53 protein-coding genes (1 of these 53 cut by a window edge) are annotated in these 56,809 nt (G+C 69.0%); 29 read left to right on the forward strand and 24 right to left on the reverse strand.

Annotation, left to right across the window (positions count from 1 at the left end; translation table 11 throughout):
* The 4 genes from FOY91_RS21530 to FOY91_RS03130 form a co-directional block, all read left to right on the forward strand.
* The coding region (locus tag FOY91_RS21530) for a hypothetical protein (protein WP_203234479.1) at window positions 1–799 on the forward strand (799 nt) is incomplete at its 5' end.
* A gap of 112 nt (window positions 800–911) precedes the next feature.
* On the forward strand, window positions 912–2,507 hold the full coding sequence (locus FOY91_RS03120) for a GMC family oxidoreductase (RefSeq protein WP_203234480.1): 1,596 nt from the start codon (window positions 912–914) through the stop codon (window positions 2,505–2,507).
* Window positions 2,508–2,528: 21 nt separating this feature from the next.
* Window positions 2,529–3,323 carry an SDR family NAD(P)-dependent oxidoreductase gene (locus FOY91_RS03125; protein ID WP_145148036.1) on the forward strand — a complete coding sequence of 265 codons (795 nt, stop codon included), beginning with the start codon at window positions 2,529–2,531 and terminating at the stop codon, window positions 3,321–3,323.
* Between the two features lie 90 nt (window positions 3,324–3,413).
* Window positions 3,414–4,196 carry an IclR family transcriptional regulator gene (locus FOY91_RS03130; RefSeq protein WP_145148038.1) on the forward strand — a complete coding sequence of 261 codons (783 nt, stop codon included), beginning with the start codon at window positions 3,414–3,416 and terminating at the stop codon, window positions 4,194–4,196.
* On the opposite strand, the gene FOY91_RS03135 is transcribed toward FOY91_RS03130, so the two are convergent.
* The 7 genes from FOY91_RS03135 to FOY91_RS03165 form a co-directional block, all read right to left on the reverse strand.
* Window positions 4,193–5,068 (reverse strand): alpha/beta hydrolase fold domain-containing protein, encoded by an 876-nt coding sequence (locus FOY91_RS03135; protein ID WP_145148040.1) that lies wholly within the window; start codon window positions 5,066–5,068, stop codon window positions 4,193–4,195. The two genes, FOY91_RS03130 and FOY91_RS03135, sit on opposite strands and share 4 nt — an antisense overlap.
* Window positions 5,069–5,071: 3 nt before the next feature.
* Entirely contained in the window at window positions 5,072–5,872 is an 801-nt protein-coding gene (locus tag FOY91_RS03140) for an SDR family NAD(P)-dependent oxidoreductase (protein WP_162527108.1), read from the reverse strand.
* Window positions 5,873–5,947: 75 nt separating this feature from the next.
* A complete protein-coding gene (locus FOY91_RS03145; RefSeq protein WP_145148044.1) occupies window positions 5,948–7,123 on the reverse strand; it encodes an LLM class flavin-dependent oxidoreductase in 1,176 nt (391 codons plus the stop codon).
* A 121-nt stretch (window positions 7,124–7,244) separates the two neighbouring features.
* Window positions 7,245–7,637 (reverse strand): nuclear transport factor 2 family protein, encoded by a 393-nt coding sequence (locus FOY91_RS03150; RefSeq protein WP_145148046.1) that lies wholly within the window; start codon window positions 7,635–7,637, stop codon window positions 7,245–7,247.
* 9 nt (window positions 7,638–7,646) lie between these two features.
* Window positions 7,647–8,858, reverse strand: coding sequence for a CaiB/BaiF CoA transferase family protein (locus tag FOY91_RS03155; RefSeq protein ID WP_145148048.1), 1,212 nt, complete (start codon window positions 8,856–8,858; stop codon window positions 7,647–7,649).
* Window positions 8,855–9,961, reverse strand: a complete 1,107-nt coding sequence (locus tag FOY91_RS03160; protein WP_145148050.1) for an NAD-dependent epimerase/dehydratase family protein — start codon at window positions 9,959–9,961, stop codon at window positions 8,855–8,857. Before FOY91_RS03160 ends, FOY91_RS03155 begins: the two co-directional genes overlap by 4 nt.
* A gap of 10 nt (window positions 9,962–9,971) precedes the next feature.
* Window positions 9,972–10,307 carry a hypothetical protein gene (locus tag FOY91_RS03165; RefSeq protein WP_145148052.1) on the reverse strand — a complete coding sequence of 112 codons (336 nt, stop codon included), beginning with the start codon at window positions 10,305–10,307 and terminating at the stop codon, window positions 9,972–9,974.
* 254 nt (window positions 10,308–10,561) lie between these two features.
* Here FOY91_RS03165 and FOY91_RS03170 point away from each other — a divergent pair, with 254 nt between their 5' ends.
* The 4 genes from FOY91_RS03170 (at window position 10,562) to FOY91_RS03185 (ending at window position 14,627) form a co-directional block, all read left to right on the forward strand.
* Entirely contained in the window at window positions 10,562–11,359 is a 798-nt protein-coding gene (locus FOY91_RS03170; protein WP_145148054.1) for a TetR/AcrR family transcriptional regulator, read from the forward strand.
* Window positions 11,360–11,436: 77 nt separating this feature from the next.
* Entirely contained in the window at window positions 11,437–12,486 is a 1,050-nt protein-coding gene (locus FOY91_RS03175) for a phosphotransferase (RefSeq protein ID WP_145148056.1), read from the forward strand.
* A gap of 86 nt (window positions 12,487–12,572) precedes the next feature.
* The gene (locus FOY91_RS03180) at window positions 12,573–13,847 is read left to right on the forward strand and encodes a CaiB/BaiF CoA transferase family protein (protein ID WP_145148058.1); all 1,275 of its coding nucleotides are present in this window, start codon (window positions 12,573–12,575) and stop codon (window positions 13,845–13,847) included.
* A gap of 15 nt (window positions 13,848–13,862) precedes the next feature.
* On the forward strand, window positions 13,863–14,627 hold the full coding sequence (locus FOY91_RS03185) for an SDR family NAD(P)-dependent oxidoreductase (RefSeq protein WP_145148060.1): 765 nt from the start codon (window positions 13,863–13,865) through the stop codon (window positions 14,625–14,627).
* A 51-nt stretch (window positions 14,628–14,678) separates the two neighbouring features.
* Here FOY91_RS03185 and FOY91_RS03190 read toward each other — a convergent pair whose 3' ends face one another.
* The 4 genes from FOY91_RS03190 to FOY91_RS22555 form a co-directional block, all read right to left on the reverse strand.
* Complete coding sequence (locus tag FOY91_RS03190; RefSeq protein WP_145148062.1) at window positions 14,679–15,887, reverse strand: thiolase family protein; 1,209 nt, start codon at window positions 15,885–15,887, stop codon at window positions 14,679–14,681.
* Window positions 15,877–16,350, reverse strand: a complete 474-nt coding sequence (locus tag FOY91_RS03195) for a Zn-ribbon domain-containing OB-fold protein (RefSeq protein WP_145148064.1) — start codon at window positions 16,348–16,350, stop codon at window positions 15,877–15,879. The genes FOY91_RS03190 and FOY91_RS03195 overlap by 11 nt, the downstream gene beginning before the upstream one ends.
* A gap of 37 nt (window positions 16,351–16,387) precedes the next feature.
* A complete protein-coding gene (locus FOY91_RS03200; protein ID WP_145148065.1) occupies window positions 16,388–17,149 on the reverse strand; it encodes an HpcH/HpaI aldolase family protein in 762 nt (253 codons plus the stop codon).
* A gap of 116 nt (window positions 17,150–17,265) precedes the next feature.
* On the reverse strand, window positions 17,266–17,391 hold the full coding sequence (locus tag FOY91_RS22555; RefSeq protein ID WP_275265928.1) for a hypothetical protein: 126 nt from the start codon (window positions 17,389–17,391) through the stop codon (window positions 17,266–17,268).
* A gap of 18 nt (window positions 17,392–17,409) precedes the next feature.
* Between FOY91_RS22555 and FOY91_RS03205 the strand changes: the two genes are divergently transcribed.
* The 12 genes from FOY91_RS03205 to FOY91_RS03260 all read left to right on the forward strand — a co-directional run bounded on the left by FOY91_RS03205 (window position 17,410) and on the right by FOY91_RS03260 (window position 33,041).
* The gene (locus FOY91_RS03205) at window positions 17,410–18,390 is read left to right on the forward strand and encodes an NADPH:quinone oxidoreductase family protein (RefSeq protein WP_145148067.1); all 981 of its coding nucleotides are present in this window, start codon (window positions 17,410–17,412) and stop codon (window positions 18,388–18,390) included.
* Window positions 18,391–18,437: 47 nt separating this feature from the next.
* Window positions 18,438–18,956: a cupin domain-containing protein gene (locus tag FOY91_RS03210; RefSeq protein WP_145148069.1), complete on the forward strand. Its 519-nt coding sequence runs from the start codon at window positions 18,438–18,440 to the stop codon at window positions 18,954–18,956.
* Window positions 18,957–19,012: 56 nt separating this feature from the next.
* A complete protein-coding gene (locus FOY91_RS03215; RefSeq protein ID WP_238995212.1) occupies window positions 19,013–20,467 on the forward strand; it encodes an acetyl-CoA acetyltransferase in 1,455 nt (484 codons plus the stop codon).
* A gap of 233 nt (window positions 20,468–20,700) precedes the next feature.
* The gene (locus FOY91_RS03220) at window positions 20,701–20,925 is read left to right on the forward strand and encodes a biotin/lipoyl-containing protein (protein ID WP_145148073.1); all 225 of its coding nucleotides are present in this window, start codon (window positions 20,701–20,703) and stop codon (window positions 20,923–20,925) included.
* A 288-nt stretch (window positions 20,926–21,213) separates the two neighbouring features.
* Window positions 21,214–23,181: a flavin-containing monooxygenase gene (locus tag FOY91_RS03225; RefSeq protein ID WP_145148075.1), complete on the forward strand. Its 1,968-nt coding sequence runs from the start codon at window positions 21,214–21,216 to the stop codon at window positions 23,179–23,181.
* A complete protein-coding gene (locus FOY91_RS03230) occupies window positions 23,178–25,277 on the forward strand; it encodes an acetate--CoA ligase family protein (protein WP_145148077.1) in 2,100 nt (699 codons plus the stop codon). Before FOY91_RS03225 ends, FOY91_RS03230 begins: the two co-directional genes overlap by 4 nt.
* The gene (locus FOY91_RS03235) at window positions 25,274–26,197 is read left to right on the forward strand and encodes an enoyl-CoA hydratase (protein WP_145148079.1); all 924 of its coding nucleotides are present in this window, start codon (window positions 25,274–25,276) and stop codon (window positions 26,195–26,197) included. Before FOY91_RS03230 ends, FOY91_RS03235 begins: the two co-directional genes overlap by 4 nt.
* Entirely contained in the window at window positions 26,194–27,354 is a 1,161-nt protein-coding gene (locus tag FOY91_RS03240) for an acyl-CoA dehydrogenase family protein (protein WP_145148081.1), read from the forward strand. Before FOY91_RS03235 ends, FOY91_RS03240 begins: the two co-directional genes overlap by 4 nt.
* Before the next feature lie 2 nt (window positions 27,355–27,356).
* Window positions 27,357–28,391: an acyl-CoA dehydrogenase family protein gene (locus FOY91_RS03245; protein ID WP_145148083.1), complete on the forward strand. Its 1,035-nt coding sequence runs from the start codon at window positions 27,357–27,359 to the stop codon at window positions 28,389–28,391.
* A 15-nt stretch (window positions 28,392–28,406) separates the two neighbouring features.
* Entirely contained in the window at window positions 28,407–29,117 is a 711-nt protein-coding gene (locus FOY91_RS03250; RefSeq protein WP_203234481.1) for a hypothetical protein, read from the forward strand.
* A gap of 28 nt (window positions 29,118–29,145) precedes the next feature.
* Window positions 29,146–31,152, forward strand: coding sequence for a flavin-containing monooxygenase (locus tag FOY91_RS03255; protein ID WP_145148085.1), 2,007 nt, complete (start codon window positions 29,146–29,148; stop codon window positions 31,150–31,152).
* A gap of 119 nt (window positions 31,153–31,271) precedes the next feature.
* Window positions 31,272–33,041: an N-acyl-D-amino-acid deacylase family protein gene (locus tag FOY91_RS03260; protein ID WP_145148087.1), complete on the forward strand. Its 1,770-nt coding sequence runs from the start codon at window positions 31,272–31,274 to the stop codon at window positions 33,039–33,041.
* Between the two features lie 96 nt (window positions 33,042–33,137).
* On the opposite strand, the gene FOY91_RS03265 is transcribed toward FOY91_RS03260, so the two are convergent.
* On the reverse strand, window positions 33,138–33,323 hold the full coding sequence (locus tag FOY91_RS03265) for a hypothetical protein (protein WP_145148089.1): 186 nt from the start codon (window positions 33,321–33,323) through the stop codon (window positions 33,138–33,140).
* Between the two features lie 35 nt (window positions 33,324–33,358).
* On the opposite strand from FOY91_RS03265, the gene FOY91_RS03270 reads away from it, so the two are divergent.
* On the forward strand, window positions 33,359–33,994 hold the full coding sequence (locus FOY91_RS03270; RefSeq protein ID WP_145148091.1) for a Dabb family protein: 636 nt from the start codon (window positions 33,359–33,361) through the stop codon (window positions 33,992–33,994).
* Between the two features lie 248 nt (window positions 33,995–34,242).
* Entirely contained in the window at window positions 34,243–36,948 is a 2,706-nt protein-coding gene (locus tag FOY91_RS03275) for a TonB-dependent receptor (RefSeq protein WP_145148093.1), read from the forward strand.
* An 86-nt stretch (window positions 36,949–37,034) separates the two neighbouring features.
* Here FOY91_RS03275 and FOY91_RS03280 read toward each other — a convergent pair whose 3' ends face one another.
* The 4 genes from FOY91_RS03280 to FOY91_RS03295 all read right to left on the reverse strand — a co-directional run bounded on the left by FOY91_RS03280 (window position 37,035) and on the right by FOY91_RS03295 (window position 39,606).
* Window positions 37,035–37,442, reverse strand: a complete 408-nt coding sequence (locus FOY91_RS03280; RefSeq protein WP_145148095.1) for a VOC family protein — start codon at window positions 37,440–37,442, stop codon at window positions 37,035–37,037.
* 97 nt (window positions 37,443–37,539) lie between these two features.
* Window positions 37,540–38,034: a nuclear transport factor 2 family protein gene (locus tag FOY91_RS03285; protein WP_145148098.1), complete on the reverse strand. Its 495-nt coding sequence runs from the start codon at window positions 38,032–38,034 to the stop codon at window positions 37,540–37,542.
* A 19-nt stretch (window positions 38,035–38,053) separates the two neighbouring features.
* Complete coding sequence (locus tag FOY91_RS03290; protein ID WP_145148100.1) at window positions 38,054–38,839, reverse strand: SDR family NAD(P)-dependent oxidoreductase; 786 nt, start codon at window positions 38,837–38,839, stop codon at window positions 38,054–38,056.
* A gap of 125 nt (window positions 38,840–38,964) precedes the next feature.
* Window positions 38,965–39,606 (reverse strand): TetR/AcrR family transcriptional regulator, encoded by a 642-nt coding sequence (locus tag FOY91_RS03295; RefSeq protein WP_162527109.1) that lies wholly within the window; start codon window positions 39,604–39,606, stop codon window positions 38,965–38,967.
* Window positions 39,607–39,774: 168 nt separating this feature from the next.
* Between FOY91_RS03295 and FOY91_RS03300 the strand changes: the two genes are divergently transcribed.
* From FOY91_RS03300 to FOY91_RS03310, 3 genes are read left to right on the forward strand one after another with little or no spacing between them, the layout of a single operon-like run.
* Window positions 39,775–41,052 (forward strand): cytochrome P450, encoded by a 1,278-nt coding sequence (locus FOY91_RS03300; protein ID WP_145148104.1) that lies wholly within the window; start codon window positions 39,775–39,777, stop codon window positions 41,050–41,052.
* Window positions 41,052–41,903 (forward strand): enoyl-CoA hydratase-related protein, encoded by an 852-nt coding sequence (locus FOY91_RS03305; protein ID WP_145148106.1) that lies wholly within the window; start codon window positions 41,052–41,054, stop codon window positions 41,901–41,903. Before FOY91_RS03300 ends, FOY91_RS03305 begins: the two co-directional genes overlap by 1 nt.
* A complete protein-coding gene (locus FOY91_RS03310) occupies window positions 41,900–42,307 on the forward strand; it encodes a GFA family protein (protein WP_145148108.1) in 408 nt (135 codons plus the stop codon). Before FOY91_RS03305 ends, FOY91_RS03310 begins: the two co-directional genes overlap by 4 nt.
* A 60-nt stretch (window positions 42,308–42,367) precedes the next feature.
* Here the strand turns inward: FOY91_RS03310 and FOY91_RS03315 are convergent, their stop codons facing one another.
* Window positions 42,368–42,997, reverse strand: a complete 630-nt coding sequence (locus tag FOY91_RS03315; protein ID WP_145148110.1) for a glutathione S-transferase family protein — start codon at window positions 42,995–42,997, stop codon at window positions 42,368–42,370.
* An 84-nt stretch (window positions 42,998–43,081) separates the two neighbouring features.
* Entirely contained in the window at window positions 43,082–43,846 is a 765-nt protein-coding gene (locus tag FOY91_RS03320) for a hypothetical protein (protein ID WP_145148112.1), read from the reverse strand.
* Window positions 43,847–43,970: 124 nt separating this feature from the next.
* On the opposite strand from FOY91_RS03320, the gene FOY91_RS03325 reads away from it, so the two are divergent.
* The gene (locus tag FOY91_RS03325) at window positions 43,971–44,837 is read left to right on the forward strand and encodes an alpha/beta fold hydrolase (protein ID WP_145148114.1); all 867 of its coding nucleotides are present in this window, start codon (window positions 43,971–43,973) and stop codon (window positions 44,835–44,837) included.
* A 27-nt stretch (window positions 44,838–44,864) separates the two neighbouring features.
* On the opposite strand, the gene FOY91_RS03330 is transcribed toward FOY91_RS03325, so the two are convergent.
* The 3 genes from FOY91_RS03330 to FOY91_RS03340 form a co-directional block, all read right to left on the reverse strand.
* Window positions 44,865–46,136 (reverse strand): cytochrome P450, encoded by a 1,272-nt coding sequence (locus FOY91_RS03330; protein ID WP_238995213.1) that lies wholly within the window; start codon window positions 46,134–46,136, stop codon window positions 44,865–44,867.
* Between the two features lie 31 nt (window positions 46,137–46,167).
* Window positions 46,168–46,959 (reverse strand): enoyl-CoA hydratase-related protein, encoded by a 792-nt coding sequence (locus tag FOY91_RS03335; protein WP_145148118.1) that lies wholly within the window; start codon window positions 46,957–46,959, stop codon window positions 46,168–46,170.
* A 116-nt stretch (window positions 46,960–47,075) separates the two neighbouring features.
* Entirely contained in the window at window positions 47,076–48,614 is a 1,539-nt protein-coding gene (locus FOY91_RS03340; protein WP_145148120.1) for an acyl-CoA synthetase, read from the reverse strand.
* Window positions 48,615–48,737: 123 nt separating this feature from the next.
* Here FOY91_RS03340 and FOY91_RS03345 point away from each other — a divergent pair, with 123 nt between their 5' ends.
* Together FOY91_RS03345 and FOY91_RS03350 are read left to right on the forward strand one after the other, a co-directional pair.
* Window positions 48,738–49,088 carry a hypothetical protein gene (locus tag FOY91_RS03345; protein ID WP_145148122.1) on the forward strand — a complete coding sequence of 117 codons (351 nt, stop codon included), beginning with the start codon at window positions 48,738–48,740 and terminating at the stop codon, window positions 49,086–49,088.
* Between the two features lie 48 nt (window positions 49,089–49,136).
* Window positions 49,137–49,901 (forward strand): SDR family NAD(P)-dependent oxidoreductase, encoded by a 765-nt coding sequence (locus FOY91_RS03350; RefSeq protein WP_145148124.1) that lies wholly within the window; start codon window positions 49,137–49,139, stop codon window positions 49,899–49,901.
* Between the two features lie 75 nt (window positions 49,902–49,976).
* On the opposite strand, the gene FOY91_RS03355 is transcribed toward FOY91_RS03350, so the two are convergent.
* The 3 genes from FOY91_RS03355 to FOY91_RS03365 are packed head-to-tail and all read right to left on the reverse strand — an operon-like array spanning window position 49,977 to window position 54,202.
* Window positions 49,977–51,521, reverse strand: coding sequence for a class I adenylate-forming enzyme family protein (locus FOY91_RS03355; protein ID WP_145148126.1), 1,545 nt, complete (start codon window positions 51,519–51,521; stop codon window positions 49,977–49,979).
* A 13-nt stretch (window positions 51,522–51,534) separates the two neighbouring features.
* Entirely contained in the window at window positions 51,535–52,869 is a 1,335-nt protein-coding gene (locus FOY91_RS03360) for a cytochrome P450 (protein ID WP_145148129.1), read from the reverse strand.
* A gap of 55 nt (window positions 52,870–52,924) precedes the next feature.
* A complete protein-coding gene (locus FOY91_RS03365) occupies window positions 52,925–54,202 on the reverse strand; it encodes an MFS transporter (protein ID WP_162527110.1) in 1,278 nt (425 codons plus the stop codon).
* A gap of 316 nt (window positions 54,203–54,518) precedes the next feature.
* Here FOY91_RS03365 and FOY91_RS03370 point away from each other — a divergent pair, with 316 nt between their 5' ends.
* A protein-coding gene (locus FOY91_RS03370) for a TonB-dependent receptor (RefSeq protein WP_145148133.1) crosses the window boundary here: on the forward strand, window positions 54,519–56,809 show its 5' portion. The gene runs 19 nt beyond the window's last position; the window shows 2,291 of its 2,310 coding nt (coding positions 1–2,291); it begins with the start codon at window positions 54,519–54,521; its stop codon lies off the right edge, out of view.

A 56,809-nucleotide genomic window follows, 5' to 3' on the forward strand; every position in this document is an offset into this window, starting at 1 on the left:
GCCCCGCCCGCCCCTGCCGTTCATCGACCTGTCGCAGGACAGCGTGTGGGTGTGCCGCACCGTGGCACCGTGCAACTGGTTGCAGGGGGTGGAGGGGACGATCGACTCGCTCCATGTCGGCACGCTCCACCAGAGCTGGATCGCGCGGCAATATGCGGCACGGTCGGGCGACGGCGGCGGGATCAACATGACGCTGGCCAGCCACCCGCGTTACGAGACCAGCGATACCGACTACGGCCTGCGCGCCGCCGCGCTGCGCACGCTGGAAGACGGCCGGCAATATGTGCGCGTCACCGAATATGTGATGCCGTTCGTCTCGCTCGTGCCCGGCGGGATGACGCGGCGCGCGGGCAGCATCTTCATCGCGGTGCCGATCGACAACGTCAGCCACATGCTGTTCTGGGGCCTGTGGCACGAGGACGGCGTGCCCGGCTTCATGGCGGCCGAGCAGGAACTGCGCGCCGAAAACCGCGACATCGACAATTACGTGATCGCCACGCCCGGCCCCGATGCGACATGGGGGCAGGATCGCGCGGCGATGGCGAACGGGCATTTCTCCGGCTTCGACAAGTGCCTGCTGGACGAGGACGTGATGGTGCAGGCCAGCATGGGGCCGATCGTCGATCGCTCGCAGGAGCATCTGTGCGCCAGCGACATCGGCATCGTCCGCGCGCGCCGGCGCCTGCTGCGCGAGCTGGCCGACTTCGCCGAGGATCGCGCGCCCGCACATCCCGCCGCCACCGTGCGCCCGATCGACACCGTGGAACCGGCCGAACAGCCGTGGCGCGAACCGGCGTAGCGCCGCGCGCCCGGTGCGCCTGCGGATTACGGCTGGTCACGCCCGCCACGCCCGCTAGGACTATCGCCCGGACGCCACCGTGGAACCGCGGGGCCATGCGAGAGGACCGTTCGTGACCATCGAAGACGCCGACTACGTGATCGCCGGTGGCGGCCGCGCCGGTTGCGTGCTGGCCAGCCGCCTCTCGGAGGATCCGGATTGCAAGGTGGTGCTGCTGGAGGCCGGCGGCGGCAGCGACATCTTCCGCGTGAAGATGCCCACGGGCGCCTATACCCTGCTCGGCAAGCCGAAATACGACTGGCTCTACATGACCGAGCCGGACCCCTCGCTGGGCGGGCGCGTGATGGCGTGGTCGGCGGGGCGGATGCTGGGTGGCGGATCGGCGATCAACGGGATGATGTACATCCGGGGCGCGCGCGCGGACTACGATGGCTGGGCGGCGGACGGCTGCACCGGCTGGACGTGGGACGAGGTGCAGCCCTACTTCCGCAAATCCGAAGGCTATACCGGCGCGCCGAGCCAGAGCCACTCGTCGCTGGGGCCGCTCGGCGTCTCCTTCCCGCGCGATATCCACCCGCTGAGCGAGGCGTTCGTCGATGCGTGCGAGGACTATGGCCTGCGCCGGATCGAGGATTACTGTGCCGGCGACATCGACGGCGCGTTCATCAGCCTCGTCACTCAGCGCGACGGCCAGCGATCGAGCGCGGCGCGCGCCTTCCTCGACGAGGCGGCGACACGCCCGAACCTGACCATCGTCACCGACGCGCTGGTCGACAAGGTGACGATCGAGGACGGCCGCGCGACCGGCGTGGTCTTCCGCCACGACGACGAGCCGCGCACGGTGCGCGCGCGCCGCGAGGTGATCCTGAGCGCGGGCACGATGCAGTCGCCGGCCGTGCTGATGCGATCGGGCATCGGCCCGGCCGCCGCGCTGCGCGCGCTGGGCATCGAGGTGCAGGTGGATGCGCCCGGAGTGGGGCAGAACCTTCAGGAACATGCCAGTTTCCACACCAGCTATTTCGTCGACGTGCCGACCTACAATTCGGTGCTCGGCCCGGTGAAGATGGTGGGCCATCTGCTTCGCTATGTCTTCGGCAGGCGCGGCGTGATGAGCGCGACGCCGGTCGAGGCGATGGCCTTCCTGCGCTCCCGCCCCGACCTGGCCGAGCCCGACATCAAGCTGCAGTTCGGCGCGATGTGCTTCGATGCGGCGAAGCGTCGCCCGCACGAGCGCCCCGGCGTGATCGTCTATGCCAATGTCGCCAAGCCGCGCAGCCGGGGCGAGATCCGCCTGCGGAGCAAGCATGCGGCGGACAGCCCGATCGTCGACCATCGCCTGCTGGGCGATCCGGAGGACATGGCCGCGCTGGTCCGCGGCGTGAAGATGGTGGACGAGATCTTCCACACGCCCGCGCTCGCTCCCCATCTGCGCGGCCAGAACATGCCGGCGCACAAGCCGAAGACCGACGCCGAGTGGGAGGATGCGATCCGCAAGACCAGCGGAATCGGCTACCATCCGGTCGGCACCTGCCGCATGGGCGGCGATGCCGGATCGGTGGTCGATCCCCACCTGCGCGTCCGCGGCGTCACCGGGCTGCGCGTGGTCGATGCGTCGATCATGCCGGTCATGCCGTCGGCCAACACCAATGCGCCCGCGATCATGATCGGCGAAAAGGGCGCGGACCTGATCCGGGCGGATGCCGCCTGATCGAAGCAAGGGAACCGAGCGATGCACGATGATCTGCTGAAGGCGTTCAGCCTGGAAGGGCGAGTCGCCGTCGTTACCGGCGCCGCATCCGGCATCGGCCGCGAGACCGCCTGCGTCCTTGCCGAAGCGGGCGCGCGGGTGATGCTCGCCGATGTCGACGAGAGCGGGCTGGCCGAGACGGCCCGGCTGGTCGAGGCGCGCGGCGGGGCGGCGACGGCCCGCCGCACCGATGTCGGCGACCGCGACGATATCGAGGCGCTGGCGACGGCGGCGGCGGGCGTGTCGATCTGGGTCAATGCCGCCGGCATCCTCGTCACCACGCCGATCATCGATGCGCCGACCGCCGAGACGGAGCGGCAGCTGGCGATCAACATGATGGGCACCTATTGGGCCTGCGCGGCGGCGGCGCGGGCGATGCGCGACGGCGGCAACGGCGGCGCGATCGTCAACCTGTCGTCCGCCGGGGCGGACATGCCCTCCCCCGGCCTCTCCGCTTATTCGATGGCCAAGGCGGCGGTGAACATGCTCACCCGCACCGCCGCCGTCGAGTTCGGGCCGCTGGGCATCCGCGTCAACGCGGTCGCGCCCGGCTTCATCGATACGCCGATGGTGACCTACCGCTTCCGCGACGCGGAAGGCGGGGTGGACGCGGCGAAGCGCGACGACGTGTTCCGCCAGCGCGCGCAAGGCTCACCGCTGGGGCTGACCGGCACGCCCCGCGATATCGCGCTCGCCATCCTCTACCTCGCTTCGGATGCGAGCCGTTTCGTGACGGGGCAGATCGTGCGGCCCAACGGCGGCGTGGTCATGCCCTGACCGGGCAAGGGCGACGATGGCGCCGCGGTCTGCCCGCCTGCCGTGTCGCACCGGAGCGGCCCATGCGCCCGCATCGAAAGGAAAGCGCGCATGCCCGAGCGGACGGGGATAACCGCACCGAGCCGGCCGGTACGGGTGACGCGGCCGGACCAGCGCCGCAGCCTCTCCCGTTCGGCGACCCGCGCGCTGGATGTGCTGGAGGTGTTCGGGCGCGAGCGCCGGCCGCTGCGCGCCATCGACGTCTCCCGCGCGCTCGACCTGCATCCCTCGACGACCAACCAGTTGCTCAAGACGATGGTGGGATCGGCGCACCTCACGTTCGAGGCGGGCACGCGCACCTACCTGCCCTCGCCCCGGCTCGCCCGCTTCGGCGCGTGGATGATGGAGGTGTTCGGCGGCGACGAGGCGCTGCGCCTGCTCGTTCGCGACATGCAGGCGGCGACCGGCGAAACCGTGACGCTGACGACGCCGAACGACCTGTCGATGCAGATCGTGGATTTCATCGATGCCACCTGCGCGCCGGCGGCGGAACGGGCCGAGCGCGGGCTGTGCGTCTCGATCTTCGGCTCGGCGATCGGCGCGGCCTATCTTTCCACCCTGCCCGATGCGGAAGTGCGAGGGCTGGCCCGTCGCGCGCGCATCGCCGATCGGGAGATCGAGGCCGTGATGGACGCGGTGCCGTACATTCGCCGGGCCGGCGTCGCGGATGCCGGCACGCTCGGCGGCACGATCTGGTCGGTCGCGGCACCACTGGCGCAGGCGCGCTTCCCGGCGCCGCTCGTGCTGGGGCTGGCCGGGCCGGCCGATCGCATCCGGCCACGGCTCGATACCTTGCGCGCCGCCATCCGCGAGGCGGCAGCGCGCCTGCCCTAGCCGGCCGCGACGATCCGGTCGACGAAGGCGCACAGCGCCTCGAAGGTCTCGGCGGCGCCCGGTGCCGCCAGGTCGCGGGTGACGGCGACATGGTCCATCCCCGCGACGACCTGCAACTCCACCGCGACGCCCGCCGCGCGCAGTGCCGCCGCGAACGACGTCGAATCGTCGAGCAATACCTCGCCGTCACCAACGTTCACCAGCGTCGGCGGAAAGCCCGCCGCCGGTGCGAACAGCGGCGAGCCCAGCGGATCGTTCGGATCAAGGCCCTGAAGATAGAGCCCGGCCGCCTCCTGCGCCGACTCAGCCGAGAACAAGGGATCGCTCGTGCCGTTCGCGGCGTAGCTGGCGCTCGATACGGTAAGATCCAGCCAGGGCGAGAACAGCATCAGCCCGGCCGGCGGCACCGCATCGGCCGTGGCCAGCGCCGCCGCCGCCGCCGCGACGCCGCCGCCGGCCGAATCCCCCGACAGGATCAGCGGCCCGTCCGCCGCCAGCGCCAGTGCCACCGCCCGTGCATCGTTGATGCCGGCGGGAAACGGATGTTCGGGCGCCAGCCGATAGGCCGGACACACCACCGTGACCCCGCAGCGTGCCGAGAGCGCGGCGGCGAACGGCGCCACCACCTCCGGTGCGCCGATGCGGAACGCGCCGCCGTGGACATGCAGCACCGTGCCCAGCGACACGCCATCGGGGGCGAAGCGCAGCGCGCGGACACCGCCGACACAGATTTCCTCCGGCAGGGGATCGGTGCGACCGAAGCCGGCCGCCACCGCCGCCGAAAGGCCCTGCCGGCGCGCCGCCAGATCGGCGGCTGCGGGTCGGCCCTCCCGCTCGGCGGGGAGCGGCGGCGGCGTGGACGTTGCGCGCATGGCTTACTCGCCGACGGTCTGCGGCTGCGGGTTGAAGAAGATGTTGGCGGCGAGGAAACCGCCGTCCACCGCCAGCGTCTGCCCGGTGACGTAGGATGCCATGTCCGACAGGAAGAAGGTGATCGCCTTGGCGATCTCGTCAACCGTGCCGCGCCGGTGCAGCGGCACGCGCTCCATCATCGCCGCCTCGCCCGCCTCGCCCGTGTGCGGGATGCGCGGCGTGATGATCGCGCCGGGCGCCACCACGTTGATGCGGATGCCGTTGGGCGACCATTCCGTCGCCATCGTCTTGACCAGGTTGATGAGTCCCGCCTTGGCCGCGCCATAGGAGCCGTGGTTCGGTGCCGAACGCACGCCGTCCACCGAGCTGACGCACACGATCGAGCCGGGCGCGCCGCGCCGGATCATGTGACGCGCCACCTCGCGCGCAGCGACGAAGAAGAAGCGCAGGTTGCGGTTGTGATCGAGATCCCACGTCTCGAGGTCGATATCGATCAGCGATCCCCACGCCGCCATGCCGATCACCGTCGCCATGCCGTCGAGCGGGCCGAACTCGCGCTCCACGCGGGCGATCTCGGCCGCGACCGCCGCATCGTCCAGAACGTTCAGCGCGAACGGGAAGGCGACGCCGCCGTCCGCGCGCACGTCCGCCGCCACCCGCTCGGCCCGTTCCAGTTCGAGATCGGCGATGGCCACCTCGCAGCCGAGGGAGGCGAGCAGGCGCACCGTCGCCTCCCCCATGCCGAGACCACCGCCCAGAACGAGAACGCGCTTGCCTTCCAGCCCGAAGATCGACTGCACCATATTATTCTCCATCGTGTCGGCGCGATTGTCCCGCCGGAAAGCCCGCCCGCCGCTGCGGGGGAAACGAAAATCCGGTCACCCGGCGGCGGCATGTTCCTCGGCGGCGCGAACGCCCGCCGTCAGCGAGGCGGCGGCGCGACTGGCACCGCGCCTGGCGAGTTCCGGGATCACATAGGTGCCGAGCAGCTCGATCGACTTCAGCACCGCCTCGTTGGGCAGGTAGCCGAAGTTGAGGTAGCACAGCAACTGATCGACGCCGATCGCCTCATACTTCAGGCACTTCTGCAGGCATTCGTCGGGCGTGCCGACGATCACCATGTCCTCCTGATCGAAGGTGGTCAGATCGAACTCGCCCCGCGCCTGCTTGTCGAGCAACGGGAACGCCGCCTTCTGCTGCTCTTCGGAAAGATGCGCGAACTCCCACTTCAGGTGGAATTCGGCCAGCCCCTTGTACCACCACCACATCGATTCCCAGACACGGTCGCGCTCGAAGCTGTCGCGTGATTCCGCGCAGTGGACCAGCGTGTAGATGCCCACCTTGTTGGTGGCGACGCCCGTGAGCGGCACGGCGGTTTCCTGCGCCTTGCGGTAGGCGGCGATCAGCGTCTCGAGCTTGCTCAACGGCTGCATGATGCTGAAGCACAGCAGACCGCAGGCATTCGCCCCGGCCAGCACCGCGCTCGATTCGGTCGACGCCGCCATCCACGACGGCGGATGTGGATCCTGCCACGGCTTCGGCGTCACCATGCGCGCGGGAAAGTCGAGGAACTCGCTGTGCTCCTCGTAATACTGCTCTTTCCACATGCCCACGACGGTGCGGGCGGCGGCCGCCATCTTCTCCTTGCTGCGCGCGATATCGACGTGGAACGCCTGCTGCTCCATCGGCGTCGAGCGGCCGAGGCCCCATTGCGCGCGCCCCTGCGACAGCACGTCGACCGTGGCGACCTTTTCCGCCACGCGGGCCGGATGGATGAACTCGTGCGGCATCAGCGACACGCCGAAGCCCAGCTTGATCCGCTTCGTGATCTGCGACAGCGCGCCCAGCACCACCTCGTTGGAGGGCATGTGCGAGCGGTTCTCGCGGAAATGATGCTCGACGCACCAGACGGTATCGAAGCCCATCTTGTCCGCCAGCACGATCTGCTCGATGCTTTCGCGGTACACGCGGCGCTCGGCCATGCGCTGGCCCTCGGGATGCTGGCCCTCCCACGGCTGCGGCGCATCGAATTCGTAGAGCAGGCCCAGGTCCATCTCTCTCTCCGTCCGGCTTATCGTTGTCGCGAGGGTATATCCTCCCGCCCGCCCCCGGCAAACGCATAAGCCCCGGCGCCGAAAATCCGTATATGCGTAGGCCGGTCGGCGGAGATGTCGCCTAGAAGCCCGGCGTCGCGAGCGTGCCCTCGCCCACCGGCAGCGCGCCGGCACGGTCGATATATTCGTCCAGCCGCGCGATCAGCCCGTTCTCGATCCGCACGACGATGCACACCGCCCACGCCTTGCGCTCGCCCGAGGGCAGGCGCAGCGCGAACATGTGCTGCTGGACGAAACCATCGGCGGTTGCCTGACGGCGGATGTCCCCCACGGTGCGCTCCTGCGAATGGGCGAACAGCGCTTCCCATGCCTGCGCCGCGGTCGCCACGTCCTGCGCGTCGCCGTCGAAGCTGTGCCACACGCGCGCATCGGGGGTGAAGCAGGCGCGGATCGTGTCCACGTCGCCTGTCGCGAACGCGTCGTACATCCGGTCGATCGGGTTGGTGGCGGTCATGTCGTTCTCCTAAATCACGCCCGCGTCGCGCAGGCCGGCGATATCGGTGTCGGTATAGCCAAGCTCGCCCAGTACCGCGTCGGTGTCGGCGCCCAGCGCCGGCGCGGTCGCGGCCTCGCGCAGGGCCGCGTCGCTGAACGCGATCGGGCTGCCGACGAGGCGCAGCGTGCCCAGCCCGGGATGCGCGACCTCGCGGATGTAGCCGCTCGCGTGCGCCTGCGGATCGGCCAGCACGTCCTGGTAGGAGGCGGCGGGCGTGGCCAGCACGCCGGCCGGCCCGAGTTCGGCCATCCAGTCCGCCGTCGTCCGCCCGGTGAATGCCCCGGCGATGATCGTGCGGAAGGCCTCGCCGTCGACGTTGCGGGTCTTGCCGGTCCACTGCGGATCGGCGGCCAGATCGGGCCGCGCGATGATCTCGCAGAAACGCGGCCACACCGCATCGGGAATGCTGGAGAGGACGAGCCAGCCATCGGCGGTGCGGAAGCCGCCCCACGCGCCGGTCATGTGCGGATGGGCGTGGCCCGCGCGGTGCGGCTCCCGCCCGGTGAGCGAAGCCTGGAACAGTTCCCAGTTCTCGTGCGCCAGCATCGTACCGTAGAGCGACACGTCGACGCGCTGCCCCCGCCCCGTGCGCCCACGTTGGACGAGCGCGGCCAGCACCGCCGTCACCAGCATGTGCGCGCCGCCGTAATCGGCGATGTTGGTGCCGGCGGGCAGCGGCGGATCGGGATCGTGGCCGGTCTTCGCCATCAGCCCGGAGGCGGCCTGCGCCAGCATGTCGCGCGAGGGATAATGCGTGCGCGGCCCCTGCGTGCCCCAGCCGGACGCGACCGCGTAGATCAGGCGCGGGAACCTTTCCTTCAGCGCGTCGTAGCCGAAGCCCAGCCGGTCGAGCACGCCGAGGCGGAAGTTGCTGACGAGCACGTCGGCGGTATCGAGCAGGCGCATCAGCGCATCACGCCCGCCCGCGCTCTTCAGGTCCAGCCCGACGCTGCGCTTGCCGCGATTGAAGATATAGAAATAATGGCGGAAATCGGCGAGCTCCGCCGGCGCGTCGGCCACCATCTTCGCCAGCGGGACCGAGCGCGAGGTATCGCCACCGACGCGGTTCTCCACCTTGATGACATCCGCCCCCATCTCCGAGAGCGTCAGCGCGGCATACGGCCCCTGGATCTCCAGCGCGAGTTCGACGACGCGGATACCGTCCAGCGGGCGGGTCATGCGGGTTCTCCAAAGGGGGGCAGCAGCCGGAGGTCGACCATGCGGCCGATCCAGTGGAGCAGGCTGGCCAGACTGTCGCGACACGGGGCGAACCCCGCCTGCCGCAGCTTGATCGTGCTGAGCAGCACCGGCACCGCTTTCTCCGCGATGCGGCTGCCGGCCAGCAGATCGACATAATGGTGCGACTGGCCGAGCAGCGCGGCAAGATCCGGCTCGCGCAGGCCATGCCGCGCCACCAGCCGCGCCCATGCCGCCTGCGTCTCGGCCGCCGCGAAGAAATCGACGAGCCGGGCGGGCTGCGGATCGACCGCCGGCAGCCCCAGCGCGGCGGCCAGATGCGGCCACGCATGGGCCGGCACCATCACGTCGCCGTTGGCGATGTTGAACGTCTCGCCCGCCGCCGCCGGTGATCCCGCCGCCCACTCGAACGCCTCGGCCAGCAGCCCGGTATCGACCAGTTCCCACACGGTGGTGGCGCCGCCCGGATAGGCGAACGGCCGGCCCAGTTCCCGGCACAGCGCGGCGAACGCGCCGATCGCCGCCACCGGGTTCATCGCCGCGCCCGGCGCCGCGCCCAGTAGCACCTGCGGCCGCCAGATCGTGAAGGCGAACCCCGCCTCCGCGGCGCGCGCCCGCAGATGGTCCTCGTGCCGCCAGTAGAAATTGGGGTGGTCGTCGCGCGGGCGATCCTCGCGTGCGGGCACCTCCACCGCATGGTGGTGCGCGCCATACGCCTTGGTGCCCTGCAGGATGCTGACGTGCGCGAGCGCGCCGGCGGCGGCGAGCGGATCGAGGATGTTGGCGAACATCGCGCCGTTCCGCTCGATCAGCGCCTCGTCGTACCAGCCGCCGACCAGCCCCGGCGCCTCCGCCACCGCCGCATAGACCAGATGGGTGACGGGGGGCAGTGCCGCGACCGCCGCCTCGCACGCGGCGCGGTCGTCCAGATCGAGCGCGAGGTGGCGGTACGCGGCATCGGGCGACGTCACCGGCGCGCGGCGCGACAGCGCGGTCACGCGCCAGCCGGCCCGCGCGAAATGCTCGACCGCCTCGGTGCCGATCACGCCGCTCGCGCCGGCCACCAGCAGATGCGGTTCCGTCATCGCCGCGCCCTCAATCTATCGCGGCGATCTGGGTGGCGATCACCTGCACCATCCCGCTCTTGTCGATGCTGTCCGTCGCCGGCATCCCGGCCGAACCGGAGAGCGACCGGATCGCCTCCATCGTGCCCGCCGGATCGTCGGTTTCCAGTTCGTACATGGTCATCAGCGACCATGTCGGCGCCTCCAGATCGTACACCTTCTGGACGACCGGCTCGAACAGGCGGGCGCTGACGACGCCCGGCTGGCGCCTGACGTCGGCCAGATGCTGATCGCGATACCAGCGGCGATATTCCTCGACCATGCCGGCTTTGGCCTGGCTCAGAATCACATAGTGGTAGCGCGCCATCACCCTCATCCCCGTCCGTTGTCGCGCGATATTCGCGAGCGCGCCCGATGATGCAACCCCACGCTGCCGCGCCTCGTGCGCCGGGCGCCGAAAGACGGACGACACGGCACATTCTGCCGTCAGCCGGAGAGACAAGGCACGACCGCCTTCCCCAAGGCCGCCGGGGCCGCTAGGTTTCCCCCCGCCGAGGGGATAAAGGCACTGCGGTGGCGATTGCGCATCGGCGAAACGCATGCACGAGACAGCGGGGACAAATGCGATCAACTGAAACGGACCCCGGCACCGGCAAGCCGCCGGCCCGCCTGCGGCGCCCCGCGGAAAAGGCGAAACCGAAACGGGTGAACCAGGCCGGCCGCCCGACCGCCGCCGAGCTGGAGCGTCGCAAGGGGCGCGTGATGGACGTGGCGACCGAGCTGTTCGTCCGCCGCGGTTATGCCGCGACGTCGCTGGTCGATATCGCCAAGGGCGCAGGCGTCGCCACCCGCACGCTCTACCAGCATTTCGGCGACAAGGAGGCGATGTTCCGCGAGGTGATCTTCGCGCGTGACATCGGCGCGGTCATCCCCCCGCCACGCCTGGAAGCCGACGACACGATCACCACCGTCCTGCGCCGCAGCGCGCGCTATGCGATCGACGTGTCGCTGCGCCAGCGATCGATCGACCTGATGCGGCTGATGGTCGCGGAGAGCCACCGCTTTCCCGAGTTCATGCAGAAGGTCGCGACCTCCATATTCATGCGTTTCCGCCGCAACATCGCCAAGGTGTTCGAGGCGGCGGCGGAGGCCGGGCTGATCGTCGATGGCGACCACACGCGCTCCGCCGAACTGTTCACCGACCTGATCCTCGGCAACACGCCGATCATGACCTATACCAACTGGGAAACCGCGCCGCCCACCGGCGAGGATCTCGACGAACGGGTCGACCTGTTCATCCGCGGGCGTTTCGGCGTGGATCCCGCAGCGGGCAAGGCGGCATCGTCGCGCGGCCGCAAACCGCGAAAGCACGCACCCGCGCCGCACACCGCCACCCTGCCGGTCGATACGGAGAACTGATCGATACGAACAACCGATCGCCGCCGACCCCCGCACGGCGCGCTGCGGCGCATCCCCCTTCATCAAGGAATATCGCGATGACCGATTTCAACCCCGCCCCCGCCACGCTCGACGACGTCGTCAGCCCCGCCTGGCTCGGCGCCATGCTGGGCACGCGCTGGCCAGGCGTCGAGGTGCGCGGGGTGGAGATCGTCGAGACGCTCGTCACGCAGGCCACCAAGGTGCGCCTCAAGCTGGATGTAGCGGGCGGCGGGGCCGACGTGCCGACGCGGATCTGCATCAAGGGCGTGCTGGTGGACAGCGGGGCGCACCCATCGGCCTCGATCGTCGAGACGCTGTTCTACCGCCATGCCGCCGAAACGCTGCCCGTCACCGTGCCGGGCTGCATCTACGCCAACCTCGATGCGACGGGCACGCGCGGCGTGACCGTGATGCACGACGTGATCGCGGCCGGCGCCACCTTCTGCTCGGCGCTGGTGCCCTTCACGCCGGACGAGGCGATCGACGGGCTGGAGCAACTCGCCCGCCTGCACGCGGCGGCATGGGAGGGCAGCGACGCCTACGCGCTGCCGTGGATCCCGCCGTTCCTCGACCGCATCGCCAGCGCGCCCATCATGGCGCCGGACGTGTTGCAGGGCCTGCTCGACGGCCCGCGCGGCGCGCCGTTGCCCGCCGCGATCCGCAGCGCCGACAGGCTCCAGCGCGGGCTGGTCGCGCTCGCCGCGCAGGTCCGCGACCAGCCGCGCTGCCTCGTCCACGGCGATGCCCATGCCGGAAACGTCTATCGCACCGCCGATGGCACGCTGGGCTTGGTCGACTGGCAGATCCTGCAGAAGGGCCACTGGGCGCAGGACGTCGCCTATCATCTCGCGGCCGTACTCTCGCCGGAGGATCGCCGCGCGCACGAGCGGCATCTGCTCGATCACTATCGCATCCGCCTCGCCGCGCTCGGCGGCCCGGCGCTCGATGCCGACGAGGCATGGGCAAGTTATCGCGCCGGCTTCGTCTACGGCTATTTCCTGTGGGCGATCACGCGCAAGGTGGAGCCGGTGCTGATCAACGAGTTCGTCCGCCGGCTCGGCCTGGCGGTGGACGATCTGGACAGTTTCGGCGTGCTCGGCATCTGATCCCGCGCGGGCCGGCGGCGGCGCGGGCGTGACAATGCCGCCGGCCCGTGGCATTCGCCTGCCCGAGAGGATGCGGGGAGGATCGCATGACGGACGACCGGATCGACCTGCCGCCGCTTGCGCGGACGGCGGCACGCGCCCCGCTGGACGGCATCCGCGTCGTCGATTTCACCCGCGTGCTGGCCGGTCCGTTCGGCACGCAGATCCTGGGTGATCTGGGCGCCGAGGTCATCAAGATCGAGAATCCGCAGTTCGGCGACGACACCCGCATGATCGGTCCGCAGGCGTCGCTGGGCGGCGAGGCGCCCTTCTTCATGTCGCTCAACCGCAGCAAGCAGAGCGTGGCGATCGACCTCAAGAGCGAGGCGGGCCGCGCGGTGGTGCTGGACCTGATCGGCACCGCCGACATCCTCGTCGAGAATTTCACCGCCTCGGTCATGCGCCGCTTCGCGCTGGATTATCCCAGCCTGCGGGAGCGTTTTCCGAAGCTGATCTACTGCTCGGTCTCGGGCTACGGCCGCACCGGGCGCAACGCGGATGCGCCGGGCTACGATTCTCCCGTGGGGGCCGAGGCGGGCGTGATGAGCCTCAACGCCTATGCCGGGACGGCGCCGGTGCTGGGCGGGCTGCCCTTCACCGACATCACCACCGCGCTCAACGCCGCGATCGGCATCCTCGCGGCGTTGCAGGCGCGCAACCACAGCGGCCTCGGCCAGTTCGTCGACGTGGCGATGTTCGATTCGGCGCTCGCCAACCTGTCGTTCCAGGGCGCCGAGTTCCTCGCGACCGGGCGCGAGCCGCGCCTGAACACCGAACAGGCCCCAAGCCCACGCGGCGTGTTCGAGACGGCGGACGGGCGGATCATCATCAGTTGCGGCAACGACAAGATGTTCCGCGCCTTCTGCACGGTCGCGGAAAGACCGGAGTGGCTGGACGATCCGCGCTTCGCCACGATGGCCGCGCGGATGGCGCATGGCGAGGAGATCCTGCCCGCGTTCCGCGCGCTGTTCGCGACCCGGCCGAGCGAGACCTGGGCGGCGCAGTGCAAGGCGGCGGGCATCCCCTGCGGCCCGGTGCGCACCACCGGGCAGGCGCTGATGTCCGATCAGGCGAGCGAGCGCGAGCTGGTGTTCGGCATGCCGCACCCCACCGCCGGGACGGCGCCGGGCATCGCCCAGCCGTTCCGCTTCAGCGAGACGCCGTGCCGCTACGGCGCGCCGCCGCTGCTCGGCGAGCATACCGGCGCGGTGCTGGCCTCGCTGCTCGGCTACGACGAGGCGCGTATCCGCGATCTGGCGGCGCAGGGCGCGATCGCGCTTGGCGACCAAACATCCGGCGACAGCGCCCGCGCGACCGCCTGACCAAGGAGTTTCACGATGGCCATGCTCTCCCCTGGTTCCGTCCTGCTCGTCACCGGCGCCACCGGCGGCATCGGGCTGGAGATCGCCGCGCAGGCGGCCGCCGAAGGGGCCACCGTGGCGGTGCACGGTTCCCGCGAGGAGACGGTGGCCGCCGCGATCGAGAAGCTGAAGGCGCGGACGCCGGATGCCCGGCTGATCGCCGTCCCGGGCGATTTCTGCGATCCCGATGCGCTCGACGCGGTCGTCGCCCGGGTGGTGGCGGAGGCGGGGCGGCTCGATGCCGTGGTTCACTGCGCGATCGCGGGCGCCGCCGATACGACCGGCGTGTTCCGCAAGACCAACCCGCGCAACTTCGGCCTGCTGGCGCAGAACGTGCTCGGCATCTTCGAGCATCTCTGCTTCGCCGCGCTGCCACATCTGGCCGTGCAGGGCGGCACGATCGTGACCTTCGCGTCGGATTCCGGTCGCTTCGCGGCGCCGCGCCAGTCGACGCTTGGCGGCGTGTTCGGCGGGATCATGGCGTTCGTGCGCAACCTGTCGATGGAGGTCTCGCGCGACAAGGTGCGGGTGCACTGCATCTCGCCGAGCTATGTCGCCGACACGCCCGTCTTCGACCGCCACGCCGCCGCGCTTGGTCGCGGCACCTCGGCGAGCGACCGCGCGGGACTGGGCCTGCCGACGCCGAAGGACATCGCACCGATGGTGCTGTTCCTGTGCGGCCCCGGCGCGGCGCGGATCACCGGCCAGATCATCAGCATCAACGGCGGGCTGAACGCCTGACGCATTGCGGGGCCGGCAAACCTGCCTGCCGGCCCCGCAACCGGCCTTGCTTCATCCCCGCTTGAGCAGCAGCGCACCGTAGCCGAAGCCGCCGTTGGAGACGGCGCACACCTTGGCGTCCGTCACCTGCCGGTCCCCGGCGCGGCCCCACAATTGCAGGCACGCCTCATAGGTATGGCCGTAGCCGTGCAGCCGCCCGGCCGAAAGCTGGCCGCCGCTGGTGTTGAGCGGCAGTTCGCCATCGAGGCCGATCCGCGTGCCGCCCTCGACGAACGCCGCCGCCTCGCCGCGCCCGCACAGCTTCATGCTTTCCAGCCACAGCAAGGTGAGGATCGAGAAACCGTCGTAGATCTGCGCGACATCGACATCGGCCGGCGTCAGGTCGGTGCGCGACCACAGCATCTCGCCGGCCTTGTCGGACGGGAAGGAGGTGAAATCGCCGACGTGCCGGCCGACCCCCAGCCCGCCCAGCGACATGCCCATCGATTCGATCTCGATCGGCGGCTGGGCCAGATCGCCCGCCACGTCCTTGTGCGACAGCAGGATCGCGGTGGAACCGTCGACCGGGATGTCGCAGTCGTACAGCCGCAGCGGCGTGGAGATCAGGCGGGAGGCGAGATAGTCCTCGATCGTCAGCGGCTTGTCGCGGAACACCGCCTTGGGGTTCAGCGCCGCCATCTTGCGCCCGTTGACCGCGATCGCGCCGAGCTGCGCCGAGGTCGCGCCGTATTTGTCGAAATAGGCCTGTGCGTAGAGCGCGTTGACCGTGATCGGCGAAATGGCGTTGAACGGCACGCTCCACGCCATGCCGCCGCCCACCCGGGCGCTGCCCTTGTTGCCGCCCATCAGATTGGCCTGCCCGGCGGACTGGTTGCTGCGCGCCGCCGCACTCGCCTGCGCCACCGTGCGGAAGATCAGGACGTGGCGGCACAGGCCCGAGGCGATCGCCTGGATCGCGCTGAATATCGCGCCCATGTGCGCGTGCCCTTCGGCCGACGCGCCCACCCACGTCGGTTCGAGGCCGAGCGCGATCATCGTTTCCGTGGCACCCACCGGCGAAAAGCCCTTGGGATCGGCGATCGGCCCCGGATAGGTGGTGATGCCGTCGATGTCGCTGGGCTTGAGGCCGGCTTCGGCGATCGCCTCGAGGCAGGCGTCCATCGTCAGCGCCAGCGCGGTCCGGCGCGAGGGGCGGCCGACCTCGGACTGGCCGATGCCGGTGATGCGGACCTGCTTTTCGGGATAGCGATCAATCGACATGGGTGGCCTCCGCCGGATGGAAGATCGGCAGGTAGACGTCTTCCTGCTGCTGGAAACCGACCTCGACCGGCATGCCGATACGCACGGCGTCGAGCGCGCAGCCCTCGATGTTTGTCAGCACGTACAGTTCGCGCTGCTCGGCCAGTTCCACCGCGGCGAAGACGAACGGCGTCGGCATGCCGGGCAGCCATTGCTGGATGTTGATCGTGTAGCTCGCCACCCGCCCCTTGCCCGAGACGGCCTTGGGCGCCACCGCCTCCGTGCCGCACTTCGGGCAACGCGGCAGCGGCGGGTGGATGTAGTAGTCGCAGGCGTCGCAGTGCGAGATGAGCAGCCGCCCTTCCGCCCCCGCCGACCAGAAGAACGCCGTCTCCGGCTCGATCTCCGGCAACTGGCGCGAAAACTGGATCGGGGCGCGCGGCGGTGGCGCCGTGCCGCCGTCCCTGGCTTCACCGTTCGTCATGCTTCCTCCTCGGCTTGGTTCCATCGGGCGCGGCCCGTTATCCGGCGGCGCCACGTTCCTCGATCCAGCGGCGCGCCTCGGCCACGTCGGCGGCGGCGCCCCGGCGGATATAGCCGGCATCCGCGCCGATCGTGATGAACTGCACGCCGCGATCCATCATCTCCCTGGCGTTGGCGGCACCCAGCGCCGCGCAGCCCGACACGACATCGTGCCGGCGGCAGGCGGCCACCACCTTGTCGATCGCGGCCTTCACCGCATCCGGCATCACCAGCGCCGCGCCGAGGCCCAGCGACAGCGCGAGATCGACCGGGCCGACGAACAGCCCGTCCACCCCCGGTGTGGCGGCGATGGCATCGACGTTGTCGATCGCCTCGGCCGTCTCGATCATGACCATGCACAACGGCTCCGTCGCGGTGCCCTCGGCGGTATAGGCGCTGCGCACCGGGCCGAACGAGCGGATGCCGTGCGGCGGATAACGCACCGCCTGCGCGGCGGGCCGCGCCTGCTCGGCCGTGGAAACCATCGGCACCACCACGCCGAGCGCGCCGAGATCCATCGCCCGCATGATCTGCATCGGATCGGTCCAGCCGACCCGCACCAGCCCGCGCGTGCCGCCGACGTCGAGCGCCTGGAACGCCGTGAGCAGATCGGCCCAGCCGATACCGCCATGCTGGGTATCGAGGATGACGAAATCGAACCCGGCCTTGCCCATCAGCTCGATCGATACCCCATCGGCGATCCCCGCCCATGCGCCGAACGCCGCGCCGTTATCGGCGATGGCCTTGCGAACCTTGTCCATGCCTCTCCCTTCCGTCACGCCCGCCCGGCGGACCGCGACGTCGCTGCCGTCGCGCCGCTTGGCACGCTCGTTATCCTGCTGTCGGGCATCGGGGTAGGCGCGCGGATCGCCGCCTGTCAATCGACGCGGCGCAAGGCTTGACGATCCACCCCGGCGCGGGAAAGACACAGCGCGATCCACGGCGATCCGCCGCCGTCCGGGCCATCATCGGGTGCCGCCATGTCCGAAAGCGTCTTCGCCATCCACGCCGGTGTCCGCCGATGCGCGCGCTGATCTGCGACGCATTCGGCCAGGTCGAGGCGCTGCGCCCCGGCGACCTGCCCGATCCGGTCGCGGATGCGGGCGAGGTGGTGGTCGCGGTGGCCTGCGCCGGCGCCGGCTTCGCCGATGCGCTGGTGGTGGAGGGCAAGCATGTCGCGCGGCCGCCGTTTCCGTTCGTGCCCGGCAGCGAGGCGGCGGGCACGGTGCTCGCCATCGGCCCCGGCGTGACGCGCACCCGGCCGGGCGAGCGGGTGATGGCGTTCGGCCCGCGCGGCGCCTTCGCCGAGCGGATGGTGGTGGCCGAGACGGGCGTGTTCCCCCTGCCCGCCGCCGTGCCGTTCGCCGCCGGCGCGGCCAGCCTGGTGAACTACGGCACCGCACTGCACGCACTGGCCGATCGCGCCGCGATCCGACCGGGTGAAACGCTGCTGGTGCTGGGTGCCGCGGGCAGCGTTGGGCTGGCGGCGGTCGAGATCGGCCGATTGCTCGGCGCACGCGTGATCGCCGCCGCCTCGACCCTGGAGAAGCGCGCGCTGGCGACCGCGAAGGGCGCCGACGTCGCGATCGACTATACCGGCGGCGACTTCCGCGAGACGCTGCGCACGGTGGTGCCGGACGGGATCGACGTGGTGTTCGATCCGGTCGGCGGCACACCCGGCGAGGTGGTGGCGCGCGCATTGCGCCACCGTGGCCGCCACCTCATCGTCGGTTTCGCCTCGGGCACGTCCCCGCGACTCGCGGCGAACCTGTATCTCGTCAAACAGGCCGATGCGCTGGGGGTGATGTGGGGCGAACGCCGCACGCTCGCCACGCAGGGCGCGAACATCGCGCGGATCGGGGGCTGGCTGGCCTCGGGCGATCTGGCGCCCGTCATCGGCGCGACGGCACCGCTGGCGGAGGGCGCCGGGCTGCTGCGCGCGATCCTCGACCGCACCATCGCGGGCAAGGCGGTGATCGCGGTCGACCGCGATCGGGCCTAGGCGGCACAATGCATCCTTGCTAGAGCATTCGGGAGAGGGAGAGGCACATGCCCGAAGCGACACAGCCCCGTGACGGTTTCACGATCTTCCGCGCAGCGGATGCGCCGGGCCTGATGGAGGCCGGCTGCATGGCGGTCGAGCCATTCTCGCCCGTGCAGCGCGCCGGCATGGATGCCGCGCTGGCGGCGGGGTTTCTGGAAGGCGACGAGGTCAAGGTCCTCGTCAACATTCCCGGTTTCAGCCTGACGCATGTCTGGTTCAAGAAGGGCTATCCGCTGCCGCTCCACAGCCATGATGCGGACTGCCTCTATTATATCATCGCCGGCGGCGTGCGGCTGGGCACCGAGGATCTGGGCGCGCGCGACAGCTTCTTCATCCCGGCGGGCGTGCCCTATACCTACCGGCCCGGGGAGAACGGCGTCGAGCTGCTCGAATTCCGGCAGGCCAACAACTTCAACTTCCTGAACCTCGCCAAGGGCGAAACCTTCTGGACGAAGGCGGCGGCCACCTGCGAGGCCAACCGCGCGGACTGGCGGACCGCCGAGCGCCCGACCCTCAACGCCTGATCGCCCGGACGAGCGCCATTTCCGACCCGACCCACATCGACTCCACCCGCCTGCCCGTGATCGTCGGCGTCGGCGAGGTGAACGACCGCCCGGCCGTGGCGGTGGACGGCCTCGATCCGGCCGGCCTGATGGCGGCGGCGCTTGCGGCGGCCGATGCCGATGCCGGCGGCGGCTGGCTGGCGCGTTGCGAGCGGCTGTCGATCGTGCCGCAGATCGGCTTTCCCGGCTTCGACGTTCCCGCCGCACTCGCCCGCGCCACCGGCATCGCGCACGATCGCATCGAGGAGACGGGGCTCGCCTCCGGCGACACCCCGATCCGGCTGCTCGATGAGGCGGCGGCGGCGATCCGCGCGGGGACGATCGAGGTGGCGGCGATCACCGGCGGCGAGGCGCTGCGTACCGCCGCCGCGCGCGCGAAGGCCGCGGGCGGCGGCGCGGGCCTGTTCGCGGGATCGGCGCAGAGCGCGGCGCCGCTGCGTCGCCGCTACGGGCTGATCGGGCCGAGCGACATCTACCCGCTGTACGAGAACGCCCTGCGCGCCGAGCTCGGCCAGACGCTGGCGGAGGCGCAGGTCGAGACGGGGCGGATCTGGTCGCTGATGTCGGAGGTGGCGACCCATGCCGACGGCGCCTGGCTGCACACCCCGCGCACCCCGGACGAGATCGCGACGCCCGATGCGGACAACCGGCCGATCGCCTTTCCCTACACCAAGCTGATGGTGGCCAACGCCTCGGTGAACCAAGGCGCGGCGATGATCGTGACGAGCCTTGCAGCGGCGCGCGCGGCCGGCATCGCCGAAGACCGGATCGTGCATGTCGGCGCAGGCGCGGGCGCCCACGAGTCGGAGGATCCTCTGGCCCGCGCGGGCTGGACGACCTCGCCGTCGATGCGCGCCTCGATCGAACGGGCGTTGGCGCTGAACGCGATCGGTGTCGATACGATCGACCTCGTCGAGCTGTATTCCTGCTTCCCGTGCGTGCCCAAGATGGCCCGCCGCCTGCTCGGCTGGCCGCTGGATCGCCCGATCACCGTTCACGGCGGGCTGACCTTCGGCGGCGGCCCGATCGGCAACTATATGGGCCACGCGGTCGCAGCGATGGTGCGGAGGATCCGAGGCGGCGCGCGCAACGGCTTTCTGTTCGCGAACGGCGGCCACTGCTCGCACAACCACAGCCTGCTCCTCACCCGGGAGGCGCCCGTCACTCCGCTGCCGGCGCCCGGCGATACGCAGGCGGAGGCGGATGCGCAGCGTGGCCCGATCCCGCCGCTGACCGATGCGATCGAGGGCGCCCTGCCGGTGGAGACCTATACCGTGGTGTACGATCGCACCGGCGCCCCCGCCTACGGCGTCGTGCTGTCGCGCGCACCCACCGGCGAACGGGTCGTCGCGCGCGTGCTGCCGGACGACGCGGTCTCGATCGCCTGGCTTACCGACGGCGCGGTGGAGCCGGTCGGGCGGATGGGGATCAACCGTCGCGAGGGCGACCTGCTCGTCTGGCGGGCGGCATGAGCGGCGACGCCTGCCACGCCACGCGGCGCAGCGCCTTGCACCGCGCCGGTGCCTCGGCGATATTCACGGATCGCGACCCCGGCCGTGCCGGCGCGGGGCGGCGGTTCGGGCGACTCGGCGTACCCGCCGCGGTGCGTTCGGCCCGGACGGGCGGATGGTGCGTGCTACCCCCGGCGACATGGCCACCGCGCCGGTCGCCGTTTTCTGATCCCTTGAGAGCGAGAGTATAAACGATGGACATCCTTCTTCCCAAGATCGGCTTCTCGATGACCGAGGGCGTGTTGAGCGAGTGGCTGGTCGAGGACGGCGCGACCGTCAGCGAAGGTCAGCCGCTGTTCTCGATCGAGACCGACAAGTCGACCAACGAAGTCGAGGCGCCGGCCTCCGGCAAGCTGAGCATCAGCGGCACCCCCGGCGAAACCTACGAAGTCGGCGCGGTGATCGGCAGCATCAGCTGATCGCCCCGCCGGAGCCGCGCCTCGCCATTCCGGCAACGGTGCGGCGAGGCGCGCTCCGGTCCCCATCTCACCGTACCGGAGGGATGGGGAAAGGCCTTGAGTGATCGGGCCGCGACGGGCGGCGGGCGCGATCGAATGAACTGGCCGTATTGCATTAATGTGCCCGATGGCTATTGCTGGCGCTGGCGGCAATAAGCCGACGCGACATCGTGGCGACCGCGGTCGTCAACGGCGCTCGCGGAGGGGATGGCCGGCAGAGAACAAAATCAACGAGGCGGATGCTTGCCGATGACGAGTACAAATGACGCGCAGGCCCTGAAGGCGCTTGTCTCCGATCGTGCGAATCTTCGCGAGGCGCTGAAGGCGGCGGACATCGCGCCGCTGCTGATGGTGCTGGTGCATCTCGGCGGCGATCCGGCCTGGCTCGATCGCGTCCAGCCCTACATAAAGGGGCCGTGGAGCTTCCACGAGGAAGCGCCCGAGGCGCTCAAGGCCGAGTTGCGCGAGGCGCTGGTCGACCTGCTGGCCGATTATGCCGCCACCGGGCGCGCGCTGCCGGTCACCCCGCCGATGGAACTGCTGCCCCACATGCTGGACGTATGCGTCGGCCAGCACGTCCCGCCGGAATATTATCCGCTCGTGCTGGAGGAAATGGACCTCGCCGGCGAAGACCCCAAGACGGTGAAGTGGCGCGAGCCGGCGAAGGCCGCCACGCTCGCCGACTTCAAGGTGCTGGTGATCGGCGCAGGCTTCTCGGGCGTGGCCATGGGCATCAAGCTCAAGGAAGCCGGCATCCCGTTCTCGATCATCGAGAAGAACGACAGCGTCGGCGGCACCTGGTACGAGAACAGCTATCCGGGCTGCGGCGTTGATACCGCCAACCACTTCTATTCCTATTCGTTCGACAACAATCACGACTGGGATCACTTCTTCGCCAAGCGCGACGAGATTTACAAGTACATCCGCCGCAATGCCGAGAAGCACCGGCTGGCCGAGCAGATCCGCTACAATATCGAAGTTACCAGCACCGTGTGGGATGACGACGCGGCGCTGTGGCGGGTCGAGGCGCGCGACAGCGAGGGCAAGCTGGAGCACATGACCGCCAATGTGGTGGTCAGCGCGGTCGGCCAGCTCAACCGGCCGTCGCTGCCCGACATCCCCGGCCTGTCCGATTTCGAGGGCCCCGCCTTCCACACCGCACGCTGGAACCACGAGGCCGATATCGCCGGCCGCCGCGTCGGCATGATCGGCACGGGTGCCAGCGGCATGCAGGTCGGCCCGGCGATCGCGCCGATCGTCGATCATCTGACCATCTTCCAGCGTTCGCCCCATTGGGCGATGCACAACCCGCTCTATTTCGAGACCGTCACCGACGAAAAGAAGTGGGTGCTCAAGAACATCCCCTTCTACGGCAAGTGGTTCCGCTTCCAGCTGTTCTGGTCGTCGTCGGACGGCTTCCATTCCAAGCTGCGGATCGATCCGGACTGGGCGGACAAGGCGCACACCCTCAACGCCGACAATGCCGAGGTGCGCAAGCAGCTCGAGGCGCATATCGCCAAGGAAGTGAATTACGATCCGGAGCTGATCCGCAAGGCGACGCCCGATTATCCGCCCTATGGCAAGCGCATGCTGCGCGACAACCACTGGTATCGCATGCTGGTGCGGCCCAACGTCGAGCTGGTCGATACCGGCATCGACCATGTCGAGAAGGATGCGGTCGTCACCAAGGACGGCGTGCGTCACGAAGTGGACGTGCTGGTGCTGGCCACCGGCTTCCAGGCGCGCCGCCTGCTCACCCCGATGCATGTCGAGGGCAAGGACGGCGTGACGATCCGCGAGAGCTGGGGCGAGGACGATCCGCGCGCGCACTTCGGCATCACCGTGCCCAAGTTCCCGAACCTGTTCCTGATCTACGGGCCGAACACCAACCTGGCGCACGGCGGCAGCGCGGTCTTCCACTCCGAATGCCAGATCCGCTACATCATGCAGGGCATTCGCGAGCTGATCGAGACGAACAGCGCGGCGCTGGAGGTGAAGGACGCCCCGTTCTGGGAGTATCAGGACAAGGTGGACGAGGCGCATCGCGGCATGGTGTGGTCGCACCCCGGCGTCACCAGCTGGTACAAGAACAAGAACGGCCGCGTCACCGCCAACTCGCCGTGGCGACTGGTGGACTATCGCAACCTGACCGAGACGTTCGAGCCGTCGGAATATGATTTCCGCCCGGCGGACGACAAGACGGAGGCCGCCGCATGAGCCTGGCCGCCCTGCTCAAGCCTCGTTCGATCGCGATCGTCGGCGCCTCGGACAACAAGGCGCGGATCGGCGGCGTGCCCGTCGATCTGCTGCATCGCGCCGGTTTCGAGAAGATCTACCCGGTCAATCCCAAGAACGAGACGGTGCAGGGGCTGGCTGCCTACAAGGACATCGAGTCGGTGCCCGAGGTGGTCGATCTGGTCATCCTGGCGCTGTCGGCCGACGCCACCCTGCCCTATCTGGAGCGCTGCCACGCGCAGGGCATTCCGGCGGCGCTGGTCTATGCCTCCGGCTATGCCGAGACGAACGAGCCCGACGGGATCGCCAAGCAGGCCGAATTGGTGGCCTTCGCCGAGCGGACCGGCATGCGTATCGCCGGGCCGAACTGCATGGGCAACGCCAACTTCACCGACGGTATCTTCACCGCCTTCGGCCAGTCGTTCCAGCCCGGCGAGCCGGCCGGCGGCACGGCGCTGCTCACCCAGTCGGGCAACATGTGCGCGACGGTGTTCCGCATGGCGCGCCGCGCGGGCGTGACGTTCAGCCATGTCATCAACACCGGCAACGAGGCGTCGATCGACTTCAGCGACTATCTCGATTTCCTCGCGGAAGATCCCGCGACGGACTCGGCGGTCTGCTATATCGAGGAGCTGCGCGACGGGCCCAAGTTCCTCGCCGCCGCCGCCCGGTTCCGCGCCGCGGGCAAGCTGCTGGCCGTGTACAAGGTGGGCGTGTCCGAGAAGGGCGCCGCCGCCGCACAGTCCCACACCGCCGCGCTGGCGGGCGATACCGCTGCCTATGACGCGGCGTTCGCCAAGGCCGGCGTCGCGCGCGCGGGCGAATTCTCGCAGCTGGCCGACCTCGCCTATCTTCACACGATCGGCGGCAAGATCGCCGGCGCGCGCTGCGCGATTTTGTCGGTATCGGGGGCCGCCGGCGCGATCCTCTCCGATGCGCTGAGCCTGGCCGGCGGCGACGTGCCGACGCTGCCGCAGGCGGCGCAGGACGGGCTGGACGCCCTGATCCCCGGTCACTCGATGGTGTCCAACCCGGTCGACCTGACCGGCAATCTCGTCAACTCCTCGGACTTCCTCTACGCCGCGATGAAGCTGGCGGTCGAGGCGAACGAGATCGACGTCGTGCTGCTCTACCTGCCGGGCTATTTCCTCACCCAGTCGTTCGAGCAGGTCGAGCGGCTGGCGGCGGAGACGGACAAGGCGCTGATCGTGATCGACACGTTCGCGCAGGCCGATCAGGCGCGGCTGGCCAAGGCCGGGATCGGCTATTTCGACGATTTCGATCGTGCCGCCCGCGCCGTGTCTGCCTATGGCGCCTGGAAGGCGCAGGATACGCAGGCGGTCGAACCGTCCGTATCGGGCGCATCGTGGGGTGCCTTCCCCGAGGATCAGAACGCCCTGTCGGAAACCGAGGCCAAGGAGGCGCTGGCCAGGTTCGGCGTGCCGGTGGTGCATGACGCGCTCGTCCACAGCAGCGACGAGGCACGCGCGGCGGCGGCGAAGATCGGCTATCCGCTGGTCGCCAAGCTCGTCAGCCCCGATGTCGCGCACAAGACCGAGCATGGCCTGATCCGCCTGAGCCTCGCGGACGCCGACGCGGTGGTCGAGGCGTTCGAGTCGATGATGGCCAAGGCGCGGTCGATGTCCGGCGTGCGGATCGAGGGCGTGACGCTGGAACCGATGCTGGCCGGCGGTGTCGAGATCCTCGCCGGCGTGACCCGCGACCCGGTGTTCGGCTGGATGCTGACGGTGGGCCTGGGCGGCGTCTGGACCGAGCTGATGAAGGACGTGCGCCACCGTCTGCTGCCGGTCGACGCGGCCGGCGCCGAGGCGATGCTGCGCGGCCTCAAGGGCTTCAAGCTGCTCGACGGCTATCGCGGCGCACCGAAGGCCGACGTGGCGGGTGCGGCGCGGGCGATCGCGGCGCTGGGCGATGCGGTGCTGGCCGGCGGCGACCGCATTCGCGAAGTCGAGGTCAATCCGCTATTGGTGATGCCGGAAGGCCGCGGCGCGATCGCGGTCGATGCGCTGGTGCTGTTGAACGAGCCGGTGCGCGAGAAGGCGGAGGAAGCTGCATGAGCGATCTGGTCGAACCGCGCACCGCGGACATCGTGTACGAGACCGAGGAACCGGTCCGCTACGAGACGATCGACGGCGTGGCCTGGATCACGATGAACCGGCCGGCGTTCAACAACGCGCAGAACAGCCAGATGACCTATGCGCTGGACGACGCCTTCCAGCGCGCGGTGAACGACGATGCGGTGCGCGCGATCGTGCTGGCCGGCGAGGGCAAGCATTTCTCCGCCGGGCACGATATCGGTACGCCGGGCCGCGACGTGAACAAGAGCTTCGAGCGGCGGCTGCTGTTCGGCGATCACGTCAACAAGCCGGCGGCCGAGTTCCTCTACACGCGCGAGCAGGAGGTCTATCTCGGCATGTGCCGGCGCTGGCGCGATGCGCCGAAGCCGACCGTGGCGATGGTGCAGGGTGCCTGCATCGCCGGCGGGTTGATGCTGGCCTGGGTGTGCGATCTCATCATCGCTTCCGAGGACGCCTTCTTCCAGGATCCGGTCGTCCGCATGGGCATCCCCGGCGTCGAATATTTCGCGCATGCCTTCGAGCTGCCGCCGCGCATCGCCAAGGAGTTCCTGCTGCTGGGCGAGCGGATGAGCGCGAAGCGGGCCGAGCAGTTCGGCATGGTCAACCGCATCGTGCCGCGCGACGGCCTGCGGGCCGAAACCGCCGCGGTCGCGGCCAAGCTGGCGGCGCAGCCGCGACTGGGCGCGTGGCTCACCAAGCAGGCGGTCAACCACGTCGAGGAGCTGCGCGGCAAGCGCACGGCGATGGACGCGGTGTACCACATGCACCACTTCGCCCACGCGCAGAACGATCTGACGGTCGGCAACTCGATCGGCGGGCTGGACGGCAAGGCGATGGCGGCGGCCAACAAGCAACAGGCGGCCGAGGCCGCCGGCAAGAAGCAGGCGGGCGACGCGTGAACCTGGACTATACCCCCGAGCAGCGCGCCTTCCGCGCCGAGGTCCGCACATGGATGGAGGCCAACGTGCCCTCCGGCCCGCTGCCCTCGTTCGACCTCACCCGCGAAGGGTTCGAGGCGCATCGCGACTGGGAGCGCAAGCTCAACGAAGGACGCTGGGGCATGGTCACCTGGCCGGAGGCCTATGGCGGGCGCGGGCTGGACCTGATCCGCTGGCTGATCTTCGAGGAGGAGTATTACCGCGCCGGCGCGCCCGTACGGGTGAACCAGAACGGCATCTTCCTGCTCGGCCCGACGATGATGGAGTTCGGCACCGACGACCAGAAGGCGCGCTTCCTGCCGCGCATGGCGGCGGGCGACGACGTGTGGGCGCAGGCATGGTCCGAGCCGGGCGCCGGCAGCGATCTGGCCGGCGTGCGCGCCACCGCCACCCGCGACGGCGATGAATATGTCCTCAATGGCCAGAAGATCTGGTCGACCCGCGCGGTCTTCGCCGACTGGGCGTTCGGCCTGTTCCGCGAGCCGGGCAGCGAGCGCCACAAGGGGATGAGCCTCGTACTGTTCCCGCTCGATGCGCCCGGCGTCACCCGCCGACCGATCGCGCGGATGGACGGCGAGATGGTGTTCGCCGAGATCTTCCTCGACAACGTCCGCGTGCCGGTGGCCGACCGGCTGGGCGAGGAGGGCCAGGGCTGGCACGTCTGCATGGCGACCGCCGGGTTCGAGCGCGGGTTGATGCTGCGGTCGCCCGCACGCTATCAGGTCGCCGCGTCGAAGCTGATCGCGTTGTACGAGGCCAACAAGGACAGCACGCCGGCGTCCGTCATCGAGCGCGTGGCGCAGGGCTGGATGGATGCGGACGCCTATGCGCTCACCATCTACGCGATGGCCTCGCGACTGGCCGGCGGCGGCACGATCGGGCCGGAGGCGTCGACCAACAAGATCTTCTGGTCCGAGCTGGATATCGAACTGCACCGCACCGCGCTCGACATATTGGGCGACCGTGCCGAACTGATGCCCGCCGCCCCCGACCGGGGCGATGCCGGAGACTGGCTGGACGGCCACATCTTCGCGCTGGCGGGGCCGATCTACGCCGGCTCGAACGAGATCCAGCGCAACATCATCGCCGAGCGGATGCTCGGCCTGCCGCGGGGCTGACCATGGATTTCGCCTTCACCGACGATCAGGCCGCCATCACGCAGGCGGCGCGCGAGATGCTGGTCGAGACCTGCACCCCGACCGACCTGCGCCGGATGCTGGAAGCCGGCGAGCCGAGCGATCAGGCGCGCTGGTCCACCATCAACGAAATGGGGCTGCTCGGCATCCTCGCGCCCGAGGCCGCGGGCGGTCTGGGGCTGGCCGCGCCCGATTTCGTCGGCATCGCCGAGGCGGCGGGCTACGTCGCGCTGCCGGAGCCGCTGGTCGACCTCGCCGGCGTCACGATCCCGTTGCTGGCCAGCCTCGACGACGATCATGGCTGGACGGAACGGGCGATCGGCGGTGCCGTCGTGGCGATCGGCCATCCCGCCAACCGCTTCGTCGCCGATGCGGATACGGCCGATGCGCTGCTGCTGGGCGACGGCGAGGATCTCCACATCGTCAGCCGCAACGCGGTCACGCTCACCCGCGCGGAAAGCTTCGATCCGCTACGGCGGCTGTTCCAGGTGGACTGGGCACCGTCGGACGAGACGCGCGTCGGCAGTGGCTGGGGCGATGCGGCCGATCGCGGCGCACTGTTCGCCGCGGCGCAGATGATCGGGCTGGCGCAGCGATCGATCGACATGGCGGTCGCCTACGCCAAGGAACGCACGCAGTTCGGCAAGGCGATCGGCGGCTATCAGGCGGTCAAGCACCTGATCGCCTCGGCTCAGGTCAAGGTCGAGTTCGCGCGGCCGGTAGTGCAGGCCGCCGCCGCCGAACTGGCGCTGGGTACGCTGCCCTCGCGCGCGCGGATCGCCCATGCCAAGATCGTGGCGGGCGAGGCGGCCGATCTCGCGGCACGCACCTCGGTGCAGGTGCACGGCGCGATGGGGATGACGTGGGAGGTGGACCTCCACTTCTTCCTGAAGCGGGCGATGGCGCTCAACTATGCGTGGGGCACGCCTGCCGCGCATCGCCGGACGGTCATCGACCGCATGACCTCGCTGCCGACCGGGCCGGACAAGACCTTCGCCAGCGAGCTTGCGGACGCCTGAACGGGAGTTTCTGCCATGACGATGCCGGGTGCCCATGCGACGCTGAAGCTGTTCGTCCACGAGACGACCCACATCCGCGCGGGCACCACCGATCGCTTCGTCGCGGGCTTCTCGAACGACTATCAGCCGCTGATGGAGCGTCAGGGCGCGCGCCTGTTCGGGATCTGGGAAGGCTCGCCGCTCAACTCGCGCTGGCCGGAGATCACGACGATCTGGGAGATCGACGGCTACCGCCATTTCGCCCAGCTCGGCGCCGCCCGCCACCGCGAGCCGGACACACGGCAATCCTTCGAGCAATGGCAGGGGCTGCTCGGCGAGCTCGGCGGCACCGGCGAGGGGCGGCTGGTGCACGGCAACCCCGGCATCAAGAGCGTGGCGGAACGCCAGGCCGAGGGGCTGACGACGGCGGTCGTGATCCAGGAGATCATGAAGACCAAGCCCGGTCGCCAGCGCGATTATGTCGAGCAGCTGGAATATGCCTATGTGCCGTGGTCCGAGAAGACCGGCAAGAAGTGGCTCGGCTCGTTCACCACGGTGTTCCGCTATGACGAGGTGATCCATTACTGGGCGCTCGACGGCGGATGGGAGGCATTCGGCAACCATTGGCCGAGCTGGGGCGACAAGCCGGGCGACGACATCAAGAGCTGGATGCAGCTTGCCCCCGCGCTGCGCGAGGGCTGGGACGACAGCTTCCTCCAGTCGCTGCCGCCCAACCCGCTGGGATGAGTAGCGGAACGAGAATCAGGGATTTGTGATGACTGACGCGACCATGAAGCAGAGCGACGACCGCGAGCGGCACGTCGTGCCCGGCCTCGGCGACATCGATCCGCCGCTTCACGCCAGCGACAGCGAGATCGACGCCGCCGTGGCCGAAGCGGGGTTGCTGCCGCTGCTGATGGCGGTGGTGCACATCACCGGCAGCCTCGACATCCTCGACGCCGCCGGCCCGACCGAGATCCCGCGCTACAGCACCGACATCTCGGGCAGCATTCCGCCGGAGCGGGCAGCGGCGCTGCGCACGCGCGCGGCGGAGGCGATCCGCGCGTGGCGCGATGCCGGCTGCCCCACGCCGCGCCAGCCCGATGCCGAGGGTTTCCGGCGGATGATCGACACGCTCGCCGGAAAGCCGCTCGATGGCGCCTATGACGAGCTGATCGCCGAGGAACTGGGTTTCGACGGCGATGCGCGTGCCTTTGCGTGGGACCAGCCGGTTGCCTACGAGGCCAAGGCACGGCTGCCGGTGCTCGTGGTGGGCGCGGGCCTGTCGGGCATCGCGATGGGCCATCGCCTGTCCGAGGCGGGCATTCCCTTCACCATCGTGGAGAAGAACAGCGGCCCGGGCGGCACCTGGTTCGAGAACCGTTTCCCCGGCGCGCGCGTCGACGTGCCGAGCCACTGCTATTCCTTCTCCTTCATGCGCGAGCAGCGCTGGCCGGACCTGTTCTCGCCGTGGCCGACACTGCGCGCCTATTTCGCCGAGACGATCGAGCGACTGGGGCTGACCCCGCACATCGAGTTCGGCACGCAGGTCGTCCGTGCGATCTACGACGAGCAAGCGGCGGCGTGGAATGTCACATTGCGCAAGGGCGACGTCGAGGAGACCCGACAGGTCGCCGCCGTCGTCAGCGCTGTGGGCCAGCTCAACCGGCCGCTGATCCCGGCGATCGAGGGCGAGGACGCCTTCAAGGGCGTGCGGGTCCACACCTCTCGCTGGCCCGACGACCTCGAGGTCGCCGGCAAGAAGGTGATCGTGATCGGCACCGCCGCCACCGCGCTTCAGCTCATCCCCGAGCTGGCGCGCGAGGCGGCCGAGCTGACCGTGTTCCAGCGTTCGCCGACGTGGGTATTCGTCCATCCCGAATATCGCCGTGCGATCAGCGCGGGCGAGCAGTGGGCGATGGACCATCTGCCCGGCTACGAGCGCTGGTATCGCGTGATCCTGTACAACTGGGCGATGGACGGTGTGCCCGCGCACATGCTGATCGATCCCGAGTGGACCGGCGGCAACCAGGCGGTGAGCGCCGCGAACGAGGCGTCGCGCGTGCGCCTGACCGAGAGCATGAAGGCGGCGATCGGCGACCGGCCCGACCTGATCGAGAAGATGATCCCGGATTACCCGCCCTATGTGAAGCGGCCGAACCTGGGCGACGGCGGCTTCTTCCGCGCTTTCTCCAACCCGCACGTCCACCTATGCACCGACGGCGTGGCCAGGTTCGTGGAGGACGGGATCGTCGATGCCAAGGGCGTGCATCACGCGGCCGACATCGTGGTCTATGCCACCGGCTTCCGCGCGCTCGAATATCTTGCGCCGATGGAGATCGTCGGCCGTGGCGGCGAGCGGATCGGCGACTTCTGGGGCGACGAGCCGCGCGCCTATCTGGGCATCACCGTGCCCAAGTTCCCCAACCTGTTCCTCATGTACGGGCCGGGCACGAACCTGGGCTTCAACGGCAACCTGTTCTTCAATGCCGAATGCCAGGCGCGCTACATCATGGGCTGCCTGAAATGGATGGCGCAGGAAGATCTCGCCGCCGTCGAGGTGAAGCCCGAGGTGTTCGCCGACTATGCCGGGCGGATGGACAAGGCGCTGTCGAACTTTACCTGGTCGCACGGCGGCGCGGGCAGCTGGTACAAGAACAAGTCCGGCAAGGTCATCGCCAACTCGCCCTGGCCGTTGCTGACCTACTGGGAATGGACGCGCACGCCCGACCATGACGACTTCTCGACGGTGAAGGCGATGGAAACCGCCGGGCAAGGCTGACCGACGACGGGCGGATACGCATCGGCGAGGCATAGGGCCCTGCCGATGCGACGAACAAGCGGTGACGGCACGGACGAGCCTCGTCCAAGATGGCCGAGCCGGGCGGACAGGAGAGAATGATGCACGACATGCTCATCCGTGGCGGCACGGTCGTCGACGGCACCGGCGCCGCCCCCTTCACCGCCGATGTCGCGATCGCCGACGGGCGCATCGTCGAGGTCGGGCGCATCACCGCCCCCGCGCGCGAGACGATCGAGGCGGACGGTGCGATCGTCACCCCCGGCTTCGTCGACGTGCATACCCATTACGATGGCCAGTTCCTGTGGGACGATACGCTCGAACCCAGCTTCAGCCACGGCGTCACCACCGCCGTGGGCGGCAATTGCGGCGTCGGTTTCGCGCCGGTTCGTGTGGAACACCGCGCCGCGCTGATCGAACTGATGGAGGGGGTCGAGGAAATCCCCGGCATCGTCCTCAACGAGGGGCTGGACTGGCGGTGGCAGAGCTTTCCCGATTATCTCGACCGGCTCGCCGCGCGCCATTACACGATGGATATCGCCAGTCACATCACCCATGCCCCGCTGCGCGTGTTCGTGATGGGCGAGCGCGCGCTGAATCACGAGGCGGCGACGGCGGACGACATCACCCGCATGGGTCAGCTGGTGCGCGAGGCGATGGATGCCGGCGCGATCGGGGTTTCGGGCGCGCGCGTGCTCGAGCATCTGTCCAGCACGGGGGCGAACGTGCCCGGCACCTTCGCCGCCGACGACGAGTTGCTGGGGCTGGCGCAGGCGATGGGTTCGTCCGGCCACGGCACGTTCCAGATCATCCCGCTCGGCGCGAACGGCGACCTGATGTTCGACCAGACCGGCGCCGAGGGCCGGCGGGCCGAGCATGACCGCATCGTCCGCATCGCCGAGGCGGCGGGCCGGCCGGTGACCTATTCGCTGCTCGAGTTCCGCGCCGATCCCGACGACTGGCGGATGATGATCGACGAGTCCGCGAAGAGCCTCGCCGACGGCCTGCGCATCCACCCGCAGGTCGGCCTGCGCGGGGTGGGCGCGATGACGATGCTGGACGGCTACCACATCTTCATGTTGCGGCCGTCCTACCGCGAGATCGCGCATCTGCCGCTCGCGCAGCGCGTCGTGGCGTTGCGCGAGCCGGGCCGCCGCGCCGCGATCCTGAACGAGCAGGACGATCCCTCGGTGGTGGCCGCCGACCCCAAGTTCGCCGGGTTCATCGCGATGCTGGCCGGGCGGATCGCCAACATCTTCCCGATGACCCTTCCGCTCGATTACGAGCCGGGGCCGGAGCGGCGACTAGGCGCGCTGGCGGCGGCGGCCGGCGTCCCGATGGAAACCTATCTCTACGACCATTATGCCGCCGGGGACGGCACCAACGTCTGCACCAGCTTCATGCTCAATTACGCCAAAGGCAATCTGGATGCGACGCACGACATGCTCGCCGACCCGGTGACCGTCGGCGGGCTGGGCGATGGCGGCGCGCACATGAAGATGATCTGCGACTCCTCCTACGCCACCTTCGCGCTGACCCACTGGGTGCGCGATCGCACGCGCGGGCCGCGCCTGCCGCTCGAACTCGTGGTGCGCAAGCTGACGAGCGCGACCGCCGACCTCTATGGCCTCACGGATCGCGGCCGGATCGCGGTGGGCCAGCGTGCCGACGTGAACGTGATCGACCATGCCGCGCTTTCGCTGAAGATGCCGCGCATGGCGCACGACCTGCCGGCAGGCGGCATGCGCCTGCTGCAGGGATCGAGCGGATATCTGGCGACGATGGTCGCGGGCACGATCACCCGCCGCAACGACGCCGCCACCGGCGCCCGCCCCGGCCGGCTGATCCGCTCACGCCCCTCGGCAGCCTGAAGCCGGGCGGCAGGCGGTGGGGCGGATCTACATCCTCGACGAGATCGAGCCGCACCCGGGCCTGCTCGAAACCTACCGGACCGCCTATCTGGCCGACTACGCGCCCGCCGCCCGGGCACGCGGGATGACGCTGGAGTCGGTCCGCCAGTGCCCCGCCGTCGAACTGCCGGAGGGCGGCACCACCCTCGCCTTCTGCTGGTCGGTGCCCGATCTGGCCGGCTGGTGGCGAATGCGGATGACCGGCGAGGCGGACAAGGCCCGCTGGTGGGCACGATCCGACACGCTGGCCGCCGCCCGCCGCCGCCGCTTCCTCGTCGATGCCGGCGATTACCCTCGCGCTGGTGACGGCGCGCGCGGGTGCCGACCGCACCGCCCTGCGCGCGCGCCTGTCAATCCGGTCACGCGCGTGCGGCGCGGCAGGCGTGCTGCTGGGCGAGGCGATGCCGCCCAACATCGACGGGGGCGATCTGGTCTGGCGCCTGCATTTCACCGATCGCGCCGCATGGGCCGACGCCTCGCTCACGCTGGCGGACGACGCGGACGTCGCGCATGTCGACTGGGCCGCGTTCGAGCCGATCGGCGCGGGCGCCCGTGCTGGGGCCATCCCGGGCGGGATCTATCGCCAGATGACGATGTACGTTCCGCCCGAAACGCCGCCGGCCACCGTCGCGCGGTTCGAGACGGAGACGCTCGGCCTCGCCGACGCCATCCCGGAAATCCGCCGCTGGTCGCTGGGCCGCGTGTTCGCCAGCGGCGGCGATCGGGCCTGGACGCATGTGTGGGAGCAGACGTTCGCCGCCGCCGAGGATTTCACTGGCCCGTACATGAACCACCCGTGGCACTGGAGCCTGGTCGATCGCTGGTTCGATCCCGAGATGCCCGAGCGCATCGTCGACCGCCGGCTGTGCAACAGCCTGTGCGCGCTGCCGGATGGCCCGATCGGCTGGCCGTGATCGCATCGCCCGGAGGCCGACCGGCCGACCTGTGGCGAAATGGCATCGGTATCGATTGTATCAGGGCGATTGCATTGCAATTGAGTTGACGCCTGTAAGGCAATGGGCCAAATCCGTGGCGTCGGGTGGAATCAAGGTCTCAAAGAGGACCGGCGCCCTGTCGAACCGAGCAGGCCAGCAAGCCGCGGGGACGACGAGCCACCATGGCTCGATCAATAAAAACAACGGCTCTGGGAAGGGGATCTTGAATGAAGACTATCCGTACGTGCCTGATGGTCGGCACCGCGCTGACCGCCGCCACCATTGTTCCGGCCCTCGCCCATGCTCAGACCGCCGATGCGCAGTCCGTCACCGAGCAGCCGCTGGCAACCGAGGCCACGCCGCAGGCCAACGGTGGTCTTGAGGAAATCGTCGTCACCGCGCAGAAGCGCGAACAGCGGTTGCAGGACGTGCCGGTCGCCATCACCGCGATCAGCGAGGCCACCATCCAGGCCAATCGCATCACCAGCGTGCAGGATCTCAGCGGCCTCGCGCCGAACGTGATCGTGCGCCCCGCCGCCGGCGGCAGCGCGATCCCCACCTTCTCGATGCGCGGCCTGACCAGCTACGGCGTGGTCCCGGGGTCCGACAAGCAGGTGTCGATCAACCTCGACGGCGTCTATCTCAGCGCCACGCGCGGCGCCCTGTTCGAACTGCCCGACATCGCCCGCATCGAGGTGCTGCGCGGGCCGCAGGGCACGCTGTTCGGCCGCAACGCGACGGCGGGTGCGGTCAGCATCGTCACCAAGGACCCGGACGGCGAACTCGGCGCGCGCATGGAAGTCGGCTACGGCAACTATAACCAGAAGCGTATCCGCGCGAGCCTGGACCTGCCGCAGTTCGGTCCGTTCAGCGGCTACGTCAGCTTCGTGCACAACGAGCGCGAAGGCGACATCCGCAATCTTGGCGCCGGCACCCGCTGGGATCGCAGCGGCGTCGGCACGCTCAACGGCCAGACGTTCGACACCAATCTCGGCGTGCAATATTCGCCGAAGCGGCTCGGCAACAAGAACGTGGAAACCTATTTCGCCGCGCTCAAGTTCGAGCCGAGCGACACGTTCCGTGCGGTGTACAAGTTCGACATGTCGATCGACAACTCCTCGCCGGAAGGCGTCGGCGTCACCGCGATCAACCGTGATGTGCTGACCAGCGGCGGGATCGGCCCGATCTTCGCGGCATTCCTCGACAACCAGCCCGCCGGCGGCGGTCCGTTCGGGCCGGCGGTCATCTCGGGCGCGCGTCGTCCGAAGGCAGTCAACAACTTCTACACCACACCGTCCTACCTGAAGAACCAAGGCCACAGCCTGACCGCGACGTTCGATGCGGCCGACAACTTCTCGATCAAGAACATCGCGGCCTATCGCAAGTCGGTCCTCAACCCGGCCGTCTCCGAGATCGGCGGCCTCGGCGGCCTCGTGGTCACGCCGGCGGTGCAGGCGGCACTGAACACGGCGCTGATCAACGGCTCGGCGGCATTCCTGATCCCCGGCTACAATTCGTTGTCACCGGCGGTGCAGGCCGGTGCCCGTGCCGCAGTCGTCAACAGCTATGGCCCGGTCGGCAGCCGGTTCGTCGATGTCGGCACCAACATCCAGAACAAGAGCGAGCAGTGGAGCGACGAGGTCCAGCTCAACCTGAACCTTGAGCCGGCGACACTGACGGCGGGCGGCATCTACTTCCATTCCAAGGATCGTTCGGGCGTTCCGCAGTTCACCCGCGGCACCGCCAACCTGACCGCCTTCCCTTCCACCGGCGAAGTGGCGCTCGGCACGGCGACCGGCGTCGGCTATAACAAGGCGACGTCGATCGCCGGCTTCGCGCAGGCCGAGGTTCACGTCACGCCCGTGATCGACGTCGTGCTCGGCGGACGCCTGACCCACGATCGCAAGTCGGGCCGGTTCCAGAGCGGCATCAATTTCCTCACCGGCGTCGCTTCGGGTGCCTATACCTCGACCGTGCCGGGCTGCACCGCGCCCGTGTTTGCGTCAAACCCGATCGGCGTCTGCCGCACGGCGGGCAACTACACCCTCCCGGCCGCGAGCACCTTCACCTACCGGGATACCCGCTTCATCTATTCGGCGGGCGTCAACTACAAGCCCAGCAATGACATCCTCGTCTATGCCAAATACTCCACCGGCTATGTGTCGGGTGGTGCGATCGGCGGCCTGCCGTTCAAGCCGGAGACGGTGAAGTCGCTGGAAGGCGGCTTGAAGGCGGATTTCCTCGATCGCAAGCTGCGCACCAACCTCGCGCTGTTCATCGCCAAGTACAAGGACGTGCAGTCGTCGCAGTCCGGGCGTAACATCATCGACACCAACCTGACCCCGCCGCGCGCCCGCAACGATCTCGGCACCGCGATCATCACCGGGTTCGACGAAACCGCCAAGGGCTTCGAGTTCGAGCTCACCGCGGTGCCGGTCGAGGGGCTCACCCTCACCGGATCGCTTGGCTACACCGACATCAACCAGAAGAACTACAATCCGCTTCTGCTGACGTCGGCCATCGTCCCCGGCCAGACGCTCGCCAATGTCAACTTCCAGCCGACCGGCACGCCGAAGTGGACCTCGAACCTCTCGGCGCAGTACATCACCCCGCCGGTGTTCGGGAACGCGACCGTGCTGGCGCGGATCGATGCGCAGTGGCGCTCCAAGCTGGTCAACGATCCCAATGCCGATCGTGCCACCCTCATCCCGATCTACGCCGATATCGTGAGCCTGCCGTCGCAATGGCTGCTGAACTCGCGCGTTGCGCTGCGTGATATCGACTTCGGCGATGTCAGCGCGGAGCTGGCGGTGTGGGGCCGCAACCTGACCAACGACAAGAAGGCGCTGTACCCGCTGATCCTCGCCTTCTCGACGGGCACCAGCTATCAGGCGGCACGGACCTATGGCCTCGAACTGATCGTCAAATACTGAGTTGAGGTTCGCTGCCGGTCGACGGGTGACCCCGTCGACCGGCAGCTTTTTTGTGTCCGGCGGACTGCCGCCCGGCGTTCCGGCGATCAGTCGGCCGCCATCAGTTCGATCAGGTTGCGGTCGGGATCATGGAAATAGACCGACTGCGCCGGCAGGCCGTCCGCCGTCTCGCGCGGCGACGGGCCATCCACCACCACGACGCCGTGATGCGCCAGATGCGCCACCGCCGCCGCGATCGTGCCGCCCCAGCGAAAACAGATGTCGGCCGATCCCGGCGTCGGTCGGTGGGCGACCAGATCGACCCCGTTGCCGGCCTGATGCACGCTCAGCCGCGCGGTGCCCCCGCCCAAGATGAAGACGCGCACGGCCGGCGTGCCGCCCGGCGCATAGTTCCGCAGGATGCGGGTGCCGAACAGGCGATCGTAGAAAGCCCATGTCGCCTCCAGATCGGCGACCGTGATCGCCACGTGATCGATGCCCAGCAACGTGTTCATGCGGATGCCTTTCGGGGATGTGACGGGAAACGAAAACGCCCGGACCTTCCGGCCCGGGCGTTCGCCTGCTCCGTGGCAGGAAGCCGGAGAGCGCCGGTCAGGCGGCCTTCGGGCCTTCCTTGAGCCGCGCCAGCAGCGCCGGGCCGGCCGGGTTGCCGTCGAGCATGTAGTTCTGCCGATGGTAGATCTTCCAGCTGCCGTCGTCCTGACGGGCAAGCTGGATGCGCGATGCGCTCAGGCGGCCGATGAAGAAGCCGTCGTCGCCGTGCATCGCCACCATCGTGTGGCAGGTCGCGACAGCCTCGTCGCCCTCGATCACCACATGCGGCAGCGTCGAGATATGCGCGCAGCCGGCACCGACATAGGCCAGGTGGCCCGGGTCCTTGGTGATCGCGACGATCGTGTCGCGACCGTCCATGCTGCCGATATCGCCGACGGCATAGACGCCATCCTTGGTATAGCAGGAGCCGACGGCATCGCCGTTCAGGCCGTCCACGGCGTAACCGTAGCCGCAGATCACCTGATAGATCGCGGTCTGGTCCTCGAGCTTGCGCAGGCGCGCCTCGATGGCGGAAAGTGCAGTATCAGTCATGTGAACGCTCCCTGCGGCCTCAGCCGATCATGATCGAACCGGCGTCGCAATTGATCGACTGGCCGGTGATGGTGCGGCTTTCGTCGCTGGCGAGGAACAGGGCGAGATTGCCGATGTCCTCGGGCTGCGAGATCGTCTGCAGCGGCACGTCGGACAGGGCCTTCTTCTTCCATTCCTCGAAGGTGATGCCCTGTTCGCCGGCCATGCGGATGCCCCAGTTCTTCCACAGGTCGGTTTCGATGCCGCCGGGAACGAGGCAGTTGCAGCGCACGCCGTACGGCCCGGCTTCGGTCGCGATCACCTTGGTCAGCGCGCGCAGGCCGGCCTTGGAGGCCACATAGTGCGACTTGCGTGGCATGCCGGTCCAGCCGGCGGTGGACGAGAAGTTGACGATCGAGCCGGTCTTGCGCTCCAGCATCGACTTCTGCAGCACTTCGCGCGCGGCCAGCATCGGGCCGGTGATCGCGACGGCGAACACGGAATTCCAGTTCTCCAGCGTCTGGTCCCAGACGTGCAGATCCTTGCCGGGGATGATCGCGTTGTTGAGCAGGATGTCGATCTGGCCGAACGCATCGAGCGCACGGTCGGCCATCGCGGCGATGTCCTCCTCGCTCGTGATGTCCACGCGCATGCCGATCGCGCCTTCGCCGATCTGGCGCGCCACTTCCTGCACTTCGGCCTCGCGTCGCGCGACGAGGAGCACGCGTGCGCCCGCCTCGACGAACTGCTTGCCCATAACCGCGCCGGTGCCGGTGCTCGCCCCGGTGATGATGGCAACCTTGCCAGCCAGTCTGCCCGTCGTCATCCCGTCTCCTGTCTGCCGGGCCTCTTGGCCCACGCAATTGATCGAACAACCCGCCGGGGGCTGCGCTAACGGGTGTTAGCTTAGGGTATGCGTCCGTGCAAGAACGGATGTCCGGTCCATGCCGGTCAGACCCGGAAAATCCGGTCCAGCATGTCCAGCACGAACTGCTCGACCCCGGCCGTGGCGTTGCCGGCGCGGTGCGGCGCGGTATGCGCCAGCGCGATCCGGCCGTGCGCCATCGCCAGCGTGAGCAGCGTGGCATCGACCACGTCGACGGTCGGCAGGACATGCCCTTCCGCCGCGAACCGCTCGATCGAGTCGGACACGTTGCGATAGGCCGGCTGGATCAGTCCGGGCAGGTCGCGCAGCGCCTCCGTCTCCAGCGGCTGCAACGCGAACAGCAGCTGGTAGCGCGACGGCCGCTCCATCGCGTAGCGGACATAGGCGGCCATCTGCACCTTCAGCGTCGCCAGCGCGCCCGCCGTGCACTGCGCCGCCGCCTCGGACATCTCGCCGCCCAGTTGCGCCCAGCAGTCGCGCACGATCTCGGCCATCAGCGCCCTGGCGTCCTTGAAATGCGAATAGACCGAGGGCGCCGCCACCCCGACCTCGCGCGCGATCATGCGCAGGCTCAGTTCGCTCGCCGGCGCGGTATCGAGGATCCGCATGGCGGCGGCGATGATCTCGTCGCGCAGGCGCCCCCCCTCGCCGCGCCGGTTGCGCTGCCTCGGCGGCGCGGCCGGCCTCGGCGAAATCATGTCGGTCATCGGTCTCTCGTTCTTTCTTATCGCGCGATGGCCTAGCCGAGCACGCCATCGCGGTCGATGCCGTAACAATGCACGAGGTCCGGCGCATTTGACATGCCCGGACGGCTCGGCGATCCTGCGACGGATGCGGTGCGGCGCCCGACGCCCCCCTGGAGAGGACATGACCTGATGAACGGCTCGCTCGTCGTGGACGATGCACGCTACGACCGCCTGTTCGACGTCGCCAGCGAGGCGCGGGCGATGGGCAACAGCGTGCCGTTCGACCTGGCCGAGGCACTGAACGGGCTGCGGACACGGGGGCCGGTGCTGGCGGGCGGCGTGCGCGACCTGCTCGGGCTGGACGTGCGCTCCCCCTACGAGCACCCGCTGCCCACCTTCACTGCGCTGTCCTTCGCCGCGTGCGACCGTGCCTTCCGCGAGAACGAGCGGTTCACCTCCTACGCCTACAACGACATGGCGGGGATGCGGCAGATGGGTTCGATCCTGCTCAACAAGATCGGCGACGAGCACCGCCGGCTGCGCGCGGCCACGCAGTCGATGTTCCTGAAGCCCGCGAGCATGAACTGGTGGCGGCCGAACTGGATCGACGAGACGGTCGAGGGGCTGCTGGACCGGATCGGGCACCTCGACCGCACCGACCTGAACATGACGCTGTGCGCGCGGCTGCCGCTGCACGTGGTGTCGCGCGGGGTGGGCCTGCGCGGCGAGGATGCGCTCACCTTTCGCGATCACCTGCTGAAATCGATGGGTAGCCACGGCGCCTCGCCCGAGGAGAAACGACACTCGGCGGCGGAGACCGGGCGGATGCTGCGCGAACTGGTGGCGGCACGGCGCGCGACCCCCGGCGAGGATGTCGTCTCCGGGTTGCTCGCCGCCGATTTCCGCACCGCCGACGGCACCGTGCGCAAGCTGGACGACGACGAGGTGCTCGGCTTTTCCCGCCACCTGCTGCTGGCGGGCGGCGGCACGAGCTGGCGGCAGCTCGGCATCGCCATCCATGCGCTGCTGGCGGAGCGCCGCTTCTGGGAAGCCTGCCTCGCCGATCGCGCGCTGGTGGCCGATGCGATCGAGGAATCGATGCGCTGGAACGCGACCGGGCCGGTATTCCCCCGGCTGGTGCTGGAGGATACCGAGCTGGAGGGCGTGGCGATCCCGGCCAATTCGCGCGTCGACGTGTGCCTGGGGGCGGCCAACCGTGATCCCGCCCGCTGGGACGATCCCGACCGGTTCGACATCTTCCGCAGGAAGCGCGCGCATCTCGGTTTCGGCCTCGGCCCGCACCTGTGCCTGGGCCAGCATGTCGCGCGGCAGATGATGAGCGTCGCGATCAACGGCCTGCTCGATCGCTTCCCCGCGATGCGGCTCGATCCGGATGCACCGCCGCAGCAACTGACCGGCGGGCTGGAACAGCGCGGCATGTCCGCCATCCCGGTCGTGCTGCGCTGATGGGCGACGCGGCCGACGAACCGCCGGTGCTGCTCGCCGTGGCGCAGGGCGTCGCGACGATCACGCTGAACCGGCCGGCGCACGGCAATGGCTGGACGGCGGCGCTGTCGCGCGCCTACGCTGCCGCGCTGGAAGGCGCGACACGCGATCCGGCCGTGCGCGCGGTCGTGCTGACGGGCGCGGGCCGCGCCTTTTCGGTGGGCGGCGATGCCGGCGGGCTGGGCGCGGTCGCCGAGCAGGGCGCGGCGGCACCGCTGGCGGCCACCCCCTACTGGTTGCCGCTGGCAAGCCCCAAGCCGGTGATCGCGGCGGTGAACGGCGCCTGCTTCGGCATCGGGATGCAACAGGCGCTGTGCTGCGACATCCGCATTGCTTCGGACGACGCGAAATTCTCGACCGCCTATGCCCGGCGCGGCCTCGTCGCCGAATATGGCATGAGCTGGCTGCTGCCCCGTCTCGTCGGCACGGGGAACGCGATGGACCTGCTGCTGTCCGCACGGCTGGTGCGGGCCGAGGAGGCCGGGCGGATCGGGCTGGTCAACCGCGTCGTCCCCGCCGCGGACCTGCTGGCCGAGGCGACCGATTATGCGCGGCAACTTGCCACGCAGTGTTCGCCGGGGGCGATGGCGGCGATCAAGCGCCAGTGCCTGCGCGACCTGACGACCGATTTCCCCACCAGCTACGCGACCGCCGAGGCGCTGTTGCAGGATGCCTTTGCCGGCGATGATTTCCGCGAGGGCATGCGCAGCTGGCAGGCGCAGCGCCCGCCCGCCTTCCCGCCGCTGCCCGCCGGGCACGGCATGATCCCGCCGTGGGATGATGACGCCTTCATGACCGGAGAACAGCCATGAGCCTGACAGGCGGATGCTATTGCGGTGCCGTGCGCTATCGCGCGGAAGGCGCGCCCACACTGCGCGCGCAGTGCCACTGTCGCGAATGCCAGTATATCACCGGCGGCGGGCCGAACTACTTCATGATGATGCCGCTCGACGGCTTCGGTTACACGCAGGGCGCGCCGCGCCGCTTCACCCGCGCCGACCTGCCCGATCCCGTCACCCGCGAGTTCTGCGACGCATGCGGCACCCACCTCGTCACCCGCAAGCCCGGCCTGCCGTTCGTGGTGCTCAAGATCGGCACGCTGGACGAGCCGGCCCGGTTCGAGGGGCCGCAGGTGGCGATCTTCCTCGTCGACGGCCAGCCGTTCCACCAGGTGCCGGAGGGTGTTCCCGCCTTCGAGCGCATGCCGCCGCGCTGATCGCGTGGAGCGCGCAGAGCGCCGGGCCGGTCGATCGACCAACCCGGGCGCCGCGCGATCTCAGCGGCCGGGGATCATCATCAACGGCCCGCCGACCTCCACCGCGCGCCGGAAGCCGGGATGATCCTGCAGCCGTTCCCAGTAGGCCGCCAGTGCCGGGCGAGGCGCAAGGAAACCGCCCGCCTCCGCCATCGCCATGCAATAGGACATCTGCATGTCGGCCAGCGTCAGGTCGTCGCCCATGAGGAACCGCCCCTCGCCAACGCCCGCGGCGATATAATCGAGCGCCTTGTCCAGTTCCGGCCCGGCGAACCGTTGCAGCGCATCGGGCAGGCCGCCGCCCATCCGGCCCATCAGGTTGAACATCAGCGGCATCATCAGCGAGCTTTCGGCATAATCCAGCCACTCGTCATGCAGGGCCGCCGCCGTCGTGCCGGGCGCCGGCATGAAACGGCCCTCGCCGTAGCGGGTCGCGATATAGCGCAGGATCGTGGCGGATTCGGTGAGCACCAGATCGCCGTCGACGATCGTCGGCGCCTTGCCCAGCGGGTGCACCGCCTTCAGTTCGGGCGGCGCCCGGCGCTGCTCGTTGCGCTGGTGCGTGACCAGCTCATAATCGATGCCCAATGCTTCGAGCAGCCAGATGATGCGGGACGAACGCGAGGTTTCGAGGTGGTGCAGGGTCAGCATGAACGTTCCTTGGGGCTGCCAGCGATCGGCGATCGCCGGGCTGTTCGGGGAAGGGGGGCGGCGCGTACCGCCCCCACGAGGTCGTCAGCCCCTGCCGGGATAGACCGAGAGATCGCCGCCATAGGCGATGCCGCCCGGCCAGAACTCGGTGCCGCTGATCTTGCGGAAATAATGCACCGTCCGCGCGAGCGACCCCGCGCTCGACCGTGGCTCCATCGCGATCCCGCTGGGCGAGTGGCCAAGCGCGCGGGCGGCGAAATCCTGCACGGTGAAGGCCAGATCGTCGGTCTGCTGCGCGGTCATCACCAGCTGGTCGCCCGGGCAGTAGCGCTTCGGCTCGATCTGGACGTCGGAAAGCTCGCCGCGCACCATCGCGACATGGCCGGGCACGTTGGCCACCTCGACGCTGTGCACGTCGTCGTACCACGTCATATATTCCTTGTAGCGACCGATCGTGTAGTTGGCGAGGATCACGCTGATGCCCGAGAGCGGCTTGTCGCGCTGCCAGTTGGGGCTGCCCTTCCAGTCGCTGTAGAGGCGGTAGGTATAGAGCCGCTCCGTCTCGTCCTCGATCAGGCCGGCGTCGCGCGCATCGGCGATCAGCGGGCCGAGTGCGGGCACGTCGATCTTGGGATCGGGCAGGTCGAACTCATAGACGCTCATGTAGCGCCACGGCTGCGGCGCGTCGGGGCCGCTGATCTGCTCGGGCGTCACCTCGAAGCGATCGGCCATGCGGAGGCCGCGCAGGCCGGCGAGGGCGGCGCGGTGCGGTCCGTCGAACCACGCGGCATAAGCGTCGGCCTTGCCATCGGGCACGTTGTGCAGGTGGATCGTGGTGTACAGCGCCATATTTTCTCTCCTGTCCGTCTATGCGATCGTTCACGGCATATTGAAGCCGGGCCGCCGTCAGTGCAACGCCCGTTAGGATAAGAGCTGCGACGAGGCGGGCGCAGGGACGAGCAAAGGGGACGGCATGCAGCGAATCGAGTTCCGGGGGGCGGGCGTGACGATCGTCGGCGATGCGGACGGCCCGGCCGGGGGCGTGCCCCTGATCTTCCTCCACGGCGGCGGTCAGACCCGCCAGAGCTGGGGCCGCGCCATCGCGGAGGCCGCGCGCCGGGGCTATCACGCCATCACGATCGATCTGCGCGGGCATGGCGAGAGCGGCTGGTCGCCGGACGGCCGCTACGGCATCGACCGCTTCGCCGAGGATACGCGCTGCATCATCGAGACGCTGGGGCGGCCCCCGGTGCTGGTCGGCGCGTCGCTCGGCGGGTTCACCGCGCTGCTGGTCGCCGCCGAACCGCCGCCGGCGATCGCCGGGCTGGTGCTGGTCGATATCGCCCCGCGCATCGAGAGCGAGGGCACGGGCGAGATCGGCGCGTTCATGAAGAGCGCGCCCAATGGCTTCGCCTCGCTGGACGAGGCGGCGGACGCCGTGTCCGCCTATCTGCCGCATCGCAAGCGGCCGAAGGATACCTCGGGCCTGATGCGCAACCTGCGCCTGCGCGACGACGGCCGGCTGCACTGGCACTGGGACCCGGCCTTCATCCGCCCGCAGCCAGACGAGCCGCCCCGCGACCCCGCCCGCTTCGAGGCGGCAGCACGCAACATCCACGTGCCCACCCTGCTGCTGCGTGGCGGGAAAAGCCGCGTGGTGAGCGAGGCCGGCGCGCGCGCCTTTCTCGATCTGGTGCCCGGGGCCGAGTGGGTGGACGTGGCCGGCGCCGACCATATGGTCGCGGGCGACGCCAACGACAGCTTCAACACCGCCGTGTTCGATTTCCTCGCGCGCCATGCGCCCGCCGACCCGGCCGGCACCGGCGAACCGGGGTCCTGACCCCGGCCGCCGGCGCCGCGCAGTGGCTCAGGCCGCCGCGCGGTCGTCCTGCCTGAAGCGATAGCGGATCGGCAGGTTCTTCACGCCGCCGACGAAGGTGGCCTCCACGTAACGCGGCTCGCCGGCCTGCTCGACATGATCGATCCGGGCGAGGAACTCGCGCAGGAACGAGGTCAGCTCCATCCGCGCCAGATGCTGGCCCAGGCACAGGTGCGGGCCGGTGCCGAAGGCGAGATGGCGGTTGGGTTTGCGATCGATGCGGAAGGCGAACGGATCGTCGAACACCGCCTCGTCGCGATTGGCCGACGGATAGGAGAGCAGGAAGAAATCCCCCGCCTTCACCGCCTTGCCGGCCACCTCGCAATCCTCCGCTGCCGTACGGCAGAAGTGACGCACCGGCGAGGACCAGCGGATCATCTCGTCCACCGCGCTGCCCACCAGCGTCGGATCGGCACGCAGCTTCGCCATCTGGTCGGGGTTCTGGAGCAGCGCGAGCAGCCCGCCGGCCAGGCTGTAGCTGGTCGTATCGTGCCCCGCCGTGGCGAGGATCAGGAAATAGCCGAACACGTCGCGATCGGCCAGATGCGCGCCGTCGATGCTGGCGTTGGCGATCACGCTGGCGATGTCGTCGCGCGGGTTGGCGCGGCGATCGGCGATGATCGGCTTGAAGTAGTCGAACATCCGCATCATCGGCGTCATGCCGCCGGCCGGGTCGCCGGACTGGAACTCGGGATCCTGGCTGGTCAGCGTCTGCTGCGTCAGCGGCAGCATCAGCGCCTCGTCCTCGGGCGGCACGCCGAGGATCGTCATGATGACGCGCAGCGGATACCACATCGCGATATCGGCCGAGAAATCGCACGCCCCGCCCCGCGCCGCCATCCGGTCGACGAACTCGGTGGCCAGCCCCTCGATGTCGCCGCGGATCACGTTCAGCGCCTTGGACAGGAAGTGCGACTGGCTGATCGACCGGTAGACGCGGTGCTCGCTGCCATCCATGGCGACGAGGTTGCGCATCATGTCCTGATAGCCCTTCCCGCCGGTCGCCGCGCGGGTGCGCTGTTCGTAGGCCAGCGGCAGCATGGCCTGGCGCGGCGCGTTGACGAAGCGCTTGGCGTCCAGTTCGATCGCGGTGATGTCGGCGTGGCGGGTGACGAGCCAAAACGGCGCGGTGGTGCCCGAATCGACGCGCGGCATCGGATCGGTCCGTCGCAGCCGGGCAAGCATTCCGTGCAGCGCGGCATCGTCGGTAAAGGTCCGCGCGTCCGTGATCGCGGCGGCGGGCAGATCGTTTTCCTGCATCGTCATTCTCCGGTTTGGCCGCGTCGCGCGCCTAGCGCCCCGACCAGGTCGGCGCGCGCTTCTCGACGAAGGCGCGCGGGCCTTCCTTGAAATCCTCGGTTCCGCGCAGTGCGGCGAAGCGTTCGGCCACGATCGTGCGCCCCGCCCCGTCGGGCTGCGCCGCACTCGCGCGTGCCGCCTGTAGCGAATATTGCACGGCCAGCGGCGCGTTGGCGGCGATCGCCTCGGCGAGCAGCCGCGCCGTCGCCACGGTTTCGCCCGGTGGCGTCACCCGGTTGACCATGCCCCAACGCAACGCCCCGGCGGCGTCCAGCGGCTCACCGGTGGCGATCAGTTCGTTGGCGATGTTGCGCGGCAGGACCGCCCCGATCCGGTGCACCCCGCCCGCCGCCGCGAGCAGCCCGCGCTTCACCTCGGGCAAGCCGAAGCGTGCCGCCTCCGACGCGACGATCATCTCGCAGGCGAGCGCGAGTTCGCAACCGCCGCCCAGCGCCATGCCCTCCACCGCCGCGATCCACGGCTTCCACCGCTGGGCATAGACGAAGCCGGCGAAGCCGCCCGCCGAGGTCTCGATGCCCTTGCCCGTGCCCGATGCGATCGCGCCGAGATCGGCGCCGGCGCAGAACACCCGGTCGTCGCTGGAGGTGAGGATGACGGCGCGGATATCGGTATCCGCCTCGGTGCTGCGGACGATCGCCTCCAGCGCGGTCGCCATCGCGGGGTTGACCGCGTTGCGCTTCTCCGGCCGGTTCAGCGTGACCAGCCCGACATGCTGACCGATCTTCTCGTAGAGCACAGGCTCCGCGGCTGGACCTTCGTTCATCGCGCTTCTCTCCCAAGCCTGGCGGACCGTCGCTTGCCGCCCGTTCGATCGCCTATCCGTGATATCGCCACACCCGACAAGCACCGGGTGCCCGCCGGCGCATGACGTTGCCGGTCTCAGCCGGCGGGCCAGTAGCGCGCCTTGATGTCCTTCTTGTAGAGCTTGCCGGTTTCCGCCCGGGGCAGCGCGGGATCGAAATCGATGCTGCGCGGGCACTTCACGTCCGCAAGGTGCGCGCGGCACCATGCGATCAGCTCCTGCGCCAGCGCGTCACCGGCGCGGTTCCAGTCGGCGGGCTGGACCACCGCCTTCACCTCCTCGCCGAAATCGGCGTTGGGCACCCCGAACACCGCGACATCGACCACCGCCGGATGCGTGACGAGCAGGTTCTCCACCTCCTGCGGGTAGATGTTCACCCCGCCGGAGATAATCATGAAGTCCTTGCGGTCGGACAGATAGAGATAGCCGTCCTTGTCGAGCCGCCCGACATCACCCATCGTCGACCATTCGGGCCGCAGCGGATTGCGCGAGGCCGCCGTCTTCACCGGATCGTTGTGATAATCGAACGAACGCCCGCCGCCGAAATAGATCGTGCCGGTCTCGCCGACCGGCAGCTCGTTGCCCTCGTCGTCGCAGATATGGATCTGGCCGATGACGGCGCGGCCGACCGAGCCGGGCTTGCGCAGCCACTCCTCGCTGCTGATCGTGACATGGCCGTTGCCTTCCGACCCGGCATAGAATTCCTCGATCACCGGGCCGAGCCAGTCGATCATCGCGCGCTTGATGGGAATCGGACACGGTGCCGCGGCGTGGATAACCGTCTTCAGCGACGACAGGTCGTAGCGCCCGCGCACCGCCTCGGGCAGGCGCAGCAGGCGGATGAACATCGTCGGCACCACCTGCACCGCCGTGACCCGCCACCGCTCGATCGCGGCGAGGAACGCCTCCGGATCGAACTTGGGCATCAGCACCACCGTGCCGCCGAGGGCCTGCACCGCCGTGGTGAAGCCCAGCGGCGCGAGGTGATAGAGCGGCGCGGGCGAGAGATAGACGGTATCGCCGTCGATCCCGTAGAGCCGGCCGAACAATTGCGCGGCGGGATTGGGCTGGATCGGCGAGCCATCGACCGGCGCATAGCGGATGCCCTTGGGGCGGCCGGTGGTACCCGAGGAGTAGCCCATCCGCCCGCCGATCCGCTCGTCGCCGATCGGGGAGGACGGCTGGCCCGCGCAGAGATCCGCCCATTGCGGCAGCCCCTCGATCGCGCCGATGGCGACGATGTCGCGCAACGTCGGCATGGTCGCCCGGATCGCTTCAAGCCCGTGCGCCGTCTGCGCCAGGGCGGCGGCGATCAACACGACCTTCGTCTCGCTGTCGCGCACGATGTAGGCAATCTCGTCGGGCGTCAGGCGGGTGGAGACGGGGACCAGGATCAGCCCGGCCCGCTGCGCCGTCCAGTAGATATCGAGATACTCGGCGCGGTTGTCGCAGATCAGCGCCACCGTGTCGCCGTTGGCCAGGCCGAGCGCGCGCAGGGCATGGGCCGCTCGATTGGCGCGCGCTTCCATTTCGGCGAAGGTGACAGTCTCGCCGCTGTCCGACAGGATCAGCGCCGCTTTGTCCGGGCTTTCCCCGGCCAGTATGCGTGGATGCATCGATTCCCTCTCCCGATGGCTCGCCCTCTGCCATTTAGACGAACGCAGCGGTTGGACAATGAAATGCTTTCGCGTCATTCGTATGCCGGATCAGGATCGGCGCGCAATAAGGCGGGCAAGGTCGTGACGGCGGAAACGCAGAACGGGAGAGAGAATGCCATGCCACGATTTCTGTTGATCGCCATCAACGGCCCGACGAGCGGCGAAGGCGACGAGGCCGCGTACAACGAATGGTACAACAAGGTTCACGCCGCCGACCTCATGTCGATCGACGGCGCGCTCTCCGTCCGGCGGTTCAAGATCGAGGCGCAGAACCGAATCGACAAACCCTATGTCAACGTGACCGAGGTCGAGGGCGAGAGCGCCGAGGCGGTAATGAAGGAGCTGGCGGAGAAAGCGTCCAAGTTCCCGTCCGTGATCGATCGCACCAGCTCGGTCTTCGTGCTTGGCCGGGAAATCACCAAGGACGCCTAGCGGACGGGCACGGCGCCGCCGCACCACATCAAAGACGAGGAGAATGGAATGAGCATTGCCGGCAAGGTCGCGATCGTAACGGGTGGGTCGCGCGGCATCGGCCGTGCCTATGCCGAGGCGCTGGCGGACGCGGGGGCGGCGGTCATGATCGCCGACCTGCTCGAGGCCGAGGGCGCCAAGGCGGTCGAGGCGATCCGGGCGAAGGGGCAGAAGGCCGCCTTCCGCAAGGTCGACGTCGCCAATCTGGAGGCGACCGAGGCGATGGCGCAGGCCACCGCCGACGAGTTCGGCGGGATCGACATCCTGGTGAACAACGCCGCGATGTTCGCCTCGCTGAAGGGCGGGCCCATGAGCGACATCTCGGTGGAGCGGTGGGATCGCACGATGGCGGTCAACATCCGCGGCCCGTGGCTGTGCACGCGCGCGGTGGTGCCGTTCATGCGCCAGCGCGGCGGCGGCGCGATCGTCAACCAGACGTCGATCTCGGCGTTCGGCATGGCCGGGATGCTCGATTACACCTCGTCCAAGGCGGCGGTGATCGGCATGACCAAGAGTGCGGCAAGCGAGCTGGGGCGCGACAACATCCGCGTCAACGCGATCGCGCCGGGCGGCACCGCGACCGAAGGCTTCTCGGAGATCATGGGCGGCAACCTCGATGCCGCCGAGCAGCGCGCCAAGGCCACCCAGCTCATCGCCGCGCAGATCCAGCCGGAGGACATGACCGGCACGCTGATGCTGCTGGTAAGCGACGGCGCCAGGTTCATCACCGGCCAGACCATCGTGGTGGACGGCGGCAAGTACTTCCTCGGCTGAAACCGGCCCGGTGGAAACAGGACGGGCGGGGCCATCGCGGCCCCGCCCGTCGCTTTCTTCCCCGTCGCGCTACCGTCAGGCCGGGCGGTCGAGCGCCTTGGCCATCATGGCCGCGATCTGCCGGCGCGCCACCTTGTTGCTCGGCAGCATCGGCACTTCCTCGCGCGTGATCGCCACATAGGCGCGCGGCACCTTGTAGCTGGACAGTCGCTTGCGCAGCGTGGCCTGCACCTGATCGAAATCGAGCACGGCGCCCTCGCGCGGCACCACGGCGGCAACGATGAACTGCCCCCGCTCCGCATCGGGCAGGCCGATGACGTAGGCGGAGTGGATGCCTTCCAGCTGCTGCATCTCCATCTCCACCTCGGCGGGCGACACGTTGGAGCCGGCGGCCTTAATCATGTCGCCGTCACGCCCGACGAAGTGGATGCGGTTGCCCTCGATCAGCCCCAGGTCGCCGGTACGGTAATAGCCGTCGGGCGTGAAGTAATCGGCGCGCTCCAACTTGTGCAGCCCCGGCGTCAGCGCGACGCCGCGGACCTGGATCTCGCCGGTGCCGCCATCGGCCACGGGCTGCCCCTCGGCATCGACCACCCGCACCTCATAGCCTTCCGCGATATGGTCGATCGGCGCGCACAGCGGATGGCCGGGCGCCCGCAGCACATCGCCATAGGAATAGGGACCGAACGTCTCGCTCATCCCCAGCCCCCAGAACGGGCGCGACTGCGCCATCGGCTCGAGGTCCTTCTCCGACAGCACGGTGCCCATCGCCGACAGGCTGTTGGTGGCGGTGCCCTCGGTGCAGAGCGACGTTCCGCCCACCGCCAGGGTCGGCAGCAGCAGCAGCCCGAGGCCACCGACCCAGAACAGCGGCAGGCTGATCGGGAACTGGGGGTAGCGCGTGCGCTCGGTGATGTCGGCGAGATAGGCGGTGCGGAACAGCACCGGGCCGTGAAGATGCCTGACGCCCTTGGGCAGCGCCATCGACCCCGAGGTGTAGATCTCGACGATCTGGTCGGTCGGATGGACCTCGGCCTCGACGGCCTGGAGCAACGTATCGCTCACGCTGGCGGCGGCATCGGTCAGCGCGCTCATCGGCTGGATGGTCGCGGGGAGCGCATCGCCCGACGAGACGATCCAGCGCAGGTACGGCGCGCGATCGATGCGCAGGTCGGGGCCGGTTGCCTCGCGAAGCTCGGGCAGTGCATCGCACAGGCGTGCGACGAAATCGTGGCCTAGCAGCGAGCGCTGGACGATCAGCCCCTGCACGTCGGACTGGCGCAGTACGCGGACCAGTTCGTCCGCCTTGATGAGCGTGCTGATCGGCACCGCCACGGCACCGATCCGCGCGATCGCCGCAAACACCCGCACGAAGGCGGGCCCGTTGCCGTGGATGAAGCCGATGCGGCTTCCCTTGCCGGCCCCGCGCGCGATCAGCCCGCGCGCCAGCTCGGCCGACTGGGACTCCAGCCCGGCAAAGCTCATCGCCTCGTCGGGCAGGGTCTGCCCCGCCAGCGTCACGGCCGGCGTATCGCCATAGGCCGCCGCGATGGCGCGAACGAACCGGGGGAATGTGCGCGCCGCCCGGGGATCACTCGCGTCTTGAACTTCGGTGGTCACTGTCGGTCTCCGGTCAATCGAATCGTACTTTCAGGTGGTTCACGCCCCGCGCGTGCAACCCGCCGATGATCTTGGGCCGCTCCACCCGGTCATCGAACCGGAGCTTGGGGAAGCGATCCAGCAGCGCGTTGATCGCCGCGTCCATCTCGGCCTCGGCGACGAACCGGCCGAGGCAGGTATGCGGGCCGGCGGCAAAGCCGATGTGCCGCTTCATCGGGCGGTGCAGGTCGTAGCGGTCGGGATCCTCCCACCGCTGGGGATCACGGTTGCCCGCGCCCAGGCACACGTCGATGATCGCGCCCTCAGGGATCTCCACCCCGCCCAGCACGCTGGCCTTCGTGGTCAGGCGGTGGAACATCGGATCGGTGCAGTTCCAGCGCACGCCTTCCTGGATCGCCGGCTCCATCAGCGTGCGGTCGGCGCGCAACGCCTCCAGCTGCTCCGGGTTGGAAAGCAGCGCGAAGATCGTGATGCCGAGCTGGCGGTAGGTGGTGCCGCCGCCCGCCAGCAGCAGCAGCCGCGAGAAGGAGATGATGTCGTCGTCGCTGAGGCGCGAGACCTTGCCCTCCGCATCGGTGAACGGCGCATCGATCAGCCGCGAGATCAGGTCGTCCTGCCGTTCCCGCCGCCGTTCCCCGATCGCGGCGAGCAGCACCGAGCGCACCTTGGCATGGTTCGCCGCATGGTCCGTGCCCTCGACCGCCATGCTGCCTACCAGCGCATCACGGAACTCTAGCGCCTCGTCGGAGGACAGGCCATAGGCGGCGGTGACGGTGTGCATCGGCAGGCGCGCGCACAGTTGCAGCGAAAGGTCCGCCGACCCCGCCCCGGCGATCTGGTCGAGCAGGGTGTCGACGAACGGTTCGATCCACTTCTCGCGCCACCAGCCCATCGCCTGCTGGCGCGTGAGCATCGGCTGGATCGAGGAGCGGTAGCGGGCATGCTCGTTGCCGATCATCGTCAGCACGGTATGGCCGATGCTCGTCATCACCGACGGCATTTCCTGATAGTGCAGCGACGAATAGGTCATGTTGTCCTGCAACGCCTTGCTGCCGGCGTCGAAGGTGAGCGTGGTGTAATGCGGCCGCTGCTTGTCGAAGAACGGGTTGGAGATGCCGGTCAGCGCCTCCTCCAGATCGCCCGGATAAACCCCGCCCTTTTCGCGCAGGGCGGCGAACAGCGGATAGGGATCGGCGATCAGCGCATGGCCGCCCGCAGTCGATTCGCGCTCGACGTTGAAGATTTCCTCGTAGCGGGGATCATCGCTCGTGAGCGCACCGTTCTCGCCTGACACCCCGTCCTCCGTTCCGCCGTTCCGGCAATGATCGTTGCCCGGGGCATTCCGCATCGCCGCCGCCTTGTCAAATCGCGAGGCGCCCGCCCGGGGCGGCGCGGGCGGTCGTTCAGGCCACGACCGGCGTCGGCGCGGGTACGCGATCGAGCACGAGCGCCAGGCTCGGCTGCCGGCCGAGCATCAGGATCGCGCCCACGCCGGCGACGAGCAGCGGCACGCAGGTCCACAGCAGGCCGTCATAGCTGCCGGTCGAATCGTAGATCAGGCTGCCGACGAACGGCCCCGAACCGACCGCCAGCGCGGTGCAGCCCTGCACCAGCCCGAGGAAGGCGGAATAGTTCCTCACCCCCAGATAGCGGGCGGTGAGGAAGGCGATGATGTCCACCTCCGCGCCGAGCGAGGCCCCCAGCACGATCGCGATCAGCAGCGCGTGGATGAAGCTGCCGTCGTAATGGAACAGGCCGAGCAGGGCGACGAGCGGGATGGCGAAGGCCACCGCCGCGACCGCCGTGCTGCTGAACCGGTCGAGCAGGAAGCCGGTGGTCAGCCGGCCCGCGATGGAGCAGAGCCCGACCGCGCTCACCGCCGCCGCCGCCGAGGCGCGGTCCAGCCCCTTGCCCGTGACGAACGGCACGAAATGGGCCATCAGCGCCAGCACCGAGAAGGCGAAGACCATTGAGGCGGCCAGCAGGTAGAGGAACGCCGGCGACACGACGGCCGTCCGCAGATCGGCCGCCGAAAGCGGCACGCGCTTCGGCGCCGCCGGCCCGTCCGTCATCGGATCGCGCGATTTTCGACGATCGAACAGCAGAAGCGCCAGCGGCAGCACGATCGCCACGGCGAAGAACGGGATGATGCCGAACGCCGGACGCCACCCGTAATTCTCGATGGTCGCCTCCACCACCAGCGGGGTGAGACTGGAACTGAGGCCCGTTCCGGCCAGCGCGACGGCCAGCGCCAGCCCGCGCGAGGCCTTGAACCGGCTGACGATCGCGGCCGTCCATACCGAGGCAGTGACGAGCGGGAAGGCGAGCGCGATCAGCAGCCAGTTGCCGTACCACTGCCATTCGCGGCCGCTCGTCAGCGTCAGCAGCGCCACGGCCGCACCGTAGAGCAGCAGCCCCGGGATCACCACGCGCCGCGGCCCGAGCCGGTCGGCCAGCCGGCCCGCGAAGAAGATGCCGATCGCCGCCGCGACGCTGAGGATGAACGGGCCGGTGGTGATGACCGTCCGGCTCCAGCCGAACTCCCGCTCCAGCGGGGCGAAGAACAGGCCTTGCGAGTAGAGATGCGCCGTCGAGAGCGATATCCCGAGCGACGCCACGAGCACGGTCGTCCAGTTCGATCGCCATTCCGCGACCGCAGTTTCGTCAGGCCCGTTCTGCACCTTCATCCTCCGCCTGTGCCATTACTGGACAGTCACATCCTTGTGATCCGCCGCCGCTGGTGATCCGCTGCGGCATCACCGCCGCCATTTCATGCGGCTTTCGTATGAACGCGCAAGCCGTGAGCGACAACGCGACATAATGCCACAGAGCGATTGCATTAATCGATCGATTGTTGCAAGGCCGATCCATGACGCCGGTGTACGGACGGACGGGGGATGAAACCCGCGCCGTGCCGATCGTCGACAGTCAGGACACCAGGGTTGCACGGCGGGCACAAGCACCGCGCCGGCGAAGACAGAATGAGGGGGAGGATCGATGATTTCGACCAACGGACGCCATTGCGTGGCGGGTTTGAAGTGCGGCGTCGCGCTGGCGGCAATGCTGGCCGCCGCAGCCCAGGCGCAGGTTTCGCCGGACGCCGCGCCCGCAGGCACCACCTCGACGGCGACCGCAGCGCCCGAGCCCGAGAACGCCAACGACATCATCGTCACCGCCCAGCGCCGCGCCGAGCGGCTTGAGAGCGTGCCGGTCGCGATCGTCGCGCTCAGCGGCGACACGCTCGCCAAGTCGGGCGTCCAGCGGCTCACCGATCTCGGCCAGGTGGCCACCGGCGTGCAGATCAACCGTGGCGGCTCGTTCACCCAGCCGGCCATCCGCGGCATCACCACGCTGACGCTCGGCTACGGCTTCGAGAACAACGTCGCGGTGTATGTCGACGGTTTCTATCAACCGGACATGGTCACCATCAACGGCGATCTCGCCAACCTTTCCAGCGTGCAGGTGCTGAAAGGCCCGCAGGGCGCGCTGTACGGCCGCAACGCCACCGCCGGCGCGATCGTGATGGAGACGCTCACGCCGTCCAAGGATCTCACCGCGAACGGCCAGGCCTCCTATGGCCGCTTCAACGACTATCGCCTGCAGGGCTACGTTTCCGGTCCGATCAACGAGAAGATCTCGGTCGGGGTGGCGGCCTATTACCGCAGCAGCGACGGCTACATCACGGACATCGGCGCCGATCCGGTTTCCAAGTCCGACGATACCGATGCCGCGCCGCTGAAGAATTTCTCCCTGCGCGGCAAGATCCTGCTCGAACCGACCGACAACCTCAAGGTCACCCTCGGCTACAACCACGGCTTCGTCGAGGATTCGCGCGGTGTCGTCTATACCGTCAACCGCTATCCTTCGGCGGCGATCCGCAACATCCCGGGCCGCGCGACGGAGCGCGACACGGCATCGTCCTCGATCCCGGCGAACGCCAAGGCCAAGGCCGATGAGTTCACCGGCAAGATCACGCTCGATACCGGCATCGGCACGCTCTCGTCCTATACCGGCTATGCGAAGCGCCACAGCAATTCGGTGTTCGATTTCGACGCCTCCCGGCCGGTCCTGACCCAGTCGTCCTCCACCGACATCGAGCAGCGCACATTCCAGCAGACGCTGGATTACTCGATCAACGCGATCAACAATCTCGATCTGATCGTCGGCGCCTTCTACTATAACGACAAGCTCACGGTGGGCGACGCCAAGGTCTATGCCGGTTCCATCGATGCCGCCGGCCTGATCCGTTTCCAGGACGACCTGCTGACGTCGAAGGCCTACGCCTTCTATCTCGATGCGACCTACCACCTCACCGATCGCCTGTTCCTGACCGGCGGCGTCCGCTACAGCCACGAGAAGCGTCGCATCGCCTACACCGAGTTTCGCGGCACATCGGTGAACGCGCCGGCAGCGGTGTTCCCGCCCGCCGACAAGTCCGCCACGTTCAGCTCGGCCACGCCGCGCGCCGTGCTGCGCTACGAGCTGGCCGACCGCACCAACGTCTATGCCTCCTTCTCCACCGGCTTCCGCTCGGGCGTGTTCAACCCCACCGCCGCCGCCTCGCCGGCGCTGGTGATCCCGATCAAGCCGGAAAAGCTGCGCGCCTACGAAGTCGGCTTCAAGACCGCCTCGTCGACGTTCCGCCTCGATACCGCGGCCTATTACTATGATTTCCGCAACCTGCAGGTCGGCGTCACCACCCAGATCCCCGGTCCGCCGATCCAGGTGGTCCAGCTCATCAGCAACGCCAAGAAGGCGGAGGTCTATGGTGCCGAGGCGCAGGCGACCTTCACCCCGGTGCGGGATCTCAACCTGCGCGCGGGTGTCTCCTACGTCCATGCCCGCTACAAGGACTTCAAGAACGCGACGGGCGTGGGCCTGAACACCACGACCCAGACGAACGTCACCGGGCAGGTGCAGGATTGGTCGGGCAAGCAGATGGCGCGCGCGCCGGGCTTCACCTCCAACGTCGGCGTGGACTACACGATCGATCTGGCCGGTGGCCGCCTCGCCGCTTCGGCCAACGGCAGCTACACCTCGTCGTTCGTCGTGGCCAATCCGTCGCTGTTCGGCCCCCTGGCCGGCGCCGCCCTGGCGAACAAGCAGCGCTACCGCCAGAAGGGCTATGCCCTGCTCAACGCGCAGCTCAACTGGACCGACCCGAGCGGCCATTACACGCTGGGCGTCTATGGCGACAACATCACCAACACGCGCTTCAACTTCGTCCTTTCGGGCGGCGCGTTCGGCGATTATTCGCAGGGCAACGAACCGGTGACCTACGGCGTGCG

Origin of the sequence: Alterirhizorhabdus solaris (genome assembly GCF_007785815.1) — a bacterium.
In the GTDB taxonomy this organism is placed as follows: domain Bacteria; phylum Pseudomonadota; class Alphaproteobacteria; order Sphingomonadales; family Sphingomonadaceae; genus Alterirhizorhabdus; species Alterirhizorhabdus solaris.

Excerpts from the sequence above, each read along its gene's own strand:
- FOY91_RS03125 (WP_145148036.1), top strand. The coding sequence starts at position 2,529 with ATGCACGATGATCTGCTGAAGGCGTTCAGCCTGGAAGGGCGAGTCGCC.
- FOY91_RS03130 (WP_145148038.1), top strand. The coding sequence starts at position 3,414 with ATGCCCGAGCGGACGGGGATAACCGCACCGAGCCGGCCGGTACGGGTG.
- FOY91_RS03135 (WP_145148040.1), bottom strand. The coding sequence starts at position 5,068 with ATGCGCGCAACGTCCACGCCGCCGCCGCTCCCCGCCGAGCGGGAGGGC.
- FOY91_RS03140 (WP_162527108.1), bottom strand. The coding sequence starts at position 5,872 with ATGGTGCAGTCGATCTTCGGGCTGGAAGGCAAGCGCGTTCTCGTTCTG.
- FOY91_RS03145 (WP_145148044.1), bottom strand. The coding sequence starts at position 7,123 with ATGGACCTGGGCCTGCTCTACGAATTCGATGCGCCGCAGCCGTGGGAG.
- FOY91_RS03150 (WP_145148046.1), bottom strand. The coding sequence starts at position 7,637 with ATGACCGCCACCAACCCGATCGACCGGATGTACGACGCGTTCGCGACA.
- FOY91_RS03155 (WP_145148048.1), bottom strand. The coding sequence starts at position 8,858 with ATGACCCGCCCGCTGGACGGTATCCGCGTCGTCGAACTCGCGCTGGAG.
- FOY91_RS03160 (WP_145148050.1), bottom strand. The coding sequence starts at position 9,961 with ATGACGGAACCGCATCTGCTGGTGGCCGGCGCGAGCGGCGTGATCGGC.
- FOY91_RS03165 (WP_145148052.1), bottom strand. The coding sequence starts at position 10,307 with ATGGCGCGCTACCACTATGTGATTCTGAGCCAGGCCAAAGCCGGCATG.
- FOY91_RS03170 (WP_145148054.1), top strand. The coding sequence starts at position 10,562 with ATGCGATCAACTGAAACGGACCCCGGCACCGGCAAGCCGCCGGCCCGC.
- FOY91_RS03175 (WP_145148056.1), top strand. The coding sequence starts at position 11,437 with ATGACCGATTTCAACCCCGCCCCCGCCACGCTCGACGACGTCGTCAGC.
- FOY91_RS03180 (WP_145148058.1), top strand. The coding sequence starts at position 12,573 with ATGACGGACGACCGGATCGACCTGCCGCCGCTTGCGCGGACGGCGGCA.
- FOY91_RS03185 (WP_145148060.1), top strand. The coding sequence starts at position 13,863 with ATGGCCATGCTCTCCCCTGGTTCCGTCCTGCTCGTCACCGGCGCCACC.
- FOY91_RS03190 (WP_145148062.1), bottom strand. The coding sequence starts at position 15,887 with ATGTCGATTGATCGCTATCCCGAAAAGCAGGTCCGCATCACCGGCATC.
- FOY91_RS03195 (WP_145148064.1), bottom strand. The coding sequence starts at position 16,350 with ATGACGAACGGTGAAGCCAGGGACGGCGGCACGGCGCCACCGCCGCGC.
- FOY91_RS03200 (WP_145148065.1), bottom strand. The coding sequence starts at position 17,149 with ATGGACAAGGTTCGCAAGGCCATCGCCGATAACGGCGCGGCGTTCGGC.
- FOY91_RS22555 (WP_275265928.1), bottom strand. The coding sequence starts at position 17,391 with ATGGCGAAGACGCTTTCGGACATGGCGGCACCCGATGATGGCCCGGAC.
- FOY91_RS03205 (WP_145148067.1), top strand. The coding sequence starts at position 17,410 with ATGCGCGCGCTGATCTGCGACGCATTCGGCCAGGTCGAGGCGCTGCGC.
- FOY91_RS03210 (WP_145148069.1), top strand. The coding sequence starts at position 18,438 with ATGCCCGAAGCGACACAGCCCCGTGACGGTTTCACGATCTTCCGCGCA.
- FOY91_RS03220 (WP_145148073.1), top strand. The coding sequence starts at position 20,701 with ATGGACATCCTTCTTCCCAAGATCGGCTTCTCGATGACCGAGGGCGTG.
- FOY91_RS03225 (WP_145148075.1), top strand. The coding sequence starts at position 21,214 with ATGACGAGTACAAATGACGCGCAGGCCCTGAAGGCGCTTGTCTCCGAT.
- FOY91_RS03230 (WP_145148077.1), top strand. The coding sequence starts at position 23,178 with ATGAGCCTGGCCGCCCTGCTCAAGCCTCGTTCGATCGCGATCGTCGGC.
- FOY91_RS03235 (WP_145148079.1), top strand. The coding sequence starts at position 25,274 with ATGAGCGATCTGGTCGAACCGCGCACCGCGGACATCGTGTACGAGACC.
- FOY91_RS03245 (WP_145148083.1), top strand. The coding sequence starts at position 27,357 with ATGGATTTCGCCTTCACCGACGATCAGGCCGCCATCACGCAGGCGGCG.
- FOY91_RS03250 (WP_203234481.1), top strand. The coding sequence starts at position 28,407 with ATGACGATGCCGGGTGCCCATGCGACGCTGAAGCTGTTCGTCCACGAG.
- FOY91_RS03255 (WP_145148085.1), top strand. The coding sequence starts at position 29,146 with ATGACTGACGCGACCATGAAGCAGAGCGACGACCGCGAGCGGCACGTC.
- FOY91_RS03260 (WP_145148087.1), top strand. The coding sequence starts at position 31,272 with ATGCACGACATGCTCATCCGTGGCGGCACGGTCGTCGACGGCACCGGC.
- FOY91_RS03270 (WP_145148091.1), top strand. The coding sequence starts at position 33,359 with ATGCCGGCGATTACCCTCGCGCTGGTGACGGCGCGCGCGGGTGCCGAC.
- FOY91_RS03275 (WP_145148093.1), top strand. The coding sequence starts at position 34,243 with ATGAAGACTATCCGTACGTGCCTGATGGTCGGCACCGCGCTGACCGCC.
- FOY91_RS03280 (WP_145148095.1), bottom strand. The coding sequence starts at position 37,442 with ATGAACACGTTGCTGGGCATCGATCACGTGGCGATCACGGTCGCCGAT.
- FOY91_RS03285 (WP_145148098.1), bottom strand. The coding sequence starts at position 38,034 with ATGACTGATACTGCACTTTCCGCCATCGAGGCGCGCCTGCGCAAGCTC.
- FOY91_RS03290 (WP_145148100.1), bottom strand. The coding sequence starts at position 38,839 with ATGACGACGGGCAGACTGGCTGGCAAGGTTGCCATCATCACCGGGGCG.
- FOY91_RS03295 (WP_162527109.1), bottom strand. The coding sequence starts at position 39,606 with ATGACCGACATGATTTCGCCGAGGCCGGCCGCGCCGCCGAGGCAGCGC.
- FOY91_RS03300 (WP_145148104.1), top strand. The coding sequence starts at position 39,775 with ATGAACGGCTCGCTCGTCGTGGACGATGCACGCTACGACCGCCTGTTC.
- FOY91_RS03305 (WP_145148106.1), top strand. The coding sequence starts at position 41,052 with ATGGGCGACGCGGCCGACGAACCGCCGGTGCTGCTCGCCGTGGCGCAG.
- FOY91_RS03310 (WP_145148108.1), top strand. The coding sequence starts at position 41,900 with ATGAGCCTGACAGGCGGATGCTATTGCGGTGCCGTGCGCTATCGCGCG.
- FOY91_RS03315 (WP_145148110.1), bottom strand. The coding sequence starts at position 42,997 with ATGCTGACCCTGCACCACCTCGAAACCTCGCGTTCGTCCCGCATCATC.
- FOY91_RS03320 (WP_145148112.1), bottom strand. The coding sequence starts at position 43,846 with ATGGCGCTGTACACCACGATCCACCTGCACAACGTGCCCGATGGCAAG.
- FOY91_RS03325 (WP_145148114.1), top strand. The coding sequence starts at position 43,971 with ATGCAGCGAATCGAGTTCCGGGGGGCGGGCGTGACGATCGTCGGCGAT.
- FOY91_RS03330 (WP_238995213.1), bottom strand. The coding sequence starts at position 46,136 with ATGCAGGAAAACGATCTGCCCGCCGCCGCGATCACGGACGCGCGGACC.
- FOY91_RS03335 (WP_145148118.1), bottom strand. The coding sequence starts at position 46,959 with ATGAACGAAGGTCCAGCCGCGGAGCCTGTGCTCTACGAGAAGATCGGT.
- FOY91_RS03340 (WP_145148120.1), bottom strand. The coding sequence starts at position 48,614 with ATGCATCCACGCATACTGGCCGGGGAAAGCCCGGACAAAGCGGCGCTG.
- FOY91_RS03350 (WP_145148124.1), top strand. The coding sequence starts at position 49,137 with ATGAGCATTGCCGGCAAGGTCGCGATCGTAACGGGTGGGTCGCGCGGC.
- FOY91_RS03360 (WP_145148129.1), bottom strand. The coding sequence starts at position 52,869 with ATGCGGAATGCCCCGGGCAACGATCATTGCCGGAACGGCGGAACGGAG.